The sequence below is a fragment of the Brevibacillus sp. FW306-2-1A-C05A genome (assembly GCF_058781555.1).
Genome location: NZ_JBYSWV010000032.1, coordinates 1 through 49,890 on the forward strand (window position 1 = coordinate 1; position 49,890 = coordinate 49,890).

Genomic DNA, 49,890 nt, shown 5'->3' on the forward strand with positions numbered 1-49,890 from the left:
GAAAAATAGCGAGCGAGGCGACAGACGAGTGGTCAGTCTGTCGCCTCGCATTTTCTTTTCTATATTAAAGAAAGCCGGGTTACGATCAGCAAGCATTCACCGCGAGCCGGTCAACTTTTCGCTCAACAGGCCCAACCGCCCTTATGCTGGGCAGCAAAAGCGGACGACAAGCTGGCGGCCCCTGGCGCCAGCACTCAAGCCACGGCGAAGTCGTAGACCGCTCTGCCCAGCAAACCCAGTGTATGCAACGCCGCTTCCGCCCTCACATCCTGGGACAAGGCGGCAATCGCAAACTGCCGTCCCTGCACGGACAAAATGCCAACGTCATGCTGTCTTCCCGTATCCCAACCCGATTTGCACGCCAGCTCCCAGGCCGCTTGTCCATCCTCCCCGCTGCGCGACGGAAGCTGCGACGGCAAGCCGTGGAGAACTTGCTGCTTCTGCATAATCGCGATCATATCGGCGCTTGCCCACCGCGAAAAAAGGCCGCCGCACGCGATCTGCTCCAGCATCCGCGCCACATCGCCCGCGGTAATCATGTTGTTTTCCGTCACGTCCTGCGGGTATATCATCAGCTTGCGGGAATAGCGGCTGCGCTCCATCCCCAGCTCGCGCATGGTCCTGTCAATCTGTTCCTTTCCAACTAGATCAATCAGCATGTTCGTCGCCGTATTGTCGCTCTGAATAATCATCAAGGTCACAAGGTCGCGGATCGACAGCTTCAAGCCTGGCGAAAGCGCATATAAAAAGCCCGATCCTCCCACCAAATCCTCTTTGCGCAGCGCCAACTGTGCGTCGATGCGAGCCTTTCCCTGCTCACAGGCCGCATAGACGGCTGCCATAATCGGAACCTTGATGACGCTTTCGGCAATAAACAGCTCGTCCGGCCGATGCGCAAAATACGCGCCATTTTGCACAGCCAGCTCTTTTACCACGACGCCCCATGCCCCTTTCGCTTCCTGCAAGATCGCTGACAAGCTTTTCTCCAAATCCACCGCTCCTGATCCCTCCTGTAAAAGTCCGCCTCAACCGCCTGTCTATTATCATACAATTCAAAAAACGACTGTTACAAGTTTTGGATGACCATGACTACGACCGACCGCTGCAGGATGTTTTGGCTTTGCCGTCCTTTGGAAATAATAGGGGGATAAACGTACTGTAGGTGAAGCCACATGCAAAAGCCCGGAACGATCGGCATTCGTCAATTCACCATTCTCGTTACGCTGATTACGATTGGCGATTCCATCCTGATCCTGCCCGCAGCCGTAGCGAAAGAAGCCAAATACGACGGTTGGCTGTCTGGGATCATCGGCGTGCTGATAGGTCTGGCTATCGTCTACCTTTACTGCATCATCAGCCACCTCTACCGGGAGCATACGCTGATCGGGAAAAACATGCTCATTTTCGGCCGCTGGCTCGGCACCTGCCTGTCCATTTTGTTTCTGTTCACAGTGCTGATTAACGGCTCTGTCTACGTGCGGGCCATTGGCGATTTCATGACCTCGCAAATTTTAAAAGAAACGCCAAGCGTTGCCGTCATCTTTTTGCTCGTGGCGAGCGCTCTCTTTGGTGCGCGCCTTGGGTTGGAGACGTTCGCCCGCACCAGCGAAATTTTTTATGTTTGGTTCGTCTTTACCTTTCTCTCCTTTTTCTTCTTGCTGACGCCGCAGTTTTCCATCCATAACTTGCAGCCTGTTTTGGAAAACGGCATCGGCCCGGCCATTCACGGCTCCTTTTCTGTGATCGCCTTTCCGTTTTCTGAACTCATCATTTTTTTAATGATTACCCCTTTTGTTGATCCGTCGCAAAAACTTACCCCTGCTTTCTTGCGCGGGGCGACGTACGGCGGCATCTGCCTCATCGCAATCATCATACTGACGCTGTTGGTGCTCGGGCCTTCGATGACGGCACAGGACAATTTTCCGAGCTACTCGCTTGCGAAACGGGTGCACGTCGGGGAGTTTTTTCAACGACAGGAGGCGATGATGGCGCTGATGTGGTTCGTTTCGATCTACTTCAAGGTAGTCACGTACATGTACGGCTTTTGCCTGGGAATTCAGCAGCTTTTGAAGCTGCGAGAGTACAAGCTTCTTACTTATCCGACCTGTCTGTTATTTGTCGTCGGCGCGATCATCCTTTTGCCGAACGAGACGTTTTTGCTGCAGGCTTATACGTTTTGGCCGCTCTTTGATTTCACCGTGGCGGTCTTGTACCCGCTGCTACTGGTCGCCTGCTATTACATACGGAAGCGAATCCAAAACAAGCCGACACCTCTGCAAAAGTGAGGGCGTCGGCTTGTGTCTTGGGACAGAGGCAGGGGCTTATTTTTCTGCAAGCTGGCAAGCGCGCTTGATCGCGGCGACCCGCTCGGCATCCACGTAGCGCAGAGCCTGTCCGTCTTCTCTGGCGGCAGTGCCGAAGTGCACCGCTTTCACGCCTGTTTGTCTGATGAGCTCGGGAGCGTTCGCTTCTGACAGTCCGCTTCCTGCCAAAATACCAAGCGGCGTCTGTGCTGTCATCCGAACCAGCTCGGCAATGCAACTTGCGCCTTCTATGGCCGTCCGTTTTCCGCCTGAAGTGAGAATCGTGCGCACCTGCGGGTATTGCAACAAAATGCGGGCCGCCTCCCGTTGATCTGCTGCTTCGTCAAAAGCCCGGTGAAAGGTCACGGCCAAGCCATCCGCTTCCGTAAGCAGCAGCTCCAGACCGTGCCGATCAAGCTGCTTTTCCGGCGTCAGCATGCCAAAAACAACGCCTGCCGCCCCAAGCCCGCGAATGACGCGCACGTCTTCCTTCATCACGCGCAGCTCGTCTGCGGTATAGCAAAAAGATTGACTGTGCGGCCGCACCATGACATAGACCGGGATGGACACCGCCTTGACCACCGCCTCAATCAAGCCCCAGCTCGGCGTGAGGCCGCCCTCCAAAATGCCGGAAATCAGCTCCAGCCGATCTGCGCCTCCTTGCTCTGCGCGTCTGGCATCCTCTACCGAAGTCGCAATTACTTCCACAAGCATGTCGCACTCTCCCTTCGTCCGCAAACATTTACGGACATTGTACGAAGTGTTTCCGCCCCGGCGCAAGCGCGGCGCGCGGTCACCGTTTTTCCAGTACAAAAACGGGCCGTTTCTCCCCGACGATCAGTCGGTTGTCGTTGGCGATTTCCTTTGACGACAGGGCGTGCAGTCTTGCGATCGTTTCTTTGTTGCTGTAAGCAATCTGTTCCAATATCCCGGCAATGACGAGCGGCCAGACTGCTTCAGAGCCGTCCAGCACCTTCAGCGAAAAGCTGATCCGCTCCTTTTTCAGCGCAAAGCCATATACGCCCATCGCTCCGCCTTTGGCAATGATGTTCGGATCGGTCAGCAGCGCTGTACAGATGAAACGATGGCTGGCGATCATTTCCGGATGGGCCGTCATCCAGCCTGTAATTTTCTGAACAGCCTCCCGCGTCGGCTGGTCGGCGATCAGATCCGGGCAAGCGAGCTTCATGTACGCCACCGCCAAATGCTTGAGCGGCAAGGCGTAGACAGGAAAGCCGCAGCCATCGACGGCAAGGCGGATTTTCTCTTTCGGATAGTCCGCCAGGCTCGCAAAAGCGGCGAGCGCCTCCTGCTGGGCCGGATGCTCCTGCTTGTAGTAATCGTCGGTCGAAAAGCCGCGCTCTTTGGACAACGCCAAAAAACCCAGATGCTTTCCTGCGCAGTTGTGAAACAGCCTGCGCTTCGCTACGCCCCGGGACAAGCAGGCAAACTTCGGTTCTTCATTTAACGGGTACGTCGGGCACGTAAGCAGCTCGTCTTCCCGAATGCCTGTTTTGGACAAAATCGACTCCAAAGCTTCCAGATGATAGACCTCACCGCGGTGCGAAGCCGCAAACAGCGCCGCCTCCCGACTTGTCAGTCCGAATGTTTCGGCAATGTTTTGTCTGGCTACCGGAATCGCTTGAAACGGCTTGGCCGCCGAGCGCAATAAAGCGACGTGCTCCACATCTCCCGCCGCATAGATCACCTGTCCGTCTTCGCCCACCCCACAGATCATGCCCGAATGAACGTTTTCCAAAATACCGCCGCGATACTCCTCCACTAATGGGACCTCTCGCATCTGAATCACCCGTTCCGCTCTAATCTTTTTGCTAATTATTCCATCGACAGGATAATATCGTGAATCACAATTGAAAAAACAGGAGTGAACCTGCGTAATTATAAATTCGAACCAGAGGATAATGGGAAATTTTCTCCATTGGTGTTATTAAAAAATACTAGCAGTACCACCATATTCCGTCAATCGTTTTTTCGCTCACCGTTTCCCATGACGAGCCGATCTGTAGTATAATGGCTCAGGGCGACAGCATGCCGCCCAACTGCATACGAAATCCGCGCGACTTGCGCGGGAGAGGTTCGCGAACTCCCTCTATAAAAAACTAAGGTGGACAACAGTACCGATCCCTTGGTATTGTTTTGTTTTTTTACAGGAGCAGGTTCAAGAACTCTCTTTCTTCCATGACTACGAATAAGGAGATGGAGAGCATGAAAAAGGAAAAAGCCGTCGTTGTGTTCAGCGGAGGTCAGGACAGCACCACTTGCCTGTTCTGGGCCAAGCAGCAATTCGGCGAAGTAGAAACGATCACGTTTGACTACGGGCAACGGCACAAGCTGGAGATCGAATGCGCCCAGCAAATCGCCCGCGAGTTGGGCGTGGCCAACACCGTATTGGACATGAGCTTGTTGAACCAGCTCGCCCCCAATGCCCTAACCCGCACAGACATCGACATCACCCAGGAGGAAGGCCAGTTGCCTTCTACGTTTGTCGACGGGCGCAATTTGTTGTTCCTGTCGTTTGCCGGCGTGTTTGCCAAGCAAAAAGGAGCGCGTCATCTGGTCACAGGCGTTTGCGAAACGGATTTTAGCGGCTATCCCGACTGCCGCGACGCATTTATCAAATCGCTCAATGTGACGCTCAACCTGTCGATGGACTATCCGTTTGTGATCCATACGCCGCTCATGTGGCTCGACAAGGCACAAACGTGGAAGCTGGCCGATGAACTGGGTGCCTTCACCTATATTCGCGAGAAAACCCTCACCTGCTACAACGGCATCAAAGGCGACGGCTGCGGCGAATGCCCTGCCTGCCGCCTGCGCAAAGCCGGACTGGACGCGTATCTTTCCGAAAAAAATGAACAAGGAGCACACGCCTGATGAGCGCCAACTTTGACTTTCGCATCGTTGACCGCATGCAGGAACTGGGCACCCATATTCAAAAATCGCAACTGCGTTACCATAACAAACGCGTGCTGGTGAGCAAAGAGTTTACGTTTGACGCCGCGCACCATCTGCACGCCTACGAAGGCAAATGCAAAAACTTGCACGGCCACACGTACCACGTCGTGTTCGGGATCAGCGGCTACCCGGATGAAATCGGGCTCGTCATCGACTTTGGCGACATCAAGCAAATCTGGAAGGAGCATATCGAAATCTACCTCGACCACCGCTACCTGAACGAAATGCTGCCTCCGATGAATACGACCGCTGAAAACATGGTGGTCTGGCTGTTTGAACAAATGGAAGAGCAGCTCCAGTCTGACGCCTATCGCGACCGCTACCGCGGCGCTCGCGTCGAATTTGTCCGCCTGTTTGAAACGCCGACAAGCTATGCCGAGGCGAGACGGGAGTGGATGATGGAGTGAGCATTCCCGTTCTGGAAATTTTCGGCCCGACGATTCAGGGGGAAGGCATGGTCATCGGCCAAAAGACGATGTTCGTCCGCACGGCAGGCTGCGACTACCGTTGTAGCTGGTGCGACTCCGCCTTTACCTGGGACGGCTCGGCGCAGGATGAAATCAGGCAGATGACGCCGGAGCAAATTTGGGCGGAGCTGGAGCGTCTGGGGAAGAACCGTTTTTCCCACGTCACGATCTCCGGCGGCAACCCGGCGCTGCTCGCAGGCATGGGCGAGCTTGTCTCGTTTTTAAAGGAACGCGGCATTCGCACGGCGCTGGAAACGCAAGGAAGCCGCTGGCAGGAATGGCTGCCCCTGATCGACGACATCACCATTTCGCCGAAGCCGCCAAGCTCCGGCATGAACACCGACTACGCCGTGCTCGACCGCATCGTCCACGCTTTGCTTGAGCAAAAGCATCCGGGGCTGAACCTAAAGGTCGTCGTGTTTGACGACGCCGACTTCGCCTATGCGCGCGACATTCATCGGCGGTATCCGGCGGTTCCTTTTTTCCTCCAGCCGGGAAATAGCGATCTCGTCAGCGCAGACACGCAGGAACTGAGAGAAAAGCTATTGGAAAGCTTTGAATGGCTGATCGACCAGGCGATGGCCGCCCCCGATTTGAACGACGCCAAGGTGCTCCCGCAGCTCCACGCGCTGGTCTGGGGAAACAAGCGCGGCGTGTAGAGGTGTACGTGCAAGCGTGTAGATGAAAGGACAAACCAGGAACAGATAAACAGAAACGAGGAGGAAACATCCATGAGCGAACAACAACGCGATCTGTCTTCCCTCACCCTTTTGGGCAACCAGGGAACGACTTACAGCTATTCCTACGATCCGAGCGTGCTGGAGTCTTTTGACAACAAGCACCCGTACCGCGATTACTTCGTCAAATTCAACTGTCCGGAATTCACCAGCCTGTGCCCGATTACCGGACAGCCGGATTTTGCCACCATCTACATCAGCTACATCCCGGACATCAAAATGGTCGAGAGCAAGTCGCTGAAGCTGTACCTGTTCAGCTTCCGCAACCACGGCGATTTCCACGAGGACTGCGTGAATATCATCATGAACGACCTGATTAAGCTGATGGACCCGAAATATATCGAGGTGTGGGGCAAATTCACCCCGCGCGGCGGCATCTCGATCGACCCGTACTGCAACTACGGCCGTCCAGGGACGAAGTATGAGGAGATGGCGAGCTATCGGCTGATGAATCATGATATGTATCCGGAGAAGGTGGATAATCGGTAAAACGATATGTAGGCACCTATGCGAAAACCCTTATTTTATAAGGGTTTTTTCTTGTTTGCAGATGTAGCGATTTTCTGAAGCAATCACTTTTGGAAGACTGACTATGGATGAAAGCCGGGAAGGTACTTGTTCTTTACGAAGAATACTACTATCAATCATGGCCAGCCACATGCATGATGCAAAAGGGAGAGGATCGAATGGAAAAGTTGATCGAAGAGTACCGCCAAGGCTGTGAGCCGTTGCGAGAAGCCGTAGAAGGATTGTCTGAGGAAGAGCTGCGTTTCCAGCCTGCACCGGACAAATGGAGCATCCACCAGATTCTGATTCATGTAACAGATTCCGAGATTTTGTCTACGCATCGGCTGAGAAAAGTGTTGGCGGAGGAAGAACCGCTTCTGCTATCGTTTAATCAGGAAGCCTGGGTGGATCACCTTGGCTATGAGCGGTTGGACCGCGAGCAGCACATGCTCCTGTTCCAAATGCTGCGGGCCAGCATGCTGCCGCTTCTGGAAAATCTGACTTCCGCGCAGCTTGAGCGGGTCGGGCAATATCCCGATGGAGCGCGATTCACGTTCAAAGAGCTGCTGGAATATCGCGTCCAGCATGTCCGCGACCACCTCGCCCAAATTGCGCGGGTAAAGCAGGCATTCCGCGAGAATAAGGTGTAACTGACGAAGAAGCCAATCGTTGAATAAATGAACGAACACAAGCGGCATTCCAGGACGTCTTTCTCAATCCTGATTGCCGCTCTTTTTTGCTGTTTGCCCCAAAACAAGAACGTTCGTTTGTATTTTGTGCGAACGATCTGCCAACATGAAACGATATTTTTTGCGTCTCCTTACAAATCCTTCCAAGACAAGAGCGCAGGCGTTGTAATCTTTGTCTGCTTTGGTCCAAGTACCAATCCCCTCCCCGGATTAATCCGCAGGAGGGGATTGGCACTTATGCCTCTTCCCGTACCCACTCCCCCTTTTTCAAATCTTTTTCATAGTTTATAATTATCTGAAAAGGGGGTATGGCCATGGCAGTCAACGAATACAGCTTACCAACATCCCCACAGGCAGTAAAACTGAAAGACAATGAGCTTCCGGTATTCGAAGTGCAGCCGGATCAAAACCTCGCGAGCGAGTTTCACAAGCGATTGATCCAGATGATTGCGGAATTTGAGCTTGCGCTGGATGAACAGCACGAGGTCGGGATGCGGCTAGTCTCGTTTGGACAAAACGTCACACTGCGCGTCGAAGGGATCGGCTACTACAATCCGAGCCTGATCCGCTTCTTCGGAACGACAGAGACCGGCGCGCCGGTGGAGCTGATCCAGCATGTTACGCAAATCAGCTTTTTGTTAATGGCCGTCAAAAAAGCCGATCCAGCTAATCCTCCCAAGCGAATTGGGTTCAAGGCCCCAGAAGAAGATGAAAAAGAAGACGTGTGACAGCGTCTTCTTTTTTTGTCTGAATCAAGGCCATATAAAACGGATGGTAAAGAAGCGGAAAACTCGCTAAACTGAAAGAAATGAGAAACCGAACCCCCAACACATTACGAGGAGGAGCCTATTCATGCATCCAAAACACGTCCCCCGTTAATCCCGTGGCCCTCCGTTCCTGTCCGTTTGACCACTCACCCACCAACCACTGCAAAGGGAGATGTGTACAAATGAACATGAATGGACCTGTAAACATAACGCGCAACGAGCGACTGCAAACGTGCCAGGAAATCGCCGCCAGGCTGCATGAGGTGTACGGCGCGAAAATTTTGGCGATCGGCGTCTACGGCTCGGTTGCCCGCGGGACAGACGGCCCTTTTTCCGATATCGAAATGTTTTGCGTGCTGGAGGAGTCGGACGAAGACGTCGATTTCAGCCATGAATGGTCAGCCGGGCCATGGAAGGCCGAAGTGAACGTGCTGAGCGCCAACGTGCTTTTGCACATGGCCGCCACGGTTGACGAAGGCTGGCCGCTGTCGCACGGCGCGTTTTTTGCTCCGCTCGCTCTGTACGATCCAAAGGACTTTTTTCCCGCGCTGAAAAAGGCGGCGCAATCGCCTACCCAGGAAGCGTTCACAGAGGCGATCAACGGCGTGCTCGTCGGGGAAATGTACGAGTTTATCGGCAAGCTGCGCAATGCCCACCTGAACGGCCCGCACACCTACTTGCCCTATCTAGCCATGCAGTTTGCCCAATACGGAGCGATGCTGCTCGGGCTGCACCATCGCACCTGCTATTCGACAGGCGCCCAGGTGTTGCCGGAGTCGCTCCTGCTGACGGACCGACCGGATGGCTACGAGCAAGTGGCAAAGCTGGTGATGTCGGGCGAGTTGGCTGATCCGGCAAAAATCGTCGCGGCGTGCGAGCAGTTTTGGAGCGGACTGCACGTCTGGGCAGCCAAGCACCATTATGTGATTCATACGAAGCGCATTCCTTTTTAATCCGATCGGAAAAAGACCTCTTTTGGCGAGAGGTCTGCCCTGTCGGCAAAAGCGCAAAAGCCCCGCTATCACGCGGGGTTTTTCGTTTCGCTTTCGCTGGCTGACGGATGTCAAGCGGACAAGCCCGGCGATTGCTAGGCCGACAAGCCCGACGACTGCGAGACCGACAAGCCCGGCGGCTACTAGGCCGACAAGCCCGGCCGCTATTAGACCGACAACCCCGGCCGCTGCTAGGCCGAAGAGCCAGCCCAATGCGGCGGGCGCGTAAACGACGGGGGTATTTTCGTGGAGGCGTCCCCCTTTGCCGCGTTGAGCTGTGCCTGAGTGAGAAACAGGCTGTCGGTCAAATCGGCCCCGCGCAGATCGGTATCGCGGAAGTCTGCGCCGATCAGGTCGGCCCACCTGAGGTTCGCTCCGCGCAGATCAGCCGCGATGAGATACGCTCCGCGCAAATTGGCTCCCCTGAGGTCGGCGCCTCTGAGCTTCGCCCCCATGAGATCAGCGCCCCGGCCAACATGGTTCGCTTTTCCCCGCCCCCCTTTTTGCTGGCGACAGGCTTCTGTCCGGACGAGCTCGCTCACCTGCCGCAGCAGTTCGCCCACTTTTGCCCGCTGAGCGGCAACATCCACTTGCAACAGCGCTTCCGGGGCCAGCTCCGTAAAGTTCTCCGTCTCGCGCAGGACGCGCTTGATCTTTGCGTGCAGCGGACGGGCTGGCTGCAAAGTCGACGCTTCGGTCAAATACCAGAGCAGCTCATGCAGTTGCCACATGAGCGGAAACACCTCGTACATTTGCTTGGCCAGCTCCGGCGCCTGCCGCCAGTCGCGTCCGGCGTACGTTTCCTGTGAAACCTTTTGCCCTGCGCCAAAGCAATCGTACACGGTACAGCCGCGAAAGCCGAGCTGGCGCAAGCTCTGGTGAACCGCGCAGCGAAAATCGTCCTGCAAGTTGCGACAGGGGGTGCCTTTGTCCTTGGTTGCGGCAAAGTCGGAGGAAGCGGCAAAAGGCAGCGCCACACAGCACAGCCCGAAGCATTTTTCGCAGTCCCCGCGCAAGTCATGGCGCAACCTCCCCAGGCTCGACTCGCCTTGTTCTTGATGAGCAGTCATGTATGCCCTCCTGACAAATTCTTTTTTTTCCTATTGGCGTAAAGGCGATGAGCGCCCGATGAAGCCTGGCTGCTTGCCAAAGTCATTCCTGTTTCTTTTCGCACCGCGTGCAACTCCGAGCGCGCGGTGCGGCGGCATTGTCTCGCCCATGCACTGGTGTTCGCCTCAAAACAAGCCGTCCGCCAGCAGTACGAAAACTTGGATGCGCGCAAAACCAAGGCCCAAGCCAATTGGCAAAAGCCTCCGCCCCCAGGCGCACACGTCTTTGCTTTTCGCTTCGTTCATCGTCTCGCTATGCGCTTTCGCACGCAAAAGCCCGATCCGCTTTGCGCTGCGAGCGACACGGAACGGGCTGTCTGTCGTTACTTGAAGGCGATTTGCGATTCGAGCATGTGCTGCACGAACACCTCGGCAAAAGCCTCAGCCGTATTGTAGCATTCTTCCAGCGTATTGTTTGTTCCGCCAAATTCCAGCAGCAGGCTGCCCGAAGAAATCGACTGGTTGTACACGCCATTTCCTTCGTTTTTCCCTTTCAAAATGACGCCGCGCGACAAGCCGGGATAATATGCCTCGAGGCGCGCATGCAGGGCGTCGGCCAGCTTTTTGTTTTCCAGATAACCCGGGTTGGCTGTGCCGATCACGAACAAAATGCGCGAGTACGTCTTGCCGTTGATCGTGATTGCCACCTTGCTGCGCGGCTCGTCGCTGTCGCGGTGGATGTCGAAAATGTACTTCAGGTTCGGACTGGTCGTCGCCGCTGCCGCCACCGCCTTGTACGACTCAGTGTACGACATCGCATAGCTTTTCTTCTGCTCGGCCAGCTTCTGGGCGAAGTCATCCTGGTTGACCATCGCCGGGATGCCTTTTGCTTGCAAAATTTCCCCCAGCCGCTTGCCGACCAGCGTAATGTTGATTTCAGGGTCGTCGACGGAGCTGCCCTGGGTGTTGCGCGCGACGTTGCGCCACGACTCGCGGTTGTGCGTGTGGTAAATATAGACGGTTTCATTGCCGATCATGCCCTGGTTATAGCCGACGCCTGGTGTCCCTGCACCGACTGGCGACAGGTTGCCCGCCGCAGGGATGCGGTCGACGATCCAGCCTGCGATGTAGGCGAGCGAGTTGTCAGGCATGCGGATGACGTACCAGTCTCCCACGATTTGCACAATCGGGAAAGTCTGGCCCGGCTGCACGTTGCCCACCACAGGGTAGTTCGTGCCGGGACCGCTGCGCAGATTGGTATCGGCGTTTCTGACGCGAATCGACTCTTCTGCGGGAGCAGGTGCAGGCTGCACCGGATTCGCCGCGACGGGCGGTGTCGTCACCTGGCCTGTCTCATCCGGGACGATTGGCTTGAAAATATAGGCGTACGTGCCGTAGTAGTCAATCGTGTACCAGCCGTCCGCATAGCCGTAATGGGTAATCGTCGAGCCGCCATTGACCTGTCCGATCACAGTGCCCAAAAAGTCGGGAGCGGCGTACACCTCGTAGCTCTCGTTCAGGACGAGCGAGCCTGCGCCCAGCTCGATCGGCATTTCCGGCACGGTCGGAACGGGAGTCGGCTGCGGAACTGGCGCAGGGGCGGGAGTCGGTACTGGCGTTGGGGCTGGCGCAGGAGCTGGAGCGGGCTGTGGCGCCGTCGTTTCCACCAAAAAGCGTGCGTTGACCCAGCCGCTTGTTGTGTTGGACAGCTTGATCTGCGCCCACTCGCCTTGTTTTTTCACTTGCAGGAAAACTCCGTTCTTGTCGATGACTTGCAAGATTTGCGAAGTGGCATTTGGCTCTGCCCGCACGTTCAACATATCCACGTTGCTCTTGACGTATTTCAGTTGAGGAATCTCAAGCATTTTGACGTACTTGTTGTTGACCCAGCCTGTCTTGCCGTTGCTGAGCCTGACTTGCGTCCAATCTTTTTGTCCCTGCACGATCGGCAGCCGTGTCGCTTTCGAAATCGTGCCGACAATCTGGGAGGTTGTTCCGGGTGTACTGCGAATATTCAACTGATCGACTGTTACCTCGACATGTGTGGCTGCTTCCGCGAAGGAAGCCGGCAGCAGAAAAATCAGGCAGCAGGCAGCGATAACGCTGTTTTTTACGCGTGCAAGCAAGATTCTCTTTCCCCTTTTGTATAGAGATCGTCAGCAAGATTGGAAAATCCAGCCTATTCGTTAAAAATTCGCGACTCGCCAGCATTTTCCTTCATCTTCCGACATCTTTTCCTGTCAAAAAGGCACAGAATAAAAGCCGCTCGTCAGTGAGCACAAGGCTCCCTCGCGCTTCGCATAGCCAAAGCACTCGCGCCATTCCAACATTTTTGCACACAAAAAAACACCACAAGGGCGCGGCCTGTGGCGTTTTTTCCGCTGTCTCGCTCGAAAAAACCGATTATCTCACAGGGTCCCAGTCGCTATATCCGTTTTTGGACACACTTCTCCCTTGAGACTCCCACGGCTAAAGCCGCAAGCGCAGCAAGCATCTCGCGGATTTGCTCGGAACGGGGCGCCCGTGGGAGCCGTAGCTGACGGACGCTCGGACGCGCGACTGCAACGCCGCGAGCGTCTCTCCTGATTCGCTCGGCACGGAGCGCCCGTGGGAGCCGTAGCTGACGGACGCTCGGACGCGCGACTGCAACGCCGCGAACGTCTCTCCTGATTCGCTCGGCACGGGGCCGCCCTTGGGAACCGTAAGCTGCCACGCGATCCTTTTGCCCAGACAAAAGCTCCCCTTTCCAGCTGTCGAAAAGGGGAGCTTGCTCGTTTTATCAGCCTTCCTATGTTATTCCTTCGTGGCCCATTTGAAATCAAGGTAGCCCAACTCATCCATGACGACGCCCTTCAGCTTCTCGTCCTGCACCCAGTTGCTCGAATAAAAATAAATCGGAAGCACGGGCATTTCTTCCGTCAGGATGGCTTCTGCCTCCGCCAGCAATTGCTTGCGCTTGGCCGGGTCCGCTTCTGTCGCCGCTTTGTCGAGGAGCGACTGGTACTGCTTGTTTTCCCAGTTCGTATTGTTGTTGCCGCCCTTTTTGTCGTAGAACAGTCCCAAAAAATTCGCAGGATCGCCGTAGTCCGCCAGCCAGCCCATCCGTCCAATTTGGTAATTGCCCTCGGTTATATGATCCAAAAAGACCTTCCATTCCTCTTCCACCAGCTTCACGTCAACACCCAGCGCCTCTTTCCACTGCTTTTGAACTTCAAGCGCAATCTTTCGATGGTTTTCCGAGCGATTCATGGACAGGGAGATCGGCGGGAGCTTGCCGATTCCCAGCTCCTTCATCCCTTCTGCCAAAAGCTTTTTCGCTGTCTCGCGATCATTGTCCTTGAAGTAGCCAGACTGCTTCTCGCCATTGGTCACAGGCACGATTGCCGTAGCGGGCACCTGGCTTCCCTTGGTCACCGTGTCGACAATCGCCTGGCGGTTCATCGCGTAGGCGAACGCTTTGCGGATTTTCGCATTGGTAAAAGGAGCCTGCTCCGTATTGAACTTGTACCAGTAGACACCCGCGATCGGCTTCGTGTGCAGAAGCCCTTTCTCCTTCAGCACTGGCAGAGCATCTGCCGGAAGCTGCCCGGGAGCACCCGCCCAGTCCAGCTCACCCGTATCGAACAAGGCCAGCTCCGTCTCTTCGTCCTCAACCATCGAAAAGGCGAGCTTGTCCAACTTCACGGCTGCCTGATCCCAGTACGACGCATTTTTCACCAGCGTCATCTGTTCAGCGCGCGTCCAGGAAGCGAGCTTGTAAGGGCCATTTCCTACATGCGTCGAGACGGCATTGGCCCATTTCGGATTCGCGGCCACGACCTTCTGGTTGACCGGATAAAAGGTCGGGAAGGCTGTCAGTTGGGCAAAATAAGGAGTCGGCTCCTCCAGCACGACGCGCAACGTCTTCGCATCAACCGCCTTCACCCCTACGGCGTCCAGCTTCTCCTTGCCGCTGTTGGCTGCTTCGGCATTTTCGATCACGTAGAGCTGATGGGAGTAGATGCTGTCCGTTTTCGGATCGAGCACCCGCTTCCATGCGTATTCAAAATCGTAGGCCGTGACGGGATCGCCGTTGCTCCATTTGGCATCGCGCAAGTGGAAGGTGTACGTCTTCAAATCGTCAGACACCTCGATCTTGTGCGCCATGGATGGCTGCAGCTTTCCATCCGGGCCAACGCGAACCAGGCCGTCGTACATCGCCCTGGTCAACATGAACGATACTTCATCCTCTGCCAGCGCCGGGTCGACCGTGAGCGGCTCCGCGACCAAATTGAGCCGCAGTACTTTTTCCGTAGCGGCCGGACTGGCTGCCTTTGGCTTTGCTTCATTGGCTGCCGCGTAGCCAGCGCAAGAGGCAATCACTCCAGCGGCTACCAACACATTCAAAACGCTTTTGCTGCGTGATTTCATCGCGATTCTCCTTTGATTTCTAGTTTTCGAACTTTACATATAATACCAAATAACTAAAATAAACACAAACAAGCCACTATCCACCGCTACCGCGTCCAGCGGTAGTGCCAAAATCCCGCAGCGTCAGTCTCGCGAAAAACAAAGCCGTTTTTGAGCAGCACTTTTTGCGAGGCGATATTTTCGGCTGTCGTCTTGGCCTGTACTTCACGGATACCGAGCGGCTGTATGTATTCGGTAAGCAGGAGCTTGAGCGCCTGAGACGCCACTCCTTTGCCTGCGGCATCCGCTCCGACCCGGTAGCCGAGTTCGGCGCTTCCTCGTTCGTGATCGAGGTCGACCAGATTCATCCGGCCCAAAATGTCTCCCGCCGCATTTTTGATGAGCGTAAAGCAGGAAATACGCTGCTCTTGCTCTGCCAACAAAGCTTGCAGACTGTTTTGAAAATAATCGCAGTGATAGTACGCCTCCCCGCGGCTGGGGACTGTCCGCTCGAAAAACTCCCGATTTTTGCACTCGAAGGCAAAAAGCGCCGGGGCATCCTGCTGCTTCAACGGCTCGATATGGATGGACATGAAAACGACACTCCTTCACAAACATGATTGGTTCTTCATCCGCGGCCGAAATCCGCTAGAATAGGAGACAGGTACAAAAACGAGGTGAATGCGCATATGGCTTATTTGGAAGAAGGCACGTTCATTGCCTTTCTCGCCTTTTCGATTTTTTTCCTGGTCGCCTACAAGCTGGATCAGATTTCGTTCGTCGCCTTCGTCGTTTCATTGGTCGCGACAGCGGCGGTGCACGCTGCCTTTTACCTGCTCATGCTGAAATATTGGCCGATCTTTTAAACGCGCCGCCTGCTTGCTACAGCAGCAGATCACGCACCTGCGAAAACAAGCGCGGGCTTGATGCTCCCGCGCTTGTCTTTCGGCACGCTCAATTTCCGGCTTGCTTTTCGTAGGCGGCAAGAAGTCCGGCTGCCTGTTTTTGGTATGCTGTCAAAAATCCTTGAACGCCCCGGTTCCACTCCGCCTGCGGCAACGGCAGCGGCAACTGGTTCGCCTGCTTTCCGTTGACCAGCAGCATCGTCTCGACCAGCGCCTTCTGCTCAGGCGACAGCTCTCCAGCCTTCAGCACTTTCGGCTTCGCGAGCTTTTTCCCCGCCACCGATCGTAACAGCTCCGCAAAAAACATCTGGTGATACTCTTTGTACAAATCCATCGACATATAGTAGCTCATGCCTCCACGCTGCGGCACGATGCCCCGCTTTTGCGCCCATTCCGTCAACTCCTTGGCGGTCAGCGACTGGCTGCTTTTGCCTGTCGCCATGAAGTAGGCGAGGCTGTACATGTCTTCGTCGCTCATATCAGCGCGTTTCGCATCGGGCTTGATCGCGCCTTTTGCTTCCAGTGCCGCGAACACCTCTGCTTTTCCTGCGCCCTGTGGCAGTCCCACATACAGCGCGAGATTCGCGTAAAACTTGCTCTCGCTGCTGCCCTTCCCGGACCAGCTATACGGCTTGCCGAAGTCGACAAGCTCCAGCGGGTTTTGTTTCATCAGTGTCGTATATGCCTCGAAGCTTTGCAACTGGAGCGGGCGATACGTAATCACAGGCTTTTTCGTCAGGAACTTGGTCGTAAACAGCTCTTTGCCGTCCTGATCGAGATAGCCGAACTGGTCCTTCGTCGCAAACGCAAATGGCGGCTGTGTGTCGTCGTGCAGCCAAAGTCCGGGAAAGACTTCGCCGGACGGCTTGATCGCTTCGTACCTGGGAGCAGTCAACTGTCTGCCGTCTGCTGCCAAAAGCCCGTACAAGCCCGTCTGCTTATCCTGGTAGACGACAACGCCTGGTCTTTTGTCGCTTTGCGGCAGCGGCTTCAACGACTGGTAGTTCCCTGTGGTGATGCGCTCCAGCGAAGAGGAGTACACATCCCAGCCATCTTTCGTTTGCACCAGCAGCTTGTCGAAAGTAGAGGCTGTCTCGTATCCGGTTGCGTTCGCCAGCTTTTGCACGAGCCGGCTGCCTTCCTGCGCCCAAACATCGAGCGTCCCGTCCGCCCGCATCGCAACGGCCGCTTTTTTCTCGCCCATCGCTATTTCCGCAGCCTCCCGATACGCAAACTCGCCTGCGACCTGCAACTGCCCGTCTGCGATCCGGATGAATGCCCGCTTGTTTGTGCCCTCCTTCACGCCCAATGTGTAGAAGGCGTCGCCCACCTGCATGATGGTGACGGGCGGAGCGTCGTAGCGCCCCTTCCACCGCGCCAGCTTGATCTCTGTCGTGAGCAGCGTGCCGTCTGGCGTGTACAGGTCAGCCGTCTGCCCATCTGCTGCGACGATCAGCTTGGAGGCATCGTCTGCGTAAAGCTGTTCATAATGCTTGCTGATCGGTTTATCGGTCGAACGGTCGACGATTACGCTCCCTTTGCCCGCTTCGTACACCGCATTCAACTGCTCGGACAACGGCTGGACGTCGTGTTCGCTCTCCGGCTTGCCACTAATGCCACCGAAGCGTAGCACTTTTCCATCCGGCTCGGTTACCACCACCTGTCCCGTAGCTTCCTCATAGCGAATGACCCGATTTTCTGCTGGTGTGAGCAGCAAACCTTCGCGCTCCGAATACAGCCCGATTTTGCTGCCGTCCTTGACGCTCTGCAGACCGTAACTGCCTAACGGCGTCAACGAATCGAACCAGAAGTCCGGTTCGCGGATCGGCTTTTCCCAACCGGGGAGAATCGTCTTTTTCCCGTCGCTGCGCACCAGCAGACGGGAGGCAGGCGGCCCTTCCACGCGCGGATGCACGAACGGGATCACCACTCCTGCGTCTACCTGCACAACGCCGTACATGCCCGTCTTCGGGTCCTGTCCCAGCACGTAGCTGTCGCGCAAATAGTCCGCGCCCTTTTTCAACGAATGAGCCGTTCCTTTGGCGATGGAATGGTAGGTCACAATATCTTTGGAGACGGTCCAGTACAAATCCGGGTTGCTATGCGCAAATCCCACCTCGGCATGGAGCGGCTCCGCCAAAAGCTGTCCGTCCTTCCACAAACCGACTCCGTTTGGCCCCACCAGTTGAAAATATCCATGGTTCCAGGTGTAGATCGCCTTGTATTGCGCAGGCAGCACGTACTGTCCATTCACATCGACCAGACCTTCCTTGCCGCCCGAGCGCACCTTGAGATAGGCAGTCTTTGGCCCGCCTTCATTGGGAATCAGCGCGGCCCCCGGCAAGGAAAATCTCGGCTTGAACGTCACCAGATCGTACAAGGTCATCGCCTTCGCGGTCGTCGCCACAACATAGCGCGTCGCGTCTGCTTCCTGATCGCCCTTTGCCTCTGGGGGAATCAGCGAGACGATGGACAGCTTGCCTGCCACGGGAGGAATCAGCACCTTGCCCGTTTTGTCCAGCAGCATGGAAGTCTGTCCGCCCAGCACAATGACTGGGTCATGGTCAGAAGACAGATAGTAGCTGTGCGCCCCTGCAAACTTCGTGGCTGACAGCTTTTTCGTCGTCAGGTCGATGTATTGAAACCAGCCGCCTTTTTGCACGATGGCGATGTTATTCGAGCCGGGAATTTCGATCTCGTCCCAGACGGCGGGAGTGATTTCCTTGCCGGTACGCACGTCGAGCAATCCTTTTTTTCCGGCCTTGGTGACGATCACCGCGTGCGCAGAGTAGTCGAATGCATCGTACTGGGCTTTCGTTACCAGCGCGTTGCCATTGGTGAACCCGATCTTGTAATCCGTCAAGTACGGCTGAACGGTTGCAAACGAAGCCGCTTGCACCGGCGCTGTCCATGCGCTCGCGCAGAGCAGCGCAGCCGCCATCAGACTGATCGCTTTATGTTTCATGGGCTTGTTGGCCTCCCCCTGTGCTTTTTGCTTGCTATCAGTCAGACGCGCAAACGGCCACGTTGGTTTCACTTTCCTTTTCCATGGGTGGGCAGCGAAAAGGAAAAAGCGACGCCTGTCTTCGTATTTCGCACACTGTAGGAGGCTTCATGCAGTTCCAGAATGTGCCGGACGATGGCAAGTCCGAGCCCGGTCCCGCCTGTCTTGCGGTTTCGCGAGCGCTCAATCCGGTAAAAGCGGTCCCAGACAAAAGCGAGTTGCTCCTGCGGGATTTGCTCGCCTTCATTTTCAATCGTGACGCGCAGCGCTTGCGCCTCGCCTTCGATCCGCACGGTAATCTCGCTGCCCGGATTCGCATGGCGGATGGCGTTGACCAGCATGTTGAGCAACACTTGCTCGATTTTCTCCTGATCGGCGTACAGCGCTTCCTCGTTGGCCAAAATCGTCACGGCCCGCAGCTCTTTTTCGCGGAAATGATGCATCAGCCGCTCGACGATTTCCTCCGTCAGCTCGCTTAAGAAAAACCAGCTCTTTTTCAGCTTGATCGTCTTCGACTCCAGCTTGGCCAGCTCCAGCAAATCGCGGACGAGTTCCTCCATTTTTTCCGTCTCGTCGAGGATGACCTCGATGTAGCGCTCGCGCTTGTTCTCGCCGACGCCGTCCCGCAGCCCTTCCGCGAAGCTTTTCACGATGCTCAGCGGCGTTTTCAGCTCGTGCGAGGCATTGGAGACAAACTCCTTCTGGATCAGCTCCATCCGCTGCTTGTGGTCCATCTCGCTGCGCAGTTGTTCGTTGGCTTGCTGCAACTCCCGCAGCGTCACATCCAGCTTTTCCGCCATCGTGTTCAGACTGCGCGCCAGGCTGCCGAACTCGTCGTTGCGGATAATCGGCGACTTGACCGAGAAGTCGAGCCGCGCCATGCGCAGGGCGCTTTTGTTTAAGGAAAGTAGCGGCTTGGTGACGATTTTGGACAAAAGCAGGGACAACAGCAGGATCAGCGCGAAGCCGCCGATTCCGATGTAGACGTAAAACAGCCGCAGTGCATCGTTTGCCTCGCTGATCTGCTGCAAGGAGGTGAGGGCGACGACCAGTTCACTGAGCCGCCCGTCCTGTACGATCGGGTGAATCGCAACCAGGCTGCGCACGCCGCTCCACGGCTCCACCCATTCCTCCTCCAGCACGCTTCCGCCCTCCAGCGCGCGTTTGCGTTCCTCCGATAACGGGAATAAGTCCTTCAGCACATGAAACAGAATCCCTTGCCGCAAATTCCACTGGTTGGGCGCAGGCAAAAACAGCTCGGTAATTTCGCCGGAGACAGTCGACAGCGTCAGAGTCGTGTCGCTCCCTCGCAACGTGCCGATATCGGCTGCCCCCGCTTTTTTAATGACGCGCGGATAAAACATCTCCTGCAGCAGCCCTTCCTCAAAGACGCCGATCGCTTCAATCCGGTCGCCTTTGTGCAGATTCGCGCTCAAAAGGGCGCTGCGGTCTTCCTCCGGGAGCAGGGACAGCGAGATTTTCACGTTTTTGCCTTCGCGATCGCGAATGACGATGCGAAACGGATTGTCGTACTTCACCTGGCCGTTTGGGCTGACAATCGCCAGTTGCGTCTTGTTGCGGCTGATAAAAACGGACAACTCCCGGGCCATGCTCTCTGCGTCCCATTCCCGCGAGACGTACTCTTTGGCAAACGCTTCGAGCTTCTTCTCCAGGTCGTCCAGCTTTTTCGATTGATAAAATTGCTCAAAAAAAAGTAACTGACCGATCATGATAATCGTATAAAACAACAGGAAACACGATGAAGTGATGGCAAACAGCTTGAGTGTGACGCCCCATTTTTTCATCGCTCTTCCTCGAACGTATAGCCTGCCTTGATAACTGTCCGGATGTGTCGCGCTTCGCTGCCGAGCTTGCTGCGAAGCTTCTTGATATGGGTGTCGACGACGCGCAAATCGCCAAAGTAGTCGAAGCCCCAGACGTGATCCATGATCGTTTCCCGCGACAGCACGATCCCGGCATTTTTGATAAGATAGACGAGCAACTCATACTCTTTCGGGGCGAGGTCGATTTCTTCGCCCCTGATCTTCATGCGCCGGGCATGCCGATTAATGACGACCTGGCCGAAGCGCAGCAGATGGTCGGTTCCTCTGACCGTGCCCTCAACCCGCTTCATCAAGGAGTTGGCCCTGGCGACCAGCACTCGCGGGCTGAACGGCTTCGTGACGTAATCGTCGGCGCCAAGCTCAAAGCCTTGCATCTTGTCGTCTTCTTCGGACTTGGCGGTGAGGATGATGATCGGCACATCAGAGGTTGTGCGGATTTCTTTGCAAACCGTCCAGCCATCCATCTCCGGCATCAAAATGTCGAGAATGACCAGATCGACCCGGAGGCTTTCCAGCATCTGAATGGCTTGCTTTCCGTTTTCCGCTTCGTGTACAATCCATTGCTCCTGTTCGAAGTAGTCCGCGACGATTTCGCGGATGCGGCTCTCGTCTTCGACAAGCAGCACCTGTCGCTTCATGGATGGCTCTCCCTTCCTTGGATGGTGTGATAATTACAGCATTCGCCAAAAAAAGACACAGGAAATACACATCGTTACGGTAAGCTTAGCATAGAAAATAGCGCGTCTCGAAATTGGAAAGGATGTTCCCATGAACTTGCTCACCGTCTTGCAAAATAAGGATTTCAGACGTTTCGGTATTTTGGCGTTGTTTTGCTTCCTGCTCTACTCGCTCGGAAGCATGCTCAATGTCGTTTTGCTCACGTTTCTCGTCACATTTTTGATGGATCGGCTGCACCTGTTTCTCACCAGGGCGACCCACAAGCTCGTGCCCGTCCATCCCAAATTGATTCTCATAGCCCTCTACGCACTGTTGACGGCCTTTCTGGTTGGCGGAGGGATGAAAGCTTTCCCGGCCCTGATTCATCAAACCGGGCAATTGATCCACCTCATCGAGCAGGTGGTGCGGGAAAACCAGCATAACGAATTTGCGCCTTATCTCATGTCCGCCCTAGACAAGCTTGACATGAAAGGGCTTGTCAAAGGGAGTCTTGACTTTTTGACGGTCGTCAAGGACATGGGCTTCAACCTGTTTCTGGCGCTGCTGCTCAGCCTGTTTTTCCTGCTGGGCAAGGACAACGTGATCGCGTTTACCGCGCAGTTCCGCACCAGCAAGCTGTCGTGGCTGTACAACGAGATTGAATATTTCAGCCAAAAGTTTATTTTGACCTTTGGAAAAGTCATTGAAACCCAGTTGCTGATCGCCCTGTTCAACACTGTGTTCACGGTCATCGGCCTGTGGATTCTCGGCTTCCCGAACTTGTTTGGCCTGGCGCTGATGGTGTTCGTGCTCGGGCTGATCCCCGTGGCCGGCGTCATCATTTCCCTGATTCCGCTCAGCGCCATCGCCTTTAGCATCGGCGGCTTGCCTACGGTGATCTACCTGCTGGTGTTCATCATGCTGATTCACGCCATGGAAGCTTACGTCCTCAACCCTCGCCTGATGGCGTCGAAGACCCATCTGCCGATTTTTTACACGTTCGTCGTCCTGATCTTCTCCGAACACTTCTTCGGCGTCTGGGGACTGATCGTGGGGATTCCGTCGTTTGTATTTTTGCTCGACATTTTGGAAGTAAAAAAAATGGGAACCCCGATGTCCAAAAACAGACCTGTTTCCAAAGAAGTGCTGGACGTGCGGGTCAATGCCAAATAGGAAAACGGACAGCCGCCTCAATCCTCGACATAACCAAGCAAAAGGAGCCCTTCTCGTGCGGGCTCCTTTTTTGTTTGCTTTACTCTTTCCAAATTGTGCTACTCGCGTTCAAACCATTTAATCAGCGCCTGTGTCCCGCTGTCTGCCTCGCCTTTTTCCGCAAGCTCCTCATAGAGCGACTTGGACAGCGCGAGCCCAGGCGTCAACAGTCCCATCTCCTCGGCCGCTTCCAGGGCGATGCCCATGTCCTTGATAAAATGCTTGATGTAAAAGCCGGGCGCGTAATTGCCCGCAATCATCCGCGGAGCCAGATTGGACAAAGACCAACTGCCCGCCGCTCCCGCTTCGATGCTCGTCAGCACGCGCGCCGGGTCCAATCCCGCTTTTTTCGCGTAGGCGATCGCTTCGCACACGCCGATCATATTGGTCGCGATGCAGATTTGGTTGCACATTTTCGTATGCTGTCCGGCACCAGGGCCGCCCTGGAGAACGACGTTTTTGCCCATGACCGCAAGCAGCGGCTCCACCGCGTCGAACGCTTCCTGATCGCCGCCGACCATGATCGCAAGCCGCGCTTCCCGCGCTCCGACATCTCCGCCGGACACCGGGGCGTCCAGCGCATGCAGCGCATGCTTTTTCGCTTCCTCGTATATTTTTTGGGCGAGCGAAGGCTTCGACGTTGTCATATCGATCAAAAAAGTACCCGGCTTCGCATGCGAAATGATGCCCTCAGGCCCAAGGTACACTTCTTCCACATCAGACGGGTATCCGACCATCGTAATGATGACATTGGCTTCAGCAGCCAGCTCGCTTACCCGTTCCTTCCAGACTGCTCCTGCCGCCAGCAGTTCCTCGGCTTTTGCCTTCGTGCGCGTATAAACGAGCACCCGATACCCTGCCCGCAAAAAATGTCCCGCCATGCTTTTGCCCATGACGCCCGTTCCTACAAACCCGATAACCGTTTCTTCTGCACGTACAGTCACGCTACCAGCTCCCTCGTTTCTCTCTGTAATACCTACCCGTATAGTTCTGGAACAAAGCGGGATATTCCTGCTACTCTCTGGCAAAGCGAGCGCCTGCACGGCCACACTTTCAGCCAACAGGACATATGTCCTTTTTTCTCGCCCCCCAGTCTTTTACTATAGAAGATGCCGTCTGCCCCATCCTTTTTTCTCGGAGGATTGCCATGAAGGAAATACACGATCGAGCTGTGCTCCACGCTTTTATCGAAAACAGTTGTCTGCACGAGCTGTTCGACGCTGCCGCCATCCGCGAAATGCATCTGTACCAGGCGGAAAAAGGCGAGCTGTTGTGCGCCAAAGGCGACGTGCTCCAGCACATGTACTTCGTCGTCGAAGGCAAAATCAAAATTTTCACGACGCTCCCCAACGGCAAGTCGCTGCTGCTGCGCTTCAACAACCCGCTGGCGATCATCGGCGACGTGGAGTTCGTCACGCGGCTGGAGGCGCGCAACACGGTTGAATTTGTCCATCCGGGCAAGCTGATTGCCTTGCCCTTCAAAGTATTGCACGAGCGCTACCAGAACCATCCGGGCTTTTTACAGTTCATCCTGCAAAAAATCAGCCACAAGCTGTACACCTCGTCCAACTCGACGAGCCTGAATTTGCTGTATCCGGTGGAAAACCGCTTCGCAAGCTACCTGCTCTCCACCCTCGAAGGCGGCACGCAGCCGACTGCCTCAGACGAATTGAAGACGGCGAAGCTCACAGAAGTAGCGGAGCTGCTCGGCACGAGCTACCGTCATCTGAACCGGGTCATTCAGAGCATGAGCGCGTCCGGCATCATCGAGCGGAAAAGAGGGGCGTTGCACATTCGCAATCGAAAAAAAGTCGTGGAGCTTGCGAGCGGCAACATTTACGAATAAATGGCCGCATAGGAGGGCGTGAAAAGCATGCAAGGCATTCTGTTTTCGCTGCTCGCAGGCGTGTTCATCTGCTTGCAGAGCGTCTTCAATGCCCAGGCGAGCGACAAGCTGGGCCTGTGGCAAACGAACGCCATCGTCCACGGGCTGGGCTTCCTCGTCTCGCTCGCCGTCTTCGCCATCGTCCGCGACGGGGACTGGCAAAAAATCGAGGAAGTGAACAAGCTGTACTTGCTCGGAGGCGTATTCGGGGCGCTGATCGTTTTCAGCGTCATGAAAGGCATCACCTTGATCGGCCCGGCCTACTCCGTCTCCATCCTGCTCATCTCCCAGTTGCTCGTCGCCCTGCTCATCGACTCTCTCGGCTTGTTCGGCGTGGAAAAAGTCCCGCTTGGCGCAAACAAACTGCTGGGAATCGGCATCATGATCGCAGGCGTGCTCGTCTTTAAGCTGAAATAAAAAAGGAGGGCGCATCTGCCCTCCTACAAAATCAACTGCTCCGGATTCAGCCCCAGTAAAGCCTCGTGCACGAACCTTCCGTCTTTGCGGATCAACACGTCGTCAAACCAGATTTCCCCGCCGCCGTACTCCGGCCTTTGAATCGCGATCAAATCCCAGTGAATCGTGCTGCGATTGCCGTTGTCCGCCGAATCGTACGCCTGTCCCGGCGTCAGGTGGAAGCTCCCGGCGATTTTTTCATCGAACAAAATGTCGCCGATCGGGTGCAAAATGTGCGGATGAAACGCAATCGCAAACTCTCCGATGTAGCGCGCTCCCTCATCCGTATCCAGTATTTCGTTCAGCTTCTCGGTATGATTCGCCGTCGCCTCGACGATCTTGCCCTCGCGAAACGTGAAGCGCACGTTGTCAAAAGCCGTCCCTCTGTAGCGGCTTGGCGCGTTGTACTGGATCGTTCCGTGGAGCGAGCCGCGCACGGGCGCTGTGTACACTTCCCCGTCCGGCATATTCCGCTTGCCGACCGCCACCTGTTTGCCGATTCCTTTGATGGAAAAAGCCAGGTCGGTTCCCGGCCCCACTATCCGCACTTGATCCGTTTTGTCCATCAGCTCTTACAGCGGCGTGCTTGCCTTGGCCATTTTCCGGTAGTCAAACGAGCAGACGTCGAAGAAAAAGTCCTCGAAAGCGTCTGTGCTCATGTTTGCCTTTTGCGCGGTTGCCGCCGTCGGGTAATGAATACGGATTCCTTTGATTTCATTGTCGACGCGGTGCGCCATGGGTTGAAAAGCTTCGGCAAGCAGCCGCTGCTTTTCCTCTGGCACGTCTTTATACTCGCTGTCATTCGTCTCACCGTGAATGCCGATGTAGCCGTGGATGCCGTTCCACATGTCTTTTTCCCATTCGGCGACTTGCGCAAGCTGTGCCGCTGTCAGCCCGAGCATCCACTCCCGCTCGACGCGTGGCCTGATAAAACGCAGGTGCGGGTAAGCTCCTTTTGCATACAAACGTTTGACCGCCAGTGGGCAAGACTTGCTACTTGTTCCCAAAAACAGAAGGCCCTATAGTAAATGGTAAAAATGCAGTAATGACGGTCCTGATATGCAGAACGGAAAGGAGCGGATGAGCGTGCCAAGGGCATTAGTGGTCGATGACGACCCGCACATTCGGGAATTGGTCGCATTGTACTTAAAAGACGAGGGGTTTGACATTGTAGAAAAAACAAATGGAGCAGACGCATTGGCATACGCGGAAAATCATGCCGTGGATTTGGCGGTTATCGACATCATGATGCCGCAAATGGACGGCTGGGAGCTATGCTCCAAACTGCGTGAGTTTGGCGATATGCCGATCATCATGATTACCGCCAAAGGCGAGGCGCAGGACCGCATCCATGGATTCAAGCTGGGGACCGATGATTATCTGGTAAAGCCGTTTGATCCCGTAGAACTGGTTCTGCGCGTAAAGGCACTGCTCAAGCGGTATCGCATTTCGGTATCCAACATCATTACGCTTGGCCATCTTTCGTTGGACCGTTCACGCTATCTGGTGGTATACGCAGACGGACAGACCAAAACGATCCCCATGAAAGAATTTGAACTGCTGTACAAACTGGGCAACTATGCCGGGCAATTATTTACTCGCGAAACATTGATCTAACAAATTTGGGGGCTCGATTATGAAGGGGACGAACGAACGGTAGATGTGCATATCAAGCGGCTTCGCGAGCGGTTCCCCGAAGCCGAATCCGGATTTCGCATCGTGACGATTCGCGGTTTGGGCTATCGACTGGAGGTAACAGCGCAATGAAATCGCTCTATACACGGGTCGTGCTCGTATTCGTCGGAATCGTCATGCTCAGCCTGGTGACGGCTTTTTTCATTACGACCTGGCTGTATGAAGAACGCGCCAAAGGCATCGTCCGAGACATGCTCATCGAAAACGGAAGCCAAATGATCGCCACCTACCAATCCACTCCCACCGCAGAGCTGGTTCCGCTCATGCAGCACTTGTCGGGCCTTTCCCTAACCCATACGCAGCTTTACAATGCAGAGGGCGTTCCGCTCCTCGCCGAGAAAGGAGCCTCGTTGCAGGTGGAGCCTCGTGATGTCGCGCGTGTCCTCGCTGGTGAAAAGCTAACCGATCTGCTGCGAAGCGACACTTCTGCTTCCCATGAAGCTGCACTGCCTGTAATTGGCCTGCCTTTTCAGGTGGACGGACAGCCTTATGCCTTGTTCGTGACGCTGAAACGAAACAGCGCTGACGAAGAATTGATGAATTCGATTCATTTGCTGTACGGTTTAATCCTGTTCATCGGAAGCTTTTTGATTCTCATCGCCGCCCGTTACCTGGTCAAGCCGATTGTTCAATTGACCGAAGCCACCCGGCGAATGGCGGAAGGAGAGTTCGCAGTAGAAGTACCTATCAAGCGCAAAGACGAGATCGGAATCTTGAGCGCCAGCTTCAACCAGATGGCCAAAAAGCTCGGAATGCTGGATCAAATGCGGCGGGATTTCGTCTCCAACGTCTCGCATGAGATCGGTTCCCCTTTAACTTCGATTTCCGGTTTCACAAAGGCGTTGAAGCACAAGGAAGTAAGCGAGGAAAACCGCCTTCGCTATTTGACCATTATCGAAGAAGAGAGCGAGAGACTGTCTCGGTTGAGCCAAAATTTGCTGCAATTATCCCAACTGCAGCAAGAGAACATGCCGCTGCGCACCAAGACGTATCGTCTCGACGAGCAGATTCGCAAGGTCGTGATTGCGCTTGCTCCACACTGGGAAACCAAACAGATCGACTTCGACCTTCATCTGGAGCCGCTCATGATAGAAGCAGACGAGGACCAGTTCAGCCAGGTGTGGATCAATCTGCTGAGCAATAGCATCAAATTCACACCTATAAACGGCACGATTCAAATCACGGCTGTCAAGAAAGGCAATCAGTGCATCGTTTCCATTTCCGATAACGGAATCGGGATTCCTGAAGAAGAAAGGGCTCACATTTTCAAGCCTTTTTACAAAGTAGACAAAGCTCGCAATTCTGCCGTAAAAGGAAACGGCCTTGGGTTGTCCATCGTGAAGCAAATCATTGACGGGCATCGGGGAAACATTCGGGTTTTAGGTGAAGCAGGAAAAGGAGCGACGTTTGAAGTGACCTTGCCGCAGTGAAAAACCGCCAGCGTGCGGTTTTTTTCTTTTTTTGGTTCCCGTTCATATTCAGTTCACATAGCTGCTTTATATTCCTCTTAGAAGCTAATTACCCTACGGTGGTATAGTAAACAGGAGGAATCAAAAGTGAAAAAAGTTTTGTTGCGTTTGGCGGTGTATCTGCTTAGTCTGGTTGTATTTGTAGGCGGTCTTGGCTTTCTTGGATATTCCCATACGCAGAAGGAATTTTACAACGCGCTCCGCGAAGAGGCCGTCCCTTCCCTGGAGGGAGTCACCATTCCCCCTCATGATCCGGCGAAACCTACCGTTGCAGTCGTCTTGGGAGATTCTTCGATTACAACAGAGGATTTCGATTTTCTCATTCCGTACACGCTGCTCTCGATGACAGAAGCGTATAATGTCTATGCTGTCGCACCCGACAAAGACCTCAAAGCTCTGTCAGGCGGACTCGATGTCGTCCCGCACTACACGTATGCAGAGTTGGATGCTCTGTTGGGGAAAGACCCTGACGTAATCGTAGTCCCGTTTATGCCCATTATCGATGAAGCGACATATGCCCCTACCCGCGAGTGGATTCAGAAACACGCTAACAGCGATACCACTTTCCTGAGCATTTGCGGGGGGTCAGGCAACCTGGCTGATGCCGGTCTGCTGAAAGGAAAATCGGCTGCGTCTCACTGGCAAGCGATTCCGTCATTGCGAGTATTCTACCCGGATACGACTTGGGTAGAGGATGTGAGATATGTCCACGAAGGAAATACGCTGACTTCATCCGGTCAAACGGCTGGTATCGATGCGGTGCTTCACCTCATCTCGCAGCAAGTGGGCGAGCCGACAGCAGCAAGCATTGCCAAACAAATCAGCTATCCGAATTACGAATTTGTCGCGAATCCAAAAGTGGAACCGTTTGTTCTCGACTACAAATTTTCCACCTACATTCTGAATAGCACATTCCGCTGGCAGAAAAAGCAAATGGGCGTGCTGCTCTATGACGGCATGGAAGAACTGGCCCTGTCTTCGATCTTTGACTCGTACGCGGACACAGGAACGACACGCGTTCGGACCATTTCGAGGACGATGACACCGCTTACGACCAAGCATCACCTCAACATCGTGGCACGACACACCATCGAGAATGCGCCACAATTGGATAAAATGATTATCCCTGGCGGCGACGCGCCTTCGCTGGCTCACGATGACATCAAGTTTTGGAATGAAAAAGGCAAGGCCGATGTGACTCTGCTCATTCACGCCGATTCTCCCAACCGTTATGTGTTTGAAGCTCCATTGGAAGACCTGGCCAAGCAGGAAGACCTGCTGACAGCCCGGCATGGCGTAAAGCGTTTGGAATACCGCTTCGACAATATCAAGCTGGAAGGCAGTGCGCTTCCTCTCATGACCTATGCGCACCTGCTGCTTACTCTCGCTCTTGCTTTCTTTACGGCATTTTTCATTGATCGCAAGTTCATTGCCAAGAAATCGATTTGCTGTTTGCACAAGCGCACGCTGTAATCTCTGCCGAAACTGATCCCAAGCATGTGAAACAGATGAAAACACCTTCAAGACGATCCGATCATTTCGCAAGATCGGGGACAATCTTGAAGGTGTTTTTTTATGCGTGCGTGTCTGCTCCTTGAGCCAGACGACGCCGATCAGCGTAGCAAACACGATGCTGATTTCCCGCAGCGCCACTTCTCTGTCTTTGGAACGCAGTCGGCAACCGTTCCGTTCAGCAGACGATCCGGTACGGCAACGGCGGACTCGTATGCACAAGCCCCTGCTGTCCCCGCTCAGGCTCAGGCTCAGGCGCAAGCTCGATCGCGATAGGATGGATGGTGGCCCCTCTGTCGGTCGGATACCACGGGCGGTTTGCTTTTACCAGCACGAGCACGCCGTCCTGATCGCCGTAAAAGCGAAAGACTTCCGATTCAGCCTCAAATTCGCTCGGGATCGGGGCGAGCGAAGCCGCGAATGCCGCGACATCGGGAACGGGCATGCCGACTTCCTGAATCGAGAGCCAATCCGTCTTCGCCTCTGTCGGAAAAGCCAGCAGCTCCAAAATGTTTCCTTCCGGGTCTGCGAAGTAGAGCTGCTTTCCTTTCCACGTGTACGACTGCATGACCTCCTGCCCGTCTTTGCTGCGTAAAACGATGCCGCGCTGTCTGATCGCTTCCGCATACGAATCGAACGCCCGCTCCGCGATGCCGCAGGCAAAATGGTAAAACGGCTTTTGCTCCGCCCGCTGAAAAGCCAGTGTGGCTTCCCCTACCGATACGGCAAACGAGCGGGGCGTGCTTTCGATCAGCGGCATGTGCAAAACTTGCGTGTAAAAAGCCAGCAGTTCTTCCGGCTTGCTCGTCGTCAACGTCACCTTTTGCAGCTTCATCGGCCGTTCACTTCCTTTTTTCTTCCATAGTAGCATAAGTAGCGCCCGGGAAGCGGCAGCCCTTTTCGCCGCGGAAGAAAAAAACAAGCGATCCCCAAACAGGAATCGCTTGCCGCTAGTCACGCGAAATGCTTGACCAGATTCAGAAACAGATCAATAGCCGTGCCGATCTCTTCCTCGTCGATATCAAATTTGGGGTGATGATGCGGATAGGCGCTCTTTTTTCCGCACAAAAACACGATGTTTGGCTTGACCGCTTCCCGGTTTTCAGCCATCCATTTCGCGACGGCGAGCAAGAGCGCCGTATGTCCGTCGTGTCCCAGGGGAATTGTAGCGTGGCGGCATAAAAAAACCTTCTCTGCCGAAAGAGAAGGAGTTGGATTTTCAGAATAAGGCACAGGAAACGGGACGAAATAGGGAGGTTGGTGTTCGCGGTTGTCCAGCCGAATCGAACGAGTAACCGATGAACCGAATAGGCGTCTGGCGATTCGTTCTACCCATACAAATTAGGATTAGCACGTATGCTCTGTCATACATTTCTACGAGCGACCAGCGCTCATAGGGGTCCTTGTCTCGCACAAGGATAGGCGTTGTCCGCGATTTCCTGTGGCTGAGATGTACTCAGCTTACAAAACGCAATCCGTTACGTTTTCTAAGCTAAGCACATGAAGCTGTGCCTAGTCTTCCAGCTCGATATATTTTTCGGCCTGCGGAAACTCCAGAAAAATGTTGTGGCATTCGTCTTCAATCAACTGGGACAAGCGCTTGACTTTTCTCTCCAGCTTCAAGCCGCTTTCCCGCGCTTTTTCAATGTCGTACATGGCGCGCGTGATCGTCTTGTCCCCGCCATTGAAGTAGCCGCCCGTATTCAGTTCCTCTTTTTTCATCGAACCGTATCGCTTCAGCGAGGCAGCTTCCTTGCGCATATGCTTCGCAATCTGCATCGCAGTAAAAAGGCTGATCTCCTGATTGTTCCAGGTGATTTTGTGGGCGAGATTGGCGCTGTGGATCAGCTCGTCAATGACGCGGAAGTCTTCGCGCGCTTCCTCCAGCTCTTCCGTGATGAGCGCAAACGAACGAGTCGGCTCCTCCGCTTGCTCGCCTTTCACATAGACGCAGAAGGCGTTTTTTTCGCGCTCCTGATCGAGCTCGCTGACCTTGTGGGCAATATCTGAACGCAACGGAACAAGTGCTGCCAAAGACAGTTTCGCCATTTCCAACCTTCCTTTCTCTCGGGACGAAATTTACTCTTTCAATGAGACGAGCCAATAGCTGGAAAGTTTCGTTTTTTCCATAAAACTTTTGGCACTGGCTTTTAGAAAAATAGCAAAGCCCCCTCATTCATCGAGGAGGCTTTGCCGATGCAGTCATGCGCTTTTGGATGAGTTGAATTTTTTGTGGTAATAGCGGGAAAATCCGATGATACAGGGGACGAGGACGATCGTCGGCATAAACCAGACGAGCGGGTGAACAGAGCTTAGGCCGAGCAGGCGCGGCGCACCGAATACGGTAAAGGCCGTAATCGTCGCGATACAGCAGCCGAGCATTCCTCCCAGATGCTCAAACCACCAGTGGAGCTTTCGCCCCGGCGGCCGCAGCCAGTACACAAGCTGCGTCGTGCCGAGGAAAATCCCGATGAACGGAAACCAGGTCAGCAGGGTAAAGTCGATCGTCGCCCCGTACAGGCTCATGGCTGCGCCCGAGGCGACCAGCAAAGCGGGAAACAGCAGGTCGACCGGTTGGCGATGCGCCGCTTTGCGGTTTTTGTACCGCAGCACGCGAATCCCGTACCAGGCTGTCGCCGAGCTCAAAATCGAGATGAAAATGAGGAACCAGGCGAAGGCGACGGACTCGACCGTTTTGTCCGGATCGAATCCGATCCGCCAGATGCCCATGACGAGGGCCGAGATCGCGACTGCTCCCATCGCGATCACGTAGACCCAGCCTGAGCGCACGTGCGCCTTTCCGCCCTTTTTGGTGACGATTGGCAGCCAGAATACGAGCAAGGCGGTAAATCCGGCGATGATGTGAATCACTTTGAAAATCGAGAAAAGAAGCATGGCGCTGTTTCCCCCTCTGCTAACCATTGGTCAGCGTCTGATACATGATCTGATGCACTTCATCGACAGTCAGTCCGCTCGCATTCGGCGCGATTTGCGTCTTCATCCGGATGCCGTACGTAATCATCGTGAAAAAAATCGCGACCTTCTCCGCATCGAGCGTGGCCGGGATCACGCCAGCCCGCTGCCCAACCTCGATCCATTCCTTCGACGTCTGGATGCTCTCCTCGTGCAGCTTGACAAGCATCCCGCCAATCACCGGGTCTTCTCTTTTGCTCAGCAAGTAAATCAGGATCAGATTCGTCACATCGCGCGGGTTGTGAATGTGGCGCAAGCCCTGCGAGATACTCCCGAGTGCCCCCGTCAATTCGCTTCCCCCTTCTTTTACGGTTTGGTAAAACCGCTGGCTGATGGCGGCAAAACGTCTTTGCAACAGCAAGCCGAGCAGTTCATCCTTGCTTTTTACGTAATGGTAGATCGCGCCCTTGGACAAGCCTGAACGCTTCATGATGTCCTGCAACGTCGTCTGCTGGCATCCTTTTTCCAAAATCAATTCCTCTGTCGCCGTCAGCAGCAATTGGAAGCTGGGGTTTTGATGAATCGATGACATAGTATCCTCCTGTAGAAAATGGACATGGAAGTCGGTTCCTTACGACCACTATACAAACCGTCGGTCGGTTTGTCAAGCGAAAGAAAAAACACGGACGTCGCTTCGTCCGCTTGGCGCTGCTTTTCGCTGCTTTTCGCTGCTGCTTACGCTTTACTGCGAGACGATGAGTTTGTAGTAGATCACCGTGTCGTGCAGGCTGCCGTCAGCAGACATGGCGTAGTGCGGGATTCTCCCGCCCTCTTGGTACCCCATCGCCTGATACAGCCGATTGGACGGATCTTCGGCGCGCGTATCCAAAACGAGCAGGCTGCGGTTCTCGGCCAGCGCCCGCGCCTGTGCAAGCAGCATCAGCGTGCGGCCAATGCCTTGCCGCTGCGCGGAAGGATGCACCATCAGCTTGGCGATTTCCGCCCGATGCCGTCCGTTTGGCCGCTCAGCCAGGTGGAGCTGGACTGTCCCGACGATGCCGTTTTCATTGGCTGCCACCCAGACTACCACCTGCTCGCCCGTTACCGAGGCCCAGTAGGCGTATGCTTCTTCCCAGGCCAGTGGCGGCAAAAACCCGACGGAAGCCCCATCCGCTACGACATCCACCAGCAGCCCGGCCAGCTCGCGAAGCTCCTGCTCCGTTGGCTGGATCACTTCTCGATACGATAAACCTGGCGTCATGCTTTGTCCCCTCCGTTACGTTTCGCTATGTGCGTGATTATTCTGTATCCTTTAGCACCACTATAACCGAGAAACGGAGCGCTGTCAGTTAAAACGGAACATTTTATGTAAGAAAAATTAACATACATATATCACCGATCCGTTATGGACGATACCCGTACATGCTAAAGATGAAAAAAAGACACGCATACACAACCCCTGCCGGAACAATCGAGAGCGCGATCCAAAATTTTTGCGCCGTTCCACGGGCAGCCTTGAACCAACCGTAGTAGTTGAACAGCAGCACGAGCAGAAACGGAACAAAGAAAAATCCGAGCATGGACTCGACCCACGCCGAATTGTTGTCCCAAAATTGCTCCGGCACCGGCAGCGTATGATACTCCGCGTAAATTGCTTCCTTGCGTGAGATGAACACGTACGACAGAACGATATAATAGACGATTACAGCGGCCTTGACCCAGCCCTTTATCCCTTTTGTCGTCCATAACAGCATAAAAATGATGCCCAAGATGAACCATAAGGCCATGTATTCCATCCCGATCCCTCCTAGAAGGGATTATATTTTTTCGCGCTGCATGAAATAAGTACCAACTTTTTTTGGTACCTCCCCAGCTTTCCCGGCAAGAGTCGACAAAATTTGGAATCCTTCCTATAATAGACTTGTCAAAAAAAAGCTGTCTTTTCGTAGGAGATGGTCATGATTACATACGCGATTTCGTTTTTGCTGTCGTTTGCTATCGTCATGGTGCTGATTCCACCGCTGGCCAAATTGGCGTTTCGCCTTGATTTTGTGGACAAGCCCCGGAAAGACGTCGAGCGCAAGATTCATCGAGAGCCGATCCCGCTAACCGCCAGCTATGCGATCTTCGTCGGCTTCGCTACATCGTTTCTGCTGTTTTCCAAAGAATCGCCGGAACAGACGATTGCCGTTTTGATCGGCTCGCTGCTCCTTCTTACCATCGGCACGATTGACGACTGGTACAAGACGCAGGGCAAAGACTTCTCCGCTCTGCCAAAAATGATCGTCCAGCTTTCCGCCGCCGTGATCGTGTACTTGTCCGGAATCAACTTCTCCGGCTTTTACAATCCGCTGAGCGGGGAGTACATCCTGCTGCCGGAATGGCTGCAGTTCATCCTCACGATCTTGTGGATTTTCGGTGTGACGACGGTCATCAACTTTTCGGACGGCATGGACGGCCTCGCCGGAGGGCTGACCGCCATTTCTGCCGGTACGCTGTTCGTCGTCGCCCTTGTCAAAGGACAGACGACCTCCGCCATCATGGCGATCAGCCTGATCGGGGTCGCTCTCGCTTACTTGCGCTACAACAAGCCGCCCGCGAAAATTTTCATGGGAGACGCAGGGGCGACTTTTCTCGGCTTTATCCTCGCCGTGATCGCGCTGGACGGAGCCTTCAAACAGGCAACGGTCCTGTCGCTGTTCATCCCGATTTTGGCGCTGGGTGTGCCGATCTTCGACAACCTGTTCGTCGTAGCAAAACGGTTCATGCAAGGCAAGCCGATCTACCAGGCAGACGCCAGCCAGGTGCATTACCGCTTGCTGCGCACGGGGCTTAATCCCAAGCAGGTCGTGGCGTTTCTATGCTTAATCAGCATGTGCTTCTCGCTGACCTCGATTATCCTGCTTTTGCTGGGTGTATAGAACGAAAAAATGCCGCTTCGGTCCTCCCACGGACCTGCGGCATTTTTTTATGCTGAACAGGCTGGCTGGCGCAGCCGTTTCGCTTGTCGCCCAGGCCAGGCGAGGCCCGCTTCTCTACAGGAGCGCTCGCTTCGCCGTCAGCATCGTCTGGGTAATCCGAAAGCCTGTCCCTTCGTACAAAGCAATCGCAGGCTTGTTGTGCGTTCCTGTCACGAGGTACGGCTGCAAGCCTTTTTCCAGCGTCCGGTTTATGAAAAACCGGGCAAGCTGTTTGCCGTAGCCTTTTTTCTGGTGCTTGGGGTCGACGAAAACATCGTAGGCTTCGCCGTGCGGGGTCACGATCAACGAGCCGACAAACTCGCCCTGTTCCTCGTAGAACATGTAGATGTCGTCCTTCATTTCCGTGAGCAGCCACTTTTGCCAGGAGTCCATCGTTTGTTCGCAGTAGTCGGTCAGACGGTACGGCTTCAGATCAATGCTTTTGCGCACCTCATAGTAGGCGTCGCTTTGGGACTGGATGTAGCAGGGCAGCTCCTGCTCGGCAAAAGGCTTGACCGCAAGCGTCGGCTCCGGCACCATCCCGCCTGTGTACTTCATCGTATGCTGTCCCCACAACGGCGCGAAGCCTTTTTTGGCAAAAAACGCCCCGGCATCGCCCGCGTCGATGCGATACGTGGCGACGACCGCCGTCGGCTTCTGCTCGTGCGCAAGCAACTGTGTCCAGACGAGGTCGAACAGCCGGGAGCCGATCCCTTTTTTGCGCTGCTCGGGACGTGTGTACACGTACATTTCCGCCGTCCCCTCTTCGCCAAAAGAGGTTAAATCGTACAAGCCGCAAGCGACGATCTCCCCTTGCTCCTCACAGAGAAACACCGTGGCCGATTTCAGGATTGCCGCGAGTTCCACCGGGCGCCATTGCACCTCTTTTTGCAGCATCGCCACGACCGTGCCCAGGTCGCGCTCCTTCAGGTTGCGAATCATTTCTCTTCTCTCCCTCTGCTGCTCATCGCCTGCGCGCTAGCTCTGCTTCGTGGCTGTCGCTTCCGCCGTCTGCTCCAGTTGCTTTTTATGTTGCAGGCACGCCTGGCATCTTCTGCTTTTTCTGCCAAAAGCGGTGTAGTATTTGAGCTTTTTGCAGGAGCGGCACGTCACGTACAGCGAGCTGGACAAATTGTAGTTTTGCTCGGGCGTGTTTTGCGAAAGGTGGACGGTCTTGTTGTATTTGATTAAAAGGTGCGCCGTATGTATGGCATCGACCAAAGCCGAGTGCAGCCTTCCTTCCTGAACGATGCCGGCTGCATCAATCGCGTCTTTCAGACTCATCTGCTTGCGGTCGGCGAGCAGCATGCTGATCGCGGGCTGGATGTCGTTGTAGTTGCGCAGCCAGTTGAAATCAAGTCCGAAGCGGGCGCAATGCTCGATCATCAGCCGTTTGTCGTCCTGGCCCCACGAGCACAAATAGTAGTCCTCGTCCGTGCCGATCCAGTCGAGAAAAGCGTCGAAGGCTTTGCGAAACGGAATAAACGTCGGCATGTTTTCTTTGTCCAGGCCGATAAATTTGCGGGTGCGCTCCGTAATTCTGCGCTCGATGGCCGGAAACGTGTAGCGCTGGAAGGTGTCGACCTCCACGCCGTTTTTTCCGGTCACGACTTTTGCCGCACCGATCTCGATGATTTCCGGGATCTTGTCCCGTTGATGGGTAAGGGTTGTTTCCAGGTCATAGACAATGATTTGCAAGCAGTATCACATCCTGAATGTATTGGTTCTATTATGAACGGTTGCGGGCATGGATTGCAAAAAGCAGCAGGCAAACGCTTTCCTTATTTAATGGATAATTGTATAGGAGCGCGGACAAAAAACAAAGCAAAAAATGGCTGCCGTACATGGCAGCCACGAAAAGCCTCTATCTGGTTGTGCCGGATTTTCAAAACGTTTTCCGCAGCCACGCGAGCAGCGCCCAGCGCCTTTCTGTCCGGCGCTTGTAGGCGGGCAGTCCCCGGTACACTTCTGTCGCTTCGCGAAAAGATGCCTTCGCCTTGTCTTTTTGCTGCAGCTCGTCGTACACGACGCCAAGCTTGAAGTACACCTCGCACGACGACATGTTCATTTTCGCCAGCTCTTCTAGGTATTCCAGCGCTTTTTCCCGCTGCTGGCGCTTCGCGTACTCTTCCCCGACAATCAGGCGCGGCTCCCCGTATCTGACGCGCGGATTGAGCTTCAACGCCTGCCCGATCAGCTCCAGCCCCTCTTCCATCCGCCCTGTCTTCAGCAAGCAAATGCCTTTGTCACACAAATATTCGGACGAATCCTGCATCGTGGCGGCGATCCCTTCCAAGTAAGCCAGCGCTTCTGCATATTGCCGCTTTTCCATGTGCAGACGGGCCGCCTCCAGCTTGGCTGGCGTGTCGTGCGGGTTCAGCCGCAACTGCGTGCGTAACGCCGACAGCCTTCTCCAACGGCGATACGGCTTGGTAATGTCAGGCAGCAGCCGGACAAAGCGGCGATCCAGGAAATACAGGACGAGCAAAATAATCAGCATGGCGATAAACGGATTGCCTGTCAGCCACCACAGGATTGAGAACAAGAACAGTTTCCCCAAAGATTTCCCCTCGATCCTCTCTTTTTTCTTTTTTTACTATAAGAGTCTGCCAACTCTATTGTCAAATATTGTTACCTCAAGATAAAAGGTTACTACGATAGTGGTTGTTATCCACCACAATATAGGTTACTATAATCGTAGTAACCTATAATAAACTATTTCAAAAGGAGGTTTGCTCGCCACCGTGAACATGAAAGTGTACCTCCTGGCTATCGCTGCCTTTGTCGTAGGAACGGTAGAGCTGATTATCGGCGGCATCTTGGACATCATCGCGGGGGATTTGCAAGTCTCCATCAGCACCGCAGGCTGGCTGATTACGATGTTCTCTGTTGTTTTTGCGCTTTCCGCTCCGATTTTGCTGACCGTAACGGCAAAGGCCGAGCGAAAAGCGCTGTATTTGTGGGCGCTGGCCGTTTTTTTCGTCGGCAACGTGATTTCTTGGCTCAGTCCTCATTATTCGATCTTGATGCTTGGGCGGATTTTTTCCGCAGCGAGCGGTTCGCTGATTATCGTGCTGTCCATCACCATCGCTTCCTCGATCGTCCAGGAGGCGTACCGGGCGAGAGCAATCGGCGTCATTTTCATGGGCGTGAGCGGTTCGCTCGTGCTGGGTGTGCCGCTTGGCCTTGTCATCGGCAATTCGTTTGGCTGGCGCGCGCCGTTTTTGCTTATTTCCGTTTTGACGCTCGTCTCCATGATCGGGATTTCCGCCTTTTTGCCGAAAATCCCGGCAAGGCCGACGATTCCGCTCAGAGAGCAGCTTTTGACGCTGAAAAAGCCGAAGATCATCAGCGCGCAACTGACGTCCGTGTTCATGCTGACCGGACATTTGACGTTGTACGCCTATTTCACTCCGTTTTTGAAAACGGCTTTGCACCTGTCTTCCGGCTGGGTCAGCATCGTCTACATTATTTTCGGCATCTCCGCTGTGCTCGGCGGCGGCGTTGGCGGCTGGGCGGCAGACAAGCTCGGTTCGACGAAAAGCATTTTGGTCATTATCGCCTCGTTCGCTGTCGTGATGTTCCTCATTCCGGCAGTGACATTTTCGCTCTATTTGTTCCTCGTCGTGATGATTGTCTGGAGCATGCTCAGTTGGGCGATCACGCCCGCGCAGCAAAACTACCTGATCGAAACGGCCCCCGAGTCGTACGAGATTCAGCAAGGCTTGAACACGTCCGCGTTGCACGTCGGCATTGCGCTCGGCTCGGCCGTCGGCGGCTTTGTCATTGAGCATCACTCTGTCGTGGACACGGCCTGGGTAGGCGGCATCTTCGTGCTGATTGCCTTTGTCTGCGCTGTTTTTTCTATTACAAGACCTGCTACGTCCAAGCTTGGTCAGTCCATTACCATTTAAGGAGGTGAATGCCGTCGCGCCGAGAGCGAGCCTGTGCGTTCCGCTCGGTGCGCGACGGCCTTATCATGAGCACACATATTCAAGCCAAACCAGGTGAAATCGCAGAAAGCATCCTGCTGCCAGGCGATCCGCTGCGGGCCAAGTACATTGCTGAGACGTTTCTCACAGACGTGACCTGCTACAACCAGGTGCGCGGCATGCTCGGCTTCACGGGCACTTATCAAGGCAAACGGGTGTCTGTGCAAGGGACAGGCATGGGCGTTCCGTCGATTTCGATTTACGTCAACGAGCTGATCCGCGACTACGGCGTGAAAAATTTGGTTCGCGTCGGAACGTGCGGCGGCATCCAGAAAGACGTGCATGTGCGCGACGTCATTATCGCCATGACGGCATGCACGGACTCGAACATGAACCGCCTGACATTCCCGGGCTTCGACTACGCGCCTTGCGCCAATTTCGAGCTGTTGCAAAAAGCGTACAACGCAGGCGTTGCCAAAGGCTTGCCGGTGCGGGTCGGCAACGTGCTGACGGCCGATGTGTTTTACCGCGAAAGCATGGAGCCGGTGAAAAAGCTCGGCGACTACGGGGTGCTCGCCGTAGAGATGGAGACGACGGCGCTCTATACGCTTGCCGCGAAGTACGGCGTCAACGGTTTGTCGATCCTGACCGTCAGCGACCATATTTTCACGGGCGAGGAAACGACGGCCGAAGAGCGGCAGACGACGTTCAACGACATGATCGTCATGGCGCTGGAGGCCGTTATCGCCGAGTAAGCATCATCGGCGTACGCGAGAAAGCTTACAACAAAAAGGGATCTGCGCTCGCTGGCAGATCCCTTTTTGCTGTACGTATTTGACGCAGCATGAACCATTTTGCTTGCTTCGGGCATTCGCCCGCTTTTTGCCCAGGCGAAACGATCCGGGTTACGCCTTGCTTTCGCATTCGTCCCGCTTGCTCGACTCTTCGCTGCAGAGCATGATCGACGCCAAAATCATCCCCGCAATTACCAGCTCGCCTTGCTCGACTTCAATCGCCTCCACACTCCCTGTAACCGGAGAGAGGATGTCGATGCTCCGGCTGCCGTCTGCGAGCGTGAACAGCACTTCTCCCTCCTGCACAGAATCACTCAATCGAAAAAAGATTCGCGCAATGGTTCCGGCAAATGGCGATACTACGTCATACTTTAAACCCAATCTGCTCACCTCGACTTATCTTCTCTTGGATTTCCTGATATTTGCGACTGATCGTGGACTGGCTGACGCCGAGCACCTTGGCTGCCATGGACGTCGTCTTGAACTCGTCCATCGCCATCTTGATAAGCTGCTCCTCCATCGCTCTCGTCGCTTCCTTCAGCGGCATGATCTTGGTCAAACGCTGCCGCATATACTGCTTTTTCTTCGTCTTCAACAGCGGCGTAATGTGGTGCGCTTCGATGAGATCCTCGTCCGCGGTGACCACGATTCGCTCGATGATGTTTTGCAATTCGCGCACGTTGCCTGGCCAGGAATACGATTCCAGCAGGTCGAGGGCGTCTTGGGACAGTTGGGTGGAACGTTCGTATTTTTCGTTAAACGTTTGCAAAAAGTGCAGGCTGATGAGCGGGATGTCCTCCGGGCGGTCGCGCAGCGGCGGAATCACGACAGGAATGACGTTCAGCCGATAGTAAAGGTCCTCGCGAAACGTGCCTTCCTCGACCATTTTTTCGAGATTTTTGTTCGTCGCGGCGATGATTTGCACATCGACCTCGACGATCTCCGAGCCGCCTACCGGGATGATCTCCCTCTCCTGGAGGACGCGCAGCAGCTTGACCTGCAGATTGAGCGGCATTTCTCCGATCTCGTCGAGAAACAGCACGCCTTTGTGGGCCATGCGGAAATACCCCGGCTTGCCGTTCGTATTCGCGCCTGTAAACGCGCCCTTTTCATAGCCGAACAGCTCGCTCTCCAACAGCGTCTCCGGGATCGCCCCGCAGTTGACCTTGACGAACGGGTGGTTGTAGCGCGGCCCCAACTCGTAAATCGTGCGAGCGAACACTTCTTTGCCGACGCCGGATTCCCCGGTGAGCAGCACGGTCGACGAAGTGTTGGCGATCTTGTGAATGTACTTCATCACTCTTTCCATCGGCTCGCTGGCGTAGATCAACTGGCGGTTTTTCGCGTACTGCTTCTGGTCGCGCAAATGCTCCAGTTCCTTTTTGTATTTCTCCGATATTTTTTTGACCTGGAGCAGCTCTTCCTTCAGCATGACCGTCTCCGTAATATCCCGCAGCGCAATGACGATCCGCTCCAGCTTGCCTTTGCCGTCAAAAATCGGGTTGCCGACCGCGAGCACATTTTTGCCCGAGCGGCTCTCCTGGGTGACGGACACTTTTCGTTTTCGCTCCATCACCATCCGGACGATCGCGGAGAAAAACAGCCCCTCCTGCTCCAGCTCCATCAGATTGATGCCGACGAGCTGCTCCTTGTTGATCTCCCAAAAGTCTTCGATCAGGTTGCCGCTGTAGCGCAACAGCACGCCTTTTTCATCGAGGACGAGAATCTCGTCGTAGATCGAGGAAAGAATCCCTTGCAGGTCGGTGTTGAGGTTTTTGACGTATTCCATCTCCATCGCCATTTTTTCGATGTACGGCAGATCTTGCAGGACGATCGTCGCCCCGGTTACCGTGCCGTCCTGGCTGCGAATCGGGCAAAAATCGGCCAGCACCCCGATCCGTTCGTTGACGATGATGTAGTTGAGCACCTTTTCCCCGTACTCGATCACTTTGTGAAAAACGTCCGGGTCGAGCAGCTCGCCGACCCGTTGCTGGCGCAGCTCCTCCGGGGTCACGCGAACCATCCGCAACACTTCCGAGCTGAAGTTCTCGATCCGTCCCTTCTCGTCCACAATCAAAATGCCCATCGGGATCGAGTTGAGCAGCGAGCGAATCCAGTCGGGGTGCCCGGACTGGCTGGTCAGGACGTAGTACAGCACATCTTCGCGGCGCAAGTAGCCTTCGGGCTGTCCGGCCGGACCGGAAACCACGACGACTTCTTCTCCGCATACTTTGAAAAAATCCGGGACGTCTTCTCCCTGTTGCAAAAAAGAAAGGTTCGTTTGATAGGGCAACTCGCGCACGGGCCTGTCCATCCAGTCCGCGTCCGTCATCCGTTGCAGCAGATCGTTGTTGCGTATATAGGCAACGAGCTTTTGTTCATTGTTCGGATCGGTTACAAACACATAGCGTTCGTTGAACCGTGACATGATGCTCCGGACTTCATTTGCTGAAGATTCAAACGATACAGTCAACGCTTTTCTGACAAAACGATTTGAAACCATAGGTCCTCCCAATATTGCTTGGCGTGTGACTTCTATTATACTCAGGGCTCCCATGGAGAAGAAAGGGGAAAAGAAGACTGGGGTGGGCAGTCTTCTTTTCCGGTAAACGATTTAGATTTGGACTTGCGGCAGTACGTTTTTGAACGTCTCGATCACTTTGTCCGCTTCCTCGTAGGTGATGGTGAGCGGCGGCTCGATGCGGATTGTCTTCGCGTTAATCAAAGTTCCGGCGACCAGCACGCCGTTGTCGAACAAGCCTTTGGACACTTCGTAGCCGATCTCGTCGCTGTGGAACTCGATCCCGATCAACAGCCCTTTGCCGCGCACTTCCTGCACCTTGTCGCTGTGCGCTGCCGCTGCTTCGCGCAGCCCTTTGAGCATGTACTCGCCCATTTCCACGCAGCGGTCGAGCAAGTTTTCCTCGATCAGCACGTTGAAGGTCGCAATCGCCGCCGCGCACGCCAGCGGGTTGCCGCCAAACGTCGTCGTCTGCACGAACGGATTCGGGAAAAAGCTTTTGAACACTTCCTCTGTCGCGACCACGGCTCCCGCTGGCATGATGCCGCCGCCGAACGCTTTGGCCAGGCACAAAATGTCCGGAACGACGTTGTAATGCTCGCAGCAAAACATTTTTCCGGTGCGGCCCATGCCCGTCTGCACTTCGTCGAGAATCAGGAGAGCGCCGTACTGATCGCACAGCTCGCGCACCTGCTGCAAATAGTCGTCCGGCGGCAGGTTGACGCCGCCTTCGCCCTGGATCGGCTCGAGGATGACCCCGGCGATCTCTTCGCCGACGAGCGCGCACGCTTCAAACGTCTTGCGCAACATCTCGATGTCGCCGAAGTGCACGTGGCGGAAGCCCGGGATCATCGGCAGAAACGGCTTGCGGAATACCCCTTTGGCGGTAGCGGACAGAGCGCCCAAGCTTTTGCCGTGGAACGCTTTCGTCGTCGCGATAAAAGTCGTGCGGCCCGTGTGCATTTTCGCCAGCTTGATCGCCGCTTCCACCGTTTCTGTCCCGCTGTTGGCGAAGTAGGCGTATTTCAGGTTGCCCGGCGTCACGTCAGCCAAAATTTTGGCGAGCATGGCGCGCAGCGGGTCGAGCAAGTCCTGGCTGTGCAGCGGCTGGCGGTTGAGCTGGTTGATGACGGCCTCCACGACTTTTGGATGGCGGTGGCCGACGTTGTAGATGCCGAAGCCGCCCAGGCAGTCGATGTACACTTTTCCGTTGACGTCCATGAACGAGTTCGGGCCTGCGTCTTTCCATTCCACAGCGGCGAACTGGCCGTCCTTGGTCACGGATTTGCGGTAGCCAAGAAAGCCCGGATTGACGTGGTCGCGGAAGTTTTCCACCGTCTGGCGGGTGACCCACTCCGCTTCGTCTTTCGTGATTTCGCTTTTGGCGATCAGGTCGAGCACCTGGCTCGTATAGGCGTAGACGTCTTTGTACTGTTCTTTTACTTGTGCATGCTGATTGCTCTCCACTGTCTTGTTCATCGTGCTGTCCTCCTGATTGTCGTATTAGTTTTCAAACCAGTCGGTTGGCTGTACGTGCAGGTTGATGTTGATCTGCTTGACTTCTGTGTACTCCTCGAAGCCATACGTGCCCAGACCGCGGCCGATGCCGCTCTGCTTGTAGCCGCCCCACGGCGCTTCGTTGTACGTCGGATGGTAACAGTTGATCCACGTAATCCCGGCGCGCAGCTTCTTGATGACGCGCATCGCCTTGGCGCCGTCCTGAGTGAACACGCCGCCCGCCAGTCCGTAGACGGTATCGTTGGCGATGCGGATGGCGTCTGCTTCGTCCCGGAAGCGCTGGATCGCCAGCACAGGGCCGAAAATTTCCTCCTGGACGATCTTCATGGACGGGGTCGTATCGGTGAAAATCGTCGGCTCGATGAAGTAGCCTTTTTCCAGGCCGTTTGCCGTCAAGCGGTTGCCTCCGCACACCAGACGGGCGCCTTCTGCTTTTCCAAGCTCGATGTAGTGCAAGATTTTTTCCATGTGCGCCTGGCTGACGACTGGCCCCATCTCGGTAGCGGGATCGTCGCCGCGGCCTACGCGTATTTTTTTCGCCCGTTCCACCAGCCGCTCGACGAAGCGGTCGTGGATGCTGTCCTCAAGCAGCAGGCGCGATCCGGCGGAGCAGACCTGGCCTTGATTCGCGAAAATTCCGAATAGCGCGTAATCTACAGCCGTCTCGAAGTCGGCATCGGCAAACACGATGTTCGGCGACTTGCCGCCAAGCTCGAGGGAAATTTTTTTGATGTTGCCTGTAGCGGCCCGCATGATGCTGCGTCCGGTAGCCGTGCCGCCTGTAAACGAGATTTTGTCCACCAGGTGGCTCTCCGCCAGTTCGTTGCCTACCGTAGCTCCCGCGCCCAGCACCATGTTGGCTACGCCTTTCGGGATGCCTACTTCTTCTATGATTTCAAACAGCTTTTGCGCAGTGACCGGGGTGACCTCAGACGGCTTGAAGACGATCGTGTTCCCGGCGGCCAATGCAGGCGCGATCTTCCACACGCCCATGAGCAGCGGGTAGTTCCACGGCACGATCAGGCCGCATACGCCGACAGGCTCGCGCACGACCATCGCCTGCACAGGGTCTGCCACGTGATAGGTCTGCCCGTCCGGCTTGGTAACGAGGCCCGCGTAATAGCGGAAGCACGCAGCCGCGTCGGCAACGTCAAAAGCGGTCTCGCGCAGCGGCTTGCCGTTGTCCAGCGTCTCCAGCCTGCCGATTTCTTCCGCGCGCTCCTCGAGCTTGTCGGCGATCTTAAACAGGTAGCGGGCGCGCTCTGCTGCCGGAAGCTCCGACCAGATGCCGCTGTCGAATGCTTCGCGAGCGACCTGAATGGCATGGCGGGCGTCTTCCACGTCCCCTTCTGCCGAGAGGGCAATCACTTCCCCCGTAGCGGGATTCACAATCTCGCGGGTCTTTTTGCTTTGCGCGTCTACCCATTCCCCGTTGATGTACATCTTCAGGTTCATCATGCAACGAATCCTCTCCTTCCGCTGTATCCATTCACGTAAACTACCTAAAGCAACTCTCGTGCCAATCCGGGATGCGCCCGTGCACATGCCCAAACCCGGATCACCTGCACGAATGATCTATTCAAAAATTCATAGATTATGCAAAAATGAATAGCTGGATTACTTGCTCACAGCCTGCTTTTGTTGCAGGGCGACCAGGGCGGCAAAGTCGTGAATCAGCGTAGCTGCCAACAGCGACGTGATCTGTGCCGGGTCGTACGGAGGCAGCACCTCGACCAGATCGAAGCCGATGTAGTTCAGGCCCGTCAAGGAGCGAATCATTTGCAGCGCCTCGTGGCTGGTGAAGCCGCCTACTTCGAGCGTGCCTGTTCCCGGAGCAAAAGCCGGATCGACAAAGTCGATGTCAAAGGTCAAAAAGCACGGCGTGTCCCCGATTTTTGCCTTGATCTCGCCAAGCACGTCATCCCAGCCGCGGTTGCGCAGCTCTTGCGTCGTGACGACGTTGTAGCCAAGCTCGTAGCTCGCTTCGAGATCGCCGGGGTGGTTGAGCGTCCCGCGAATGCCGACCTGAAACACTTTGTCCGGCAAAAGCAGCCCTTCCTCATGCGCCCGGATAAACGGCGAGCCGTGCCAATATTTTTCGTCGTAATACGTATCCCACGTGTCCGTGTGCGAGTCGAACTGAATCATCGCGACCTGGCCGTACACTTTTTTGGCGGCCCGCAGCGAGGCCAGCGTAATCGAGTGATCCCCGCCCAAGCCGATCGGCACGATTCCTTTTTGCATCAGGTCGAGCATGGCTTCCTCCATCAGCTCGTAGCTGCGGTGGATATTGTGCGGGATGACCGGGACGTCCCCGATGTCGATCGCCTTGGTGTCTTCAAACGGGTACACTTTATGCGTCGGATGGTAAGGGAACAGCGTCATCGAAGCCTGGCGAATCGCTTGCGGCGCAAAGCGCGCTCCGACGCGGAAGGACGCCGCCGTGTCAAACGGCTGTCCGATGATCGCTACCTTGGCATTTTCTCGCGCGGACGGCAGACGCATGAAAGTGCCTGTCGTGCAAAACTCCGGTTTTACATCTGGGGAAAGTGGATATTGCATGAGTTTCAGTCCTCCGTTTGTAGGTTGTCGGGTATGAATCGTCTGTTTCTTCTCTACAGCGTTGGACTTTTTGGCAAAGATGACGGGCAGTTGGCTTTGTTACCGTAGTGCCTCTCTATCCCTCAGTTCCTGCCCAACGCTGCCTGTATCCTTTTGCAAACAAGCTCGCCGGATGGGCGAAAGCCGGCAACAGGATCATGGACAGCAGGACAGCAATGAGGAAAAGCTTGTTTCGCATCGCTTGTAACCACTCCTTGTTCCTTCCTTGCGCGTTCATCGAAATATTATTGCAAAAATTATGCCAATTTATCTTTCGTGAAAACGTTGAAAGGCAGGCTGTTTTCTATTCGTTTTTTCATGATCTATCCATTTTTGCATAACCGCTTTTGCCTGGTCTGATCGCGAAAAAGGAGCGCCGCCCGAATGAGCAACGCTCCTGCCGCTGTTTTTATGCCCGTGTTTCCCCGCTTAGTTCGCCCAGCCCCGCACGCGTGCCGCTTCCGCCAGCCTTTTGACGGCGACCATGTACACGGCCTTGCGCATGTCGACGCTGTATTGCTCTGCTGTCTCGTACGCCTTGCGGAAGCTTCCCTCCATCTTCTCGCGCAGCATCTTGTCGACCGTCGCCTCATCCCAGTAGTAGCCCTGGTTGTTTTGCACCCATTCAAAATAGGAAACGATCACGCCGCCGGAATGAGGATGTCGCACGGCCGCTCCAACAGCTCCTGGTTGGTGATCCGGTCGGCAAACAACTGGGTGACCGCGCCAAACGAATCGCGGCGCTCCAGCAAGTACGGAATGTCGAGGCCAGCTTCGTCGTAGATCGCGCCATTGGCGTCCCCGATCCCGACGATTTTTACTCCTTGTTCATGTAAAAACTTCGCCAGGTAGCTGCCGACGTTTCCAACCCCTTGAATGATGACCCGGGCGTCCTGCGTTTTGCTGCTACACCTCTGCTGTTTTAGCAAGTCGTGTGCCAAACGGCGATCCTCGTGCCTTCTTATTGGCATGCGCTTTCTCGCTTTATGCATTTTTGGGTAAACGATGAATTTTTGCATGGATCATTGTCTTCGATTAGGCTTGCTCGTGAGCGAAAAAGCCGGACTGCGGGCTGCTTTCGCTTTTGGCACATCCCTTGCTTACAGTTGCTGATGCAAACAGTCGCATCACCACCGATTTGGCAAGGGGGGCAAATGACATGAGGAGAAACGATGCGACCAGACTCCGCAGCCGGGCGGCGGGAGGACTGGATCGAATAGGAACTGGCTTTTGCGCGTAACAGGCCGTTGATCGAAGCTTGCTTTTGGACGAAGCGACTTCTGAATGTTAAACGCTCTCATTTCACTCGCAAAGGGGATTGGTCATGGAAAAAAGCCTGAATTATTCAACTTCGGCACCCACGTTAAAAAGAAGCTTGAAGCTGTGGCAAGTCATCGTATTGGGGCTTGGCTATTTGACGCCTCTGACTGTGTTTGACACGTACGGGATCGTCAGCCAGGAAACCGGGGGCCACGTCCCGACCGCGTACATTCTCGCGCTGGCAGCGATGCTGTTTACCGCATCCAGCTACGGAAAAATGGTGCGGGTGTTCCCTGTCGCCGGCTCGGCTTACTCGTATGCGCGCCAGGCGATCAATCCGCACATCGGCTTTCTGGTCGGCTGGGTGTCGCTTTTGGACTACGTGTTTCTGCCTGTCATCAATGTGCTTTTGGGCAAAATTTATTTATCCGCCGCCTTCCCGATGGTTCCCGGCTGGATTTTGGGCATTTTGCTTGCTGCGGTGACTACTTTTATCAATTTTCGCGGTATTCAGTCTACGGCCAACTTCAACACGCTGCTGGTCGTGTTTCAGGTGATCGTGGTCGTCGTCTTTATCGGCTTGAGCATCTCGCACATCAGTGCGGCAGCAAACGGGGAGAGCGCCTTCACGATCCAGCCATTTTACGGCGAAGCGATTTCTTTTCCCACCTTGCTGACCGGAGCGGCCATTCTCTGCTTTTCGTTTCTCGGCTTTGACGCGGTCACCACTTATACGGAAGAAGCGGTCGATCCAATGAAGACGATTCCGCGCGGCATTTTTCTCGTCGCATTGATTGGCGGCGTCATTTTCATTACTACCTCCTATTTCACGCAGCTCGCTTTTCCGGCTGTCGACCAGTTCCAAAACCCGGAGTCCCCCTCGCCGGAGATGTCGATGATTCTCGGACAAGACTTGTTTTATGCGTTTTTCGTGGCAGGCAGCATTACCGCCGCTCTCGCCTCCGGGATCGCTTCCCACACGAGCGCTTCCCGCCTGCTGTACGTAATGGGCAGGGAAAACGTCTTGCCGAAAAAGTTGTTCGGCCACTTGCATCCAACGAGAGGAATCCCGGCTCGCAACGTGTTTTTCGTCGGGGCGGTGTCGCTTGCTGCGCTGTTCCTCGATCTGGAGACGGCGCTCGCCTTCATTAATTTTGGGGCATTGACCGCCTTTACTGCCGTCAACGCTTCCGTCATCGCCCATTACTATATTCGCAACCAACGGCGTTCCCTGGCGGATACGTATCGCTACTTGCTTGCCCCGTTGTGCGGGACCAGCTTCGTCGCGTTTCTCTGGTACAACCTGGACAGCCATGCCCTGACGCTCGGGCTGCTCTGGACGCTGGCGGGCATCGGCTACTTGCTGATCGGCACCAAGTTTTTCACGAAAAAGCCGCCTGTCATCGACTTTGAGGAAGCGATTTGATTTCGCTCTGCGCTGACCGTCAGCCAGCCAGTGCGCTTTAGCCAAAACTATTATCAGGAGTTGAGCTGCTCATGAAATTCGAATATTTGTACGATCAATCGGAAAATTTGCTCTCGCGCTTTGTCACCTTCGCCACGGAGCACCATCGCTACGACTTTGCCTTTTTCTACTCCCAGCACTTCGACGGCAAAAGCATTGTCATGTCGCTGCAAAACATGCGCGCCGCCCTGATCTCTTCCGACGACCTTGCGCACAATCATAGCTGGGTGCAGCCGCTTGCGGTGCATGCAGAAGACGAGGACGTCGTCACGAGCTTTTTGCAGAAAGCGCTCTCTTCTTTGTTTCGGCACGATGATCTTGATTGAATGAGGGTGAATCTGTAAGCAAGTCTTTGGGGGATGGTTGATCTTTGGGCTGATGCCGGGATGGGGGGCATCGGCTTTTTGGGGT

At 54.9% G+C, this 49,890-nt stretch carries 47 protein-coding genes, 3 pseudogenes and 1 riboswitch; of the genes and pseudogenes, 20 read left to right on the forward strand and 30 right to left on the reverse strand.

What is annotated here, in order from left to right; all coding sequences use genetic code 11:
• Positions 1–194: 194 nt before the first annotated feature.
• Entirely contained in the window at positions 195–995 is an 801-nt protein-coding gene (locus tag AC3WJN_RS17865; protein ID WP_007784337.1) for a serine hydrolase, read from the reverse strand.
• Between the two features lie 177 nt (positions 996–1,172).
• Here AC3WJN_RS17865 and AC3WJN_RS17870 point away from each other — a divergent pair, with 177 nt between their 5' ends.
• Positions 1,173–2,285 carry a GerAB/ArcD/ProY family transporter gene (locus tag AC3WJN_RS17870; RefSeq protein ID WP_007784338.1) on the forward strand — a complete coding sequence of 371 codons (1,113 nt, stop codon included), beginning with the start codon at positions 1,173–1,175 and terminating at the stop codon, positions 2,283–2,285.
• A gap of 36 nt (positions 2,286–2,321) precedes the next feature.
• On the opposite strand, the gene AC3WJN_RS17875 is transcribed toward AC3WJN_RS17870, so the two are convergent.
• Both AC3WJN_RS17875 and AC3WJN_RS17880 read right to left on the reverse strand, forming a co-directional pair.
• A complete protein-coding gene (locus AC3WJN_RS17875; protein WP_007784340.1) occupies positions 2,322–3,017 on the reverse strand; it encodes a copper homeostasis protein CutC in 696 nt (231 codons plus the stop codon).
• Positions 3,018–3,096: 79 nt separating this feature from the next.
• Entirely contained in the window at positions 3,097–4,104 is a 1,008-nt protein-coding gene (locus tag AC3WJN_RS17880; RefSeq protein ID WP_035317349.1) for an asparaginase, read from the reverse strand.
• A 285-nt stretch (positions 4,105–4,389) separates the two neighbouring features.
• Positions 4,390–4,433: riboswitch (PreQ1 riboswitch) on the forward strand.
• Between the two features lie 96 nt (positions 4,434–4,529).
• Here AC3WJN_RS17880 and queC point away from each other — a divergent pair.
• From queC to AC3WJN_RS17915, 7 genes are all read left to right on the forward strand, one after another.
• A complete protein-coding gene (gene queC, locus AC3WJN_RS17885; RefSeq protein ID WP_005830383.1) occupies positions 4,530–5,198 on the forward strand; it encodes a 7-cyano-7-deazaguanine synthase QueC in 669 nt (222 codons plus the stop codon).
• Complete coding sequence (gene queD / locus AC3WJN_RS17890) at positions 5,198–5,686, forward strand: 6-carboxytetrahydropterin synthase QueD (protein ID WP_007784345.1); 489 nt, start codon at positions 5,198–5,200, stop codon at positions 5,684–5,686. Before queC ends, queD begins: the two co-directional genes overlap by 1 nt.
• Positions 5,683–6,405 carry a 7-carboxy-7-deazaguanine synthase QueE gene (gene queE, locus AC3WJN_RS17895; protein WP_025848229.1) on the forward strand — a complete coding sequence of 241 codons (723 nt, stop codon included), beginning with the start codon at positions 5,683–5,685 and terminating at the stop codon, positions 6,403–6,405. The genes queD and queE overlap by 4 nt, the downstream gene beginning before the upstream one ends.
• Before the next feature lie 72 nt (positions 6,406–6,477).
• Positions 6,478–6,972, forward strand: a complete 495-nt coding sequence (queF, locus tag AC3WJN_RS17900; protein WP_007784349.1) for a preQ(1) synthase — start codon at positions 6,478–6,480, stop codon at positions 6,970–6,972.
• 176 nt (positions 6,973–7,148) lie between these two features.
• Positions 7,149–7,640, forward strand: a complete 492-nt coding sequence (locus AC3WJN_RS17905) for a DinB family protein (RefSeq protein ID WP_255344299.1) — start codon at positions 7,149–7,151, stop codon at positions 7,638–7,640.
• A 353-nt stretch (positions 7,641–7,993) separates the two neighbouring features.
• Complete coding sequence (locus tag AC3WJN_RS17910; protein WP_005830393.1) at positions 7,994–8,407, forward strand: DUF6173 family protein; 414 nt, start codon at positions 7,994–7,996, stop codon at positions 8,405–8,407.
• Positions 8,408–8,628: 221 nt separating this feature from the next.
• Positions 8,629–9,399: an ANT(4')-I family aminoglycoside nucleotidyltransferase gene (locus AC3WJN_RS17915; RefSeq protein ID WP_005830394.1), complete on the forward strand. Its 771-nt coding sequence runs from the start codon at positions 8,629–8,631 to the stop codon at positions 9,397–9,399.
• 230 nt (positions 9,400–9,629) lie between these two features.
• Here AC3WJN_RS17915 and AC3WJN_RS17920 read toward each other — a convergent pair whose 3' ends face one another.
• The 5 genes from AC3WJN_RS17920 to AC3WJN_RS17940 all read right to left on the reverse strand — a co-directional run bounded on the left by AC3WJN_RS17920 (position 9,630) and on the right by AC3WJN_RS17940 (position 15,469).
• Positions 9,630–10,508, reverse strand: a complete 879-nt coding sequence (locus AC3WJN_RS17920; protein ID WP_007784353.1) for a pentapeptide repeat-containing protein — start codon at positions 10,506–10,508, stop codon at positions 9,630–9,632.
• A 362-nt stretch (positions 10,509–10,870) separates the two neighbouring features.
• The gene (gene spoIIP / locus AC3WJN_RS17925; RefSeq protein WP_007784355.1) at positions 10,871–12,613 is read right to left on the reverse strand and encodes a stage II sporulation protein P; all 1,743 of its coding nucleotides are present in this window, start codon (positions 12,611–12,613) and stop codon (positions 10,871–10,873) included.
• Between the two features lie 343 nt (positions 12,614–12,956).
• Positions 12,957–13,169, reverse strand: a complete 213-nt coding sequence (locus AC3WJN_RS17930; RefSeq protein ID WP_129552181.1) for a hypothetical protein — start codon at positions 13,167–13,169, stop codon at positions 12,957–12,959.
• A 111-nt stretch (positions 13,170–13,280) separates the two neighbouring features.
• Positions 13,281–14,897 carry a peptide ABC transporter substrate-binding protein gene (locus tag AC3WJN_RS17935; RefSeq protein ID WP_005830400.1) on the reverse strand — a complete coding sequence of 539 codons (1,617 nt, stop codon included), beginning with the start codon at positions 14,895–14,897 and terminating at the stop codon, positions 13,281–13,283.
• Positions 14,898–14,983: 86 nt separating this feature from the next.
• Positions 14,984–15,469, reverse strand: coding sequence for a GNAT family N-acetyltransferase (locus tag AC3WJN_RS17940; protein ID WP_007784356.1), 486 nt, complete (start codon positions 15,467–15,469; stop codon positions 14,984–14,986).
• A gap of 96 nt (positions 15,470–15,565) precedes the next feature.
• Between AC3WJN_RS17940 and AC3WJN_RS17945 the strand changes: the two genes are divergently transcribed.
• Positions 15,566–15,742, forward strand: a complete 177-nt coding sequence (locus AC3WJN_RS17945; protein ID WP_007784359.1) for a hypothetical protein — start codon at positions 15,566–15,568, stop codon at positions 15,740–15,742.
• 88 nt (positions 15,743–15,830) lie between these two features.
• Here the strand turns inward: AC3WJN_RS17945 and AC3WJN_RS17950 are convergent, their stop codons facing one another.
• The 3 genes from AC3WJN_RS17950 to AC3WJN_RS17960 form a co-directional block, all read right to left on the reverse strand.
• On the reverse strand, positions 15,831–18,746 hold the full coding sequence (locus tag AC3WJN_RS17950) for a WG repeat-containing protein (RefSeq protein ID WP_007784361.1): 2,916 nt from the start codon (positions 18,744–18,746) through the stop codon (positions 15,831–15,833).
• Between the two features lie 68 nt (positions 18,747–18,814).
• Positions 18,815–20,590 carry a sensor histidine kinase gene (locus AC3WJN_RS17955; RefSeq protein WP_007784363.1) on the reverse strand — a complete coding sequence of 592 codons (1,776 nt, stop codon included), beginning with the start codon at positions 20,588–20,590 and terminating at the stop codon, positions 18,815–18,817.
• Positions 20,587–21,267, reverse strand: coding sequence for a response regulator transcription factor (locus tag AC3WJN_RS17960; protein ID WP_005830406.1), 681 nt, complete (start codon positions 21,265–21,267; stop codon positions 20,587–20,589). The genes AC3WJN_RS17955 and AC3WJN_RS17960 overlap by 4 nt, the downstream gene beginning before the upstream one ends.
• A gap of 130 nt (positions 21,268–21,397) precedes the next feature.
• Here AC3WJN_RS17960 and AC3WJN_RS17965 point away from each other — a divergent pair, with 130 nt between their 5' ends.
• Positions 21,398–22,459, forward strand: coding sequence for an AI-2E family transporter (locus AC3WJN_RS17965; protein ID WP_007784367.1), 1,062 nt, complete (start codon positions 21,398–21,400; stop codon positions 22,457–22,459).
• Positions 22,460–22,557: 98 nt separating this feature from the next.
• Here the strand turns inward: AC3WJN_RS17965 and AC3WJN_RS17970 are convergent, their stop codons facing one another.
• Positions 22,558–23,547: an NAD(P)-dependent oxidoreductase gene (locus AC3WJN_RS17970; RefSeq protein WP_307723498.1), complete on the reverse strand. Its 990-nt coding sequence runs from the start codon at positions 23,545–23,547 to the stop codon at positions 22,558–22,560.
• A 98-nt stretch (positions 23,548–23,645) separates the two neighbouring features.
• Here AC3WJN_RS17970 and AC3WJN_RS17975 point away from each other — a divergent pair, with 98 nt between their 5' ends.
• Both AC3WJN_RS17975 and AC3WJN_RS17980 read left to right on the forward strand, forming a co-directional pair.
• Positions 23,646–24,344 carry a cyclic nucleotide-binding domain-containing protein gene (locus tag AC3WJN_RS17975; protein ID WP_007784370.1) on the forward strand — a complete coding sequence of 233 codons (699 nt, stop codon included), beginning with the start codon at positions 23,646–23,648 and terminating at the stop codon, positions 24,342–24,344.
• A 27-nt stretch (positions 24,345–24,371) separates the two neighbouring features.
• Positions 24,372–24,800 carry a DMT family transporter gene (locus tag AC3WJN_RS17980; RefSeq protein ID WP_007784372.1) on the forward strand — a complete coding sequence of 143 codons (429 nt, stop codon included), beginning with the start codon at positions 24,372–24,374 and terminating at the stop codon, positions 24,798–24,800.
• 23 nt (positions 24,801–24,823) lie between these two features.
• Here the strand turns inward: AC3WJN_RS17980 and AC3WJN_RS17985 are convergent.
• Positions 24,824–25,534 (reverse strand): annotated as a pseudogene (locus tag AC3WJN_RS17985) (aminopeptidase); the annotation flags it as partial.
• A 391-nt stretch (positions 25,535–25,925) separates the two neighbouring features.
• On the opposite strand from AC3WJN_RS17985, the pseudogene AC3WJN_RS17990 reads away from it, so the two are divergent.
• From AC3WJN_RS17990 to AC3WJN_RS18000, 3 genes and pseudogenes are all read left to right on the forward strand, one after another.
• Positions 25,926–26,606 (forward strand): annotated as a pseudogene (locus tag AC3WJN_RS17990) (response regulator transcription factor).
• Complete coding sequence (locus tag AC3WJN_RS17995; protein ID WP_007784381.1) at positions 26,603–27,964, forward strand: sensor histidine kinase; 1,362 nt, start codon at positions 26,603–26,605, stop codon at positions 27,962–27,964. The pseudogene AC3WJN_RS17990 and the gene AC3WJN_RS17995 overlap by 4 nt, the downstream one beginning before the upstream one ends.
• Positions 27,965–28,090: 126 nt before the next feature.
• Positions 28,091–29,476 (forward strand): DJ-1/PfpI family protein, encoded by a 1,386-nt coding sequence (locus tag AC3WJN_RS18000; RefSeq protein WP_005830421.1) that lies wholly within the window; start codon positions 28,091–28,093, stop codon positions 29,474–29,476.
• A 217-nt stretch (positions 29,477–29,693) separates the two neighbouring features.
• Here AC3WJN_RS18000 and AC3WJN_RS18005 read toward each other — a convergent pair whose 3' ends face one another.
• From AC3WJN_RS18005 to AC3WJN_RS18035, 7 genes are all read right to left on the reverse strand, one after another.
• Positions 29,694–30,350 (reverse strand): VOC family protein, encoded by a 657-nt coding sequence (locus AC3WJN_RS18005; RefSeq protein ID WP_007784385.1) that lies wholly within the window; start codon positions 30,348–30,350, stop codon positions 29,694–29,696.
• 119 nt (positions 30,351–30,469) lie between these two features.
• Positions 30,470–30,646 carry a hypothetical protein gene (locus AC3WJN_RS18010; protein ID WP_157179540.1) on the reverse strand — a complete coding sequence of 59 codons (177 nt, stop codon included), beginning with the start codon at positions 30,644–30,646 and terminating at the stop codon, positions 30,470–30,472.
• A gap of 381 nt (positions 30,647–31,027) precedes the next feature.
• Positions 31,028–31,564, reverse strand: a complete 537-nt coding sequence (locus tag AC3WJN_RS18015; protein WP_005830426.1) for a hypothetical protein — start codon at positions 31,562–31,564, stop codon at positions 31,028–31,030.
• A 153-nt stretch (positions 31,565–31,717) separates the two neighbouring features.
• Positions 31,718–32,410, reverse strand: coding sequence for a DUF2306 domain-containing protein (locus tag AC3WJN_RS18020; protein ID WP_005830428.1), 693 nt, complete (start codon positions 32,408–32,410; stop codon positions 31,718–31,720).
• A gap of 19 nt (positions 32,411–32,429) precedes the next feature.
• Entirely contained in the window at positions 32,430–33,020 is a 591-nt protein-coding gene (locus AC3WJN_RS18025; RefSeq protein ID WP_007784388.1) for a TetR/AcrR family transcriptional regulator, read from the reverse strand.
• Between the two features lie 150 nt (positions 33,021–33,170).
• Positions 33,171–33,689, reverse strand: a complete 519-nt coding sequence (locus AC3WJN_RS18030) for a GNAT family N-acetyltransferase (RefSeq protein WP_005830432.1) — start codon at positions 33,687–33,689, stop codon at positions 33,171–33,173.
• A gap of 142 nt (positions 33,690–33,831) precedes the next feature.
• Positions 33,832–34,224, reverse strand: a complete 393-nt coding sequence (locus AC3WJN_RS18035) for a hypothetical protein (protein WP_007784390.1) — start codon at positions 34,222–34,224, stop codon at positions 33,832–33,834.
• A 156-nt stretch (positions 34,225–34,380) separates the two neighbouring features.
• Between AC3WJN_RS18035 and AC3WJN_RS18040 the strand changes: the two genes are divergently transcribed.
• Positions 34,381–35,349, forward strand: coding sequence for an MraY family glycosyltransferase (locus AC3WJN_RS18040; RefSeq protein ID WP_025845362.1), 969 nt, complete (start codon positions 34,381–34,383; stop codon positions 35,347–35,349).
• A 114-nt stretch (positions 35,350–35,463) separates the two neighbouring features.
• On the opposite strand, the gene AC3WJN_RS18045 is transcribed toward AC3WJN_RS18040, so the two are convergent.
• The 3 genes from AC3WJN_RS18045 to AC3WJN_RS18055 all read right to left on the reverse strand — a co-directional run bounded on the left by AC3WJN_RS18045 (position 35,464) and on the right by AC3WJN_RS18055 (position 37,948).
• The gene (locus AC3WJN_RS18045; protein ID WP_007784392.1) at positions 35,464–36,330 is read right to left on the reverse strand and encodes a GNAT family N-acetyltransferase; all 867 of its coding nucleotides are present in this window, start codon (positions 36,328–36,330) and stop codon (positions 35,464–35,466) included.
• Between the two features lie 36 nt (positions 36,331–36,366).
• On the reverse strand, positions 36,367–37,086 hold the full coding sequence (locus AC3WJN_RS18050; RefSeq protein WP_005830439.1) for a 3'-5' exonuclease: 720 nt from the start codon (positions 37,084–37,086) through the stop codon (positions 36,367–36,369).
• 187 nt (positions 37,087–37,273) lie between these two features.
• A complete protein-coding gene (locus AC3WJN_RS18055; protein ID WP_005830441.1) occupies positions 37,274–37,948 on the reverse strand; it encodes a tetratricopeptide repeat protein in 675 nt (224 codons plus the stop codon).
• Between the two features lie 184 nt (positions 37,949–38,132).
• On the opposite strand from AC3WJN_RS18055, the gene AC3WJN_RS18060 reads away from it, so the two are divergent.
• The gene (locus AC3WJN_RS18060) at positions 38,133–39,302 is read left to right on the forward strand and encodes an MFS transporter (RefSeq protein ID WP_007784394.1); all 1,170 of its coding nucleotides are present in this window, start codon (positions 38,133–38,135) and stop codon (positions 39,300–39,302) included.
• A gap of 65 nt (positions 39,303–39,367) precedes the next feature.
• Positions 39,368–40,075, forward strand: a complete 708-nt coding sequence (deoD, locus tag AC3WJN_RS18065; protein ID WP_005830445.1) for a purine-nucleoside phosphorylase — start codon at positions 39,368–39,370, stop codon at positions 40,073–40,075.
• A gap of 150 nt (positions 40,076–40,225) precedes the next feature.
• Here deoD and AC3WJN_RS18070 read toward each other — a convergent pair whose 3' ends face one another.
• The 7 genes and pseudogenes from AC3WJN_RS18070 to AC3WJN_RS18100 all read right to left on the reverse strand — a co-directional run.
• Entirely contained in the window at positions 40,226–40,504 is a 279-nt protein-coding gene (locus AC3WJN_RS18070) for a biotin/lipoyl-binding protein (RefSeq protein ID WP_476578002.1), read from the reverse strand.
• Entirely contained in the window at positions 40,479–42,542 is a 2,064-nt protein-coding gene (locus AC3WJN_RS18075) for a sigma 54-interacting transcriptional regulator (protein ID WP_237716655.1), read from the reverse strand. The genes AC3WJN_RS18070 and AC3WJN_RS18075 overlap by 26 nt, the downstream gene beginning before the upstream one ends.
• A gap of 186 nt (positions 42,543–42,728) precedes the next feature.
• Positions 42,729–44,114, reverse strand: a complete 1,386-nt coding sequence (locus AC3WJN_RS18080; protein WP_005830451.1) for a putrescine aminotransferase — start codon at positions 44,112–44,114, stop codon at positions 42,729–42,731.
• Between the two features lie 24 nt (positions 44,115–44,138).
• Complete coding sequence (locus AC3WJN_RS18085) at positions 44,139–45,611, reverse strand: aldehyde dehydrogenase family protein (RefSeq protein WP_007784402.1); 1,473 nt, start codon at positions 45,609–45,611, stop codon at positions 44,139–44,141.
• 159 nt (positions 45,612–45,770) lie between these two features.
• Positions 45,771–46,715, reverse strand: a complete 945-nt coding sequence (gene speB / locus AC3WJN_RS18090; RefSeq protein ID WP_007784404.1) for an agmatinase — start codon at positions 46,713–46,715, stop codon at positions 45,771–45,773.
• Between the two features lie 115 nt (positions 46,716–46,830).
• Positions 46,831–46,953 carry a hypothetical protein gene (locus tag AC3WJN_RS18095; protein ID WP_007784407.1) on the reverse strand — a complete coding sequence of 41 codons (123 nt, stop codon included), beginning with the start codon at positions 46,951–46,953 and terminating at the stop codon, positions 46,831–46,833.
• A 230-nt stretch (positions 46,954–47,183) separates the two neighbouring features.
• A pseudogene (locus AC3WJN_RS18100) lies at positions 47,184–47,656 on the reverse strand (Glu/Leu/Phe/Val dehydrogenase); the annotation flags it as partial.
• A 422-nt stretch (positions 47,657–48,078) separates the two neighbouring features.
• Between AC3WJN_RS18100 and AC3WJN_RS18105 the strand changes: the two are divergent.
• Together AC3WJN_RS18105 and AC3WJN_RS18110 are read left to right on the forward strand one after the other, a co-directional pair.
• The gene (locus AC3WJN_RS18105; protein WP_007784413.1) at positions 48,079–49,440 is read left to right on the forward strand and encodes an APC family permease; all 1,362 of its coding nucleotides are present in this window, start codon (positions 48,079–48,081) and stop codon (positions 49,438–49,440) included.
• A gap of 71 nt (positions 49,441–49,511) precedes the next feature.
• Positions 49,512–49,805, forward strand: a complete 294-nt coding sequence (locus AC3WJN_RS18110) for an SAV0927 family protein (protein ID WP_007784416.1) — start codon at positions 49,512–49,514, stop codon at positions 49,803–49,805.
• The last annotated feature ends 85 nt before the right edge of the window (positions 49,806–49,890 follow it).

What these genes read in the sequence shown, in the direction of transcription:
- AC3WJN_RS17870 (WP_007784338.1), top strand. Translation starts at nt 1,173, where the DNA reads ATGCAAAAGCCCGGAACGATCGGCATTCGTCAATTCACCATTCTCGTT.
- AC3WJN_RS17875 (WP_007784340.1), bottom strand. Translation starts at nt 3,017, where the DNA reads ATGCTTGTGGAAGTAATTGCGACTTCGGTAGAGGATGCCAGACGCGCA.
- AC3WJN_RS17880 (WP_035317349.1), bottom strand. Translation starts at nt 4,104, where the DNA reads ATGCGAGAGGTCCCATTAGTGGAGGAGTATCGCGGCGGTATTTTGGAA.
- queC (WP_005830383.1), top strand. Translation starts at nt 4,530, where the DNA reads ATGAAAAAGGAAAAAGCCGTCGTTGTGTTCAGCGGAGGTCAGGACAGC.
- queD (WP_007784345.1), top strand. Translation starts at nt 5,198, where the DNA reads ATGAGCGCCAACTTTGACTTTCGCATCGTTGACCGCATGCAGGAACTG.
- queF (WP_007784349.1), top strand. Translation starts at nt 6,478, where the DNA reads ATGAGCGAACAACAACGCGATCTGTCTTCCCTCACCCTTTTGGGCAAC.
- AC3WJN_RS17905 (WP_255344299.1), top strand. Translation starts at nt 7,149, where the DNA reads ATGCAAAAGGGAGAGGATCGAATGGAAAAGTTGATCGAAGAGTACCGC.
- AC3WJN_RS17910 (WP_005830393.1), top strand. Translation starts at nt 7,994, where the DNA reads ATGGCAGTCAACGAATACAGCTTACCAACATCCCCACAGGCAGTAAAA.
- AC3WJN_RS17915 (WP_005830394.1), top strand. Translation starts at nt 8,629, where the DNA reads ATGAACATGAATGGACCTGTAAACATAACGCGCAACGAGCGACTGCAA.
- AC3WJN_RS17920 (WP_007784353.1), bottom strand. Translation starts at nt 10,508, where the DNA reads ATGACTGCTCATCAAGAACAAGGCGAGTCGAGCCTGGGGAGGTTGCGC.
- AC3WJN_RS17935 (WP_005830400.1), bottom strand. Translation starts at nt 14,897, where the DNA reads ATGAAATCACGCAGCAAAAGCGTTTTGAATGTGTTGGTAGCCGCTGGA.
- AC3WJN_RS17940 (WP_007784356.1), bottom strand. Translation starts at nt 15,469, where the DNA reads ATGTCCATCCATATCGAGCCGTTGAAGCAGCAGGATGCCCCGGCGCTT.
- AC3WJN_RS17945 (WP_007784359.1), top strand. Translation starts at nt 15,566, where the DNA reads ATGGCTTATTTGGAAGAAGGCACGTTCATTGCCTTTCTCGCCTTTTCG.
- AC3WJN_RS17950 (WP_007784361.1), bottom strand. Translation starts at nt 18,746, where the DNA reads ATGAAACATAAAGCGATCAGTCTGATGGCGGCTGCGCTGCTCTGCGCG.
- AC3WJN_RS17955 (WP_007784363.1), bottom strand. Translation starts at nt 20,590, where the DNA reads ATGAAAAAATGGGGCGTCACACTCAAGCTGTTTGCCATCACTTCATCG.
- AC3WJN_RS17960 (WP_005830406.1), bottom strand. Translation starts at nt 21,267, where the DNA reads ATGAAGCGACAGGTGCTGCTTGTCGAAGACGAGAGCCGCATCCGCGAA.
- AC3WJN_RS17965 (WP_007784367.1), top strand. Translation starts at nt 21,398, where the DNA reads ATGAACTTGCTCACCGTCTTGCAAAATAAGGATTTCAGACGTTTCGGT.
- AC3WJN_RS17975 (WP_007784370.1), top strand. Translation starts at nt 23,646, where the DNA reads ATGAAGGAAATACACGATCGAGCTGTGCTCCACGCTTTTATCGAAAAC.
- AC3WJN_RS17980 (WP_007784372.1), top strand. Translation starts at nt 24,372, where the DNA reads ATGCAAGGCATTCTGTTTTCGCTGCTCGCAGGCGTGTTCATCTGCTTG.
- AC3WJN_RS17995 (WP_007784381.1), top strand. Translation starts at nt 26,603, where the DNA reads ATGAAATCGCTCTATACACGGGTCGTGCTCGTATTCGTCGGAATCGTC.
- AC3WJN_RS18005 (WP_007784385.1), bottom strand. Translation starts at nt 30,350, where the DNA reads ATGAAGCTGCAAAAGGTGACGTTGACGACGAGCAAGCCGGAAGAACTG.
- AC3WJN_RS18015 (WP_005830426.1), bottom strand. Translation starts at nt 31,564, where the DNA reads ATGGCGAAACTGTCTTTGGCAGCACTTGTTCCGTTGCGTTCAGATATT.
- AC3WJN_RS18020 (WP_005830428.1), bottom strand. Translation starts at nt 32,410, where the DNA reads ATGCTTCTTTTCTCGATTTTCAAAGTGATTCACATCATCGCCGGATTT.
- AC3WJN_RS18025 (WP_007784388.1), bottom strand. Translation starts at nt 33,020, where the DNA reads ATGTCATCGATTCATCAAAACCCCAGCTTCCAATTGCTGCTGACGGCG.
- AC3WJN_RS18030 (WP_005830432.1), bottom strand. Translation starts at nt 33,689, where the DNA reads ATGACGCCAGGTTTATCGTATCGAGAAGTGATCCAGCCAACGGAGCAG.
- AC3WJN_RS18035 (WP_007784390.1), bottom strand. Translation starts at nt 34,224, where the DNA reads ATGGAATACATGGCCTTATGGTTCATCTTGGGCATCATTTTTATGCTG.
- AC3WJN_RS18040 (WP_025845362.1), top strand. Translation starts at nt 34,381, where the DNA reads ATGGTCATGATTACATACGCGATTTCGTTTTTGCTGTCGTTTGCTATC.
- AC3WJN_RS18045 (WP_007784392.1), bottom strand. Translation starts at nt 36,330, where the DNA reads ATGATTCGCAACCTGAAGGAGCGCGACCTGGGCACGGTCGTGGCGATG.
- deoD (WP_005830445.1), top strand. Translation starts at nt 39,368, where the DNA reads ATGAGCACACATATTCAAGCCAAACCAGGTGAAATCGCAGAAAGCATC.
- AC3WJN_RS18075 (WP_237716655.1), bottom strand. Translation starts at nt 42,542, where the DNA reads ATGTCACGGTTCAACGAACGCTATGTGTTTGTAACCGATCCGAACAAT.
- AC3WJN_RS18080 (WP_005830451.1), bottom strand. Translation starts at nt 44,114, where the DNA reads ATGAACAAGACAGTGGAGAGCAATCAGCATGCACAAGTAAAAGAACAG.
- AC3WJN_RS18085 (WP_007784402.1), bottom strand. Translation starts at nt 45,611, where the DNA reads ATGATGAACCTGAAGATGTACATCAACGGGGAATGGGTAGACGCGCAA.
- speB (WP_007784404.1), bottom strand. Translation starts at nt 46,715, where the DNA reads ATGCAATATCCACTTTCCCCAGATGTAAAACCGGAGTTTTGCACGACA.
- AC3WJN_RS18095 (WP_007784407.1), bottom strand. Translation starts at nt 46,953, where the DNA reads ATGCGAAACAAGCTTTTCCTCATTGCTGTCCTGCTGTCCATGATCCTG.
- AC3WJN_RS18105 (WP_007784413.1), top strand. Translation starts at nt 48,079, where the DNA reads ATGGAAAAAAGCCTGAATTATTCAACTTCGGCACCCACGTTAAAAAGA.
- AC3WJN_RS18110 (WP_007784416.1), top strand. Translation starts at nt 49,512, where the DNA reads ATGAAATTCGAATATTTGTACGATCAATCGGAAAATTTGCTCTCGCGC.